The sequence below is a fragment of the Empedobacter tilapiae genome (assembly GCF_004785645.1).
In the GTDB taxonomy this organism is placed as follows: domain Bacteria; phylum Bacteroidota; class Bacteroidia; order Flavobacteriales; family Weeksellaceae; genus Empedobacter; species Empedobacter tilapiae.
Genome location: NZ_SRPE01000004.1, coordinates 57672 through 115342 on the forward strand (window position 1 = coordinate 57672; position 57671 = coordinate 115342).

The following is a 57671-nucleotide window of genomic DNA, read 5'->3' on the forward strand; positions in this document are numbered from 1 at the left end:
TTAGAAAATTCTAAAATAATTACAATTAGTGGTTCGCGAAATATGTGGTTCTTGGCGCAAGAAAAAATCAAAACAATCTTGAAAGAAGGCAAAGCAAAATTAGTTGGAAATATTGCATTAGTCGATCGTGCTCCAAATTTAGTAAGTGCAATGACAATTGTAAATTGGATGTTTTCAGGCGTTAAAAAACGAATGTTCAATTTGTTGCCTTTGCCAGGGATTAGTAAAAAAACTATTCAAGAAAGTAGAAGATTTGGCAAAATTATTCTAAATTCAATTCAAAATAATAATTACTCTAATCTACAAGAAAATCTAATCCAATCTGGAGCCGTTGAGGTAAAACCTTTTTTAGTTTCTGTGGATAAAAAAGGGAATCGAATGTTTAAAGTTTGGTCTAAAATTATTGATTCTAAACAAGGCAAACAGAGAGAAAAGTATTTGAAATTCTTTTATTATTATTTAATTTTAGCCATTTGGATAATATCTCCAATAGTAAATTTGTTATATATTATATTTTATCCGTTCAATTATTTTAAATACAAAAAACAGGTAAAATATTTTCAAGGAATAAAATAATATGCAAAATGTATATATAACGAGAACATCGAAGTTTTTGCCAAATAAACCAATTTCTAATGAAGAAATGGAAGAATTTCTAGGAAAAATAAATCAAGTTCCTTCAAAAGCTCGAAGAATTGTTTTAAGAAATAATGGAATCAAAACACGCTATTACGCTCTCGATAAAAGTGGAAATATCACGCATTCTAATGCTGAATTAACAAAAAATGCGATTGTAAATTTATTTGATAATCAATTCTCTCAAAATGATGTAGAAGTGTTGTCTTGTGGGACTTCAACGCCAGATTTGTTGTTGCCTTCTCATGCTGCGATGGTACACGGTTTATTGCAAAATAATGTTTCGATAGAGTTAAATTCTTCTTCGGGAGTTTGTAATTCGGGAATGAATGCGTTGAAATTTGGCTATCTTTCGGTAAAATCAGGGAATTCTAAAAATGCAATCTGTTCAGGTTCTGAGCGAGTTTCGACATGGATGAAAGCTGAAAAGTTTGAGCATGAAGTTGACAATTTAAAAGAATTAGAAGAGCAACCAATTATAGCATTTAAAAAAGATTTTTTACGTTGGATGTTATCAGATGGTGCTGCAGCTTTTTTATTGCAAAATCAACCAAACGAAGATTCGATTTCACTTAAAATTGAGTGGATGGAATCTTATTCTTACGCTCACGAATTGGAAACGTGTATGTATGCCGGAGGTGATAAATTAATGAATGGAGAAATGAAACCTTGGAGCGATTTTTCTTCGGAAGAATGGTTAAAGGAATCCGTTTTTTCTTTGAAACAAGATGTTAAAGTTTTGAATGGTAATATTTTAATGAAAGGAGTTGAAAGCATGAAAGCTGCAATGGATAAACATCAATTATCTTCAAATGAAATTGATTATTTGTTGCCGCATGTCTCGTCAAATTATTTTGTTCAAGGTTTATATGACGAATTTTGTAAAAAAGACATTCATATTCCATTAGAGAAATGGTTTATGAATTTAAGTAAAGTTGGGAATGTTGGTTCAGCGTCTGTTTTTTTGATGCTTGACGAACTTTTTCAGAAAAGAAATCTTAAAAAAGGGGATCGTATTATGCTTTGCGTACCAGAAAGTGGACGTTTTTCATATTCGTACGCTTATTTAACAGTCGTTTAAAAAATGAATAAAATACAATTACCCAATTATACGATAGAATTTATCAAACAATTGATTCCACAACGCGAACCAATTATAATGGTAGATGCTATTTTTGAATATGAAGACGGAAAAGTTGTTGGAGGTTTAACAGTCAAAAATGATTCAATTTTTGTCGAAAATAATCAATTGAAAGAATCTGGAATTTTAGAGCATATGGCACAAACAGTTGCTTTGTATACAGGTTATCAATTTTATATTCGAAACGAATCAGCTCCAACAGGATATATTGGCTCGATGAAGTCAATAGAGGTTAATCGTTTGCCAAAAGTGAATGAAAATTTAACAACAACAGCAATTATTTTGCATGAAGTAATGGGAGTAACTTTGGTTTCGATTGAAACAAAGATAGAAGGAGAAGTAATTGCAAAAGGAGAAATGAAAACAGTGATTGCAGAAACATAATTTTATGAAAGTAAATCAGGAAATTGATATTCAACAATTTCTTCCACATCGTGAACCAATGCTTTTTGTAGACACGATTTCTTGGATTGAGAAAACTTATGTTGAAGCTTTATTTACAATAAAATCGGACCAATTATTTATTCAGAACGAATATTTTACTGAAGTCGGTTTATTGGAAAATATGGCGCAAGTTTGTTCGACAATTATTGGACAAAACTATTTTATTAATTTTTCTGATGTACACAAAGGCGATGTAATTGGCTTTATTAGTTCAATTAAACAAGCTGAAATTATGCAATTGCCGAAAGTTAATCAAACGATTACAACAAAAGCAACGTTGTTAGAAGTTTTTGATTATGATGAATTTACAATTAGTCTGATGCAAGCAAAAGTTATCTTGAATGACGAAATAATTGCAACAGCTACAATGAATTTAATGCTTCAAAACCATAAAAAATGAAACAATCAGAAGTGCCACAAGATAAAGGACATTTAAAGAATTTCAACGAAGTTTATTACGCAATTGATGAACAGGGAGAGTTTTCTCAAACATTGAGTGCGGGTTGGGAAGCGAAGAATATTGTTCAGTCCGAAACTTTAAAAATTTTGGATGAACGCACAGAGGAAGCAAGACAAAAAGTAATTGATGGAAAAGCAAGTCCAATATTATATTTCATGGAATTGAAACGTATGGATTGGGAAATTTTGTCTAATTATGTGGGAATTTGGAAGATTTTTGTCAAAAGACATGTAAAACCAGCTGTTTTCTCAAAATTAAAAGAATCAACACTAAAAAAATATGCCGAAGCTTTTGAAATTTCGGTTGATGAATTAAAAAACTTTGATGGAAACCATAACTGATTTTAAACATTTTCAATCAGCACATTGCGAAAATGGAGTTGCCTCCAACTTATTAAAAAATAAAGGAATTGATATTTCAGAACCGATGATTTTTGGGATTGGTTCTGGTCTTTTTTTTGTGTTTTTACCTTTCTTAAAAGTTAATCATGCACCAGCAATTAGTTATCGTCCGATGCCAGGAATGATTTTTAATCGTGCAGCGAAGAATCTTGGCATAAAGGTGAAACGTCATAAATTTCGCTCTACAAAATCAGCTCAGACTTTCTTAGATGAGCAACTTTTAGCCAATCGACCTTGCGGTTTACAGGTTGGTGTGTACAATTTAACATACTTTCCCGAAGAATATAAATTTCATTTTAACGGACATAATTTAGTTGTTTTCGGAAAGCAAGATCAAACGTATTTAATCAGTGATCCTGTGATGCAAGAAATGACAAAATTGACTGAAAATGAGTTAGAAAAAGTTCGTTTTTCGAAAGGAGTTTTAGCACCAAAAGGACATTTATATTATCCTGAATTTATTCCAGAAAATATAGATTTTGAGAAAGCAATCAAAAAAGGGATTAAGAAAACGTGTCGTGAAATGTTAGCGCCAGTTCCGATTGTTGGTGTTCGTGGAATTAGAATGGTTGCGAAACGAATCAAAAAAATGCCAAAAAAAATAGGGAACGCAAAGACAAATTATTTTTTGGCACAAATGATTCGAATGCAAGAAGAAATTGGGACAGGAGGTGGAGGTTTTCGATATATTTATGCTGCTTTTTTACAAGAAGCTTCACAAAAATTGAATCAACCAAATTTGAATGATTTTGCCTTAGAAATTTCTGAAATAGGAGATAAATGGAGATATTTTGCTCTAAATGCATCAAGAGTTTATAAAAAACGAAATAATGCGCAAGATATTTACGATGTGATTTCGGATCAATTATTGGAATTAGCAGATTTGGAAGAATCGTTTTTTAAACGTTTAAGAAAAGCAATTTAGCCACAGATGATTGAAATTGAAAAATTATATAAAAAATATAAAAATTCTGATGTTTTTGCGTTAGAAGATTTTTCTTTGACGATAAAACAGAACGAAATTCACGGTTTACTTGGTCCAAATGGAGCAGGGAAAACAACCTTGATGTCGATACTTTCTGGATTGATTAAACCAACTTCTGGTAATGTTGTGATTCAAAATTTAAATCAAAAAACGGATTTAAAAAAGATTCAGAAAATCATTGGAATTGTACCACAAGAATATGCATTGTATCCAACTTTGACGGCGAGAGAAAATTTAGAATTTTTTGGAAAAATTTATAAAGTTCCTTCAAAAGAATTACACGAAAAGATTCAGCTTTTGACTGAAAAAGTAGGAATGAGTAAGTTTTTAGATAAAAAAATTGATTCTTTTTCGGGAGGAATGAAACGTCGTATTAATTTATTGGCAGGAATTCTTCATCAGCCAGAAATCCTTTTTTTAGATGAGCCAACTGTTGGCGTAGATATTCAATCAAAAATTGCGTTATTGGATTATTTACAAGAATTGCATCAACAAGGAATGTCGATCGTTTATACATCTCATCATATGGCAGAAGCCGAAGATTTTTGTACACAAGTTACGATTATGAATCAAGGAAAATCGATTGTAACAGCTGAACCGAAAGAATTAATCAAACAAGTAAATGCGTATAATTTGGAGGAAGCTTTTGTTAATCTAACTAAATTATCGTGATATGTTGAGCCAACTTTTAGCATGTATTAAGAAAGAAGTTTTGTTACTCATTCGCGATATTGGCGGATTGGTGATTCTTTTCATAATGCCTTTGATTTTGGTTATTACGGTGACTAAAATTCAGAAAAGTACTTACGATTCTTTTGCCGAAGCGAGTATTCCTGTTCTATTTATTGATCATGATCAAGATAGTATTTCCGCAATTGTAAAAAAACATATTTCACATTCTGGAAATTTAAAAATTGTAACTGAATTAAATGGAAAAAAATTAACGGAAGATAAACTGAAATCCGAAGTTTTTAAAGGTAAATACCAAGTAGGAATTGTAATACCAGTGCGATTGTCAAAAGATTTGAATTATAAAATCAATCAAAATGTTGAGAAAATTCTGAATGAATTTGCTTTTGATAGCACGCAAGTGAAATATAATCAACAAGTCAATCCAAAGACGATTAAATTATACTTTGATCCTGCTACTTCGCTGGCTTTCAAAGAAAATGTGTCGAATGTTTTGGATAAATTAATTACTGATACTGAGAATAAAAGTATTTACAAAGCATTTCAACAAGAAATGGGATCAAATGATTTAGGATTTCAGAATGAAAAGTTTATTCATTTTCAAGAGATTGTTCCAGAAGATTCTAAATCAGTTTTGAAACCAAATGTAACACAACATAATGTGCCTGCATGGACATTGTTTGCGATATTTTTTATCGTAGTTCCACTGTCTATCAATATTGTAAAAGAAAAAAGTTTAGGCACACATATTCGATTATTAACAAGTCCAATGCCATATTCTGTTCAAATTATTGGAAAAACCATCACGTATTTAATCATAAGTTTACTACAATTTACTATGATTTTATGTGTCGCTAAATTAGTTTTTCCATTGATTGATTTACCAGGTTTCAAAACGGATGGCATATTATTTTCGATTTACGGATTAACTGTATTCGCTTCTTTAGCAGCAATTGGATTAGGACTTTTAATTGGTACAATTGCGAAAACCCAAGAACAATCTGCACCTTTTGGAGCTACTTTGGTCGTTATTTTAGCTGCAATAGGCGGTGTTTGGATTCCAGTTTTTGCTATGTCAGATTTTATGCAACATTTCGCGAAAATATCACCGATGAATTGGGCACTCGATGGCTATTATAGTTTAATCTTGAGAAATCAATCTTTTCTTCAGATTGTTCCGAATATTATTTTGTTAACTTTGTTCTATATTATTACCTTGTTTGCCGCTATATATTATGATAAGTTCAGAAGAGAAGATTAAAAAATTAGTACATAATTCCAATTTCGCAGTACGATTTAATGAAACCGATCCGTTGGGAATCGTGTGGCATGGGAATTATATTACGTATTTTGAAGATGGAAGGGAAGCTTTTGGACGCCATTTTGGAATTAGTTATTTGGATATTCAAAAAAGTGGATTTGTAACACCAATTATTAAGTCGGTTTGTGAACACAAATTTCCGTTGAAATATGGTGACATATGTAGAATAGAAACGACTTTTGAAAATACTTTGGCTGCTAAAATGATATACAAATTCAAAATTTTCAATCAAGATGATAAATTAGTTTGCATCGGAGAAACGATTCAAGTTTTTTTAGATAGTGATGGTGAATTGATGTTAACATTACCACCATTTTTTGAAGAATGGAAGAAAAAAGTAGGATTATTGTAATGGAAAAAGTTTACATTAATCGAGTAAATATATTAACACCTTTTGGTAATTCTATCAAAATCAATTGGAATCAGTTAGTTAAAGGTAATTCAGCTGTTTCTAAAATTGATTCATTTGGTCATTTAAAGAATTTTTATGCAGGTAAAATTAGTGACGAAATGTTCCTAAATTTAAAAAATTACGTAAAAGATAATCAATATTATACTCGATTAGAAATAATTGGTATTTTGGCACTTCAATCTATTATTGATAAATCAAAAATTAATTCTAAAACGGGATTTATTCTTTCAACAACAAAAGGTAATATAGATCAACTTTCTGATTCGTTAGAAAAAGTGTCTATTCCAAATTTTGCCAAGAAAATTGCAGATTATTATGGATTTAAAACTGAACCAATTATCATTTCAAATGCTTGTGTTTCTGGAGTTTTAGCAGTTAATGTTGCAAAACGTTTCATTGAAATTGATGAGTTTGATGACGTGTATGTTTTGGCTTTAGATGAGTTGACAAATTTTGTTTTGACTGGTTTCAATTCATTTCAAGCAATGGATTTCGAGTTGTGTAAACCATTTGACAAAGATAGAATAGGTGTGAATTTAGGTGAAGCTGCCGCTTGCGTTTATCTTTCTAAAAATCAAGAAAAGAATAGTTTTGAAATTTTAGGAGAAGCTTCAATCAACGATGCAAATCATATTTCTGGACCATCTCGCACAGGTGAAGGCTTGGTGTTGAGTATAGAATCGGCGATGAAAGAAGCCAATATTTCATCAAATGAAATAGATTATATTTCGGCTCATGGAACGGCAACGTTGTATAACGATGAAATGGAAGCAATTGCTTTTAATCGTTTACAAATGGAATCGATTCCGACAAATAGTTTAAAAGCTTTTTATGGGCATACGTTGGGTGCTTCTGGATTGTTAGAATTGATTATTTCAATGAAACAAGCACAAGAAAATTTGATTTTGAAAAGTCATAATTTCGATGAATTAGGAGTTTCAGTTCCATTAAATATTTTGAATGAAAATCTTCAAAAAGAAGTCAATATTATTTTGAAAACTTCATCTGGTTTTGGAGGAAGTAATGCCGTAATTATTCTAAAAAAAGTTCAGAATGACTAAAGTTGAGATTAAAAGCGAACAAGTTTGGTTGAATGACGAACTTTATTTTGAAGATTATTCAGGAGATTTTGTTATATTTTCGAAAAATTTTTTCAAATCTTTCGAAATTGATTATCCAAAATTTTATAAAATGGATCATCAGAGTAAATTAGCTTTTTTAGCTGCTGAAATTTTGTTAAAAGATGAAAATACATTGAACGAAAATCAAGATATTGCATTGGTTTTTGCAAATCGAAATTCGAGTTTAGAATCCGATTTGAAACATCAACAAAGTATTCAATCTACTGATGAAATTTTTCCGAGTCCAGCAGTTTTTGTCTACACATTAGCAAATATTTGTTTGGGTGAAGTGAGTATTCGTCATCGATTGAAAACCGAAAATGCTTTTTTTATTTCGGAAAATTTCAATGAAGAACAATTAAAAAAGTATGCGAATTATTTAATTCGAAAAAACAAAGCAAAGAAAGTTGTTTTGGCCTGGGTAGATTATTTACAAGGTGATTACGAAGCGAAAATGTATTTAATAGATTAAAAACAATATTAGTTAACAATAAAAAATACTATGGAAAATTTAATTAACGACTTAAAAGTTAAAATCATTGAAATTTTAAATCTTGAAGATGTATCAGTAGAGGATATCAAAAATGATGATCCTTTATTTGGAGATGGTTTGGGATTAGATTCGATCGATGCTTTGGAGTTGATTGTTTTATTGGATAAAGAATATGGAATTAAAATTACTGATCCAAAAGAAGGAAAAACGATCTTTCAATCGGTTGAAGTAATGGCAGATTATATTGAGAAAAATAGAACAAAATAATGGCTAAAAAAGTTGCGATAACAGGAATGGGAATCATTTCGGCAATTGGTAAAAATGTCGAAGAGAATTTCGATTCATTAATTCATCAAAAGCATGGTTTATCACGACTCGAAAATTTTGAATCTATTCATAAAAACGAAATTTTTGTAGGTGAAATCAAATTATCGAACGATGAATTAGCAACTTTTTTAAATTTATCTCCGGAGAATAATTTTTCTCGAACAGCGATGTTAGGACTAATTGCAGTGAAAGAAGCTCTGCAAAATGCAGGAATCGAAAATGTAAATGAAGTCAGAACAGGACTGATTTCTTCAACAAGTGTAGGAGGAATGGATAGGACAGAAAATTACTTTTTGGATTATGAAAATCTGCCTGAAAAACAAAAGTATATTTCGAGTCATGATGCTGGTGCTTCTTCTAATCAAATTGCAAATGAAATTGGTTTGAAAGGCTTTGTATCGACGATTAGTACGGCTTGTTCTTCAGCTGCGAATGCGATTATGTATAGTGCGCGCTTGATTAATTCAGGAAAATTAGATCGAGTGATTGTTGGCGGAACGGATGCTTTGTCAAAATTTACCATTAATGGATTCAAAAGTTTGATGATTTTGAGTGATGAATTTAATCAACCATTTGATGAAAATAGAAAAGGTTTGAATCTTGGTGAAGCGGCTGCTTATTTGGTTTTAGAGTCAGAAGAATCTGTTCAAAAATCAAATAAAAAAGTCCTTGGTTATTTGATTGGTGCAGGAAATTCGAATGATGCGTTTCATCAAACAGCTTCTTCTGAAAATGGAGAAGGAGCGTATTTGGCGATGAGAAAAGCATTTGAAACAGCAACTATTCAACCAACCGAAATTGATTATATTAATGTCCACGGAACAGCAACAAACAATAATGATATAACAGAAGGTCGAGCTCTGAAGAGAATTTTTACAGAAAATGTTCCTAATTTCAGTTCTACAAAACCATATACGGGTCATACATTGGCTGCTGCTGCAAGTGTTGAAGCGGTTTTCAGTTTGTTAAGTCTTCAACATAATCTTGTTTATCCAAATCTTAATTTTCAATCTCCGATTGAAGAGTTGAATATCTTTCCGATTACAAAATTGGAAAAGAAAGATATTGAATATGTGTTATCAAATTCGTTTGGTTTTGGAGGAAATTGTTCAACTTTAATTTTTTCTAAATCATGAAAGAAATATTTGTAAACGGACTAGGTTTTGTAAATGCACAATTTATAGATGAAATTACGAATGATTTTCTTCCTTTAGAAACTTCAATAACAAAGGCAAAATCTCCTTCTTTTAAAGATATTATTTCTCCTGCGATGAGTCGTAGAATGGCTTCTGGAGTAAAAATGGGAATTTATTCTTCTCTAAAAGCTATGAGTGAAGCAGGAATTGAACAACCAGAGGCAATAATTACGGGAACAGCACTAGGTTGTTTGGTAGATTCTGAAAAGTTTTTGACAAATATTATTCAAAATAAAGAAGAGTTTTTAACACCAACAGCTTTTATTCAATCTACGCATAATACGGTTGGCTCTCAAATTGCTTTGCATCTTAGTTGTAATGCATATAATTTTACGTATACGAATGGTTTTAATTCCTTTGAAAATGCACTTTTGGATGGTTTTTTACAAGTTGAAAATCAAGAAGTAAATAATGTTTTGGTTGGTGGAATTGATGAAATTGGAGAAAGAACATATCAGTTGTTACAATTAATTGGTGAGATTGAATCAAAAGATAATCAGGGAATTAAATATAGTGAAGGCGTACATTTTTGTGTTTTATCTAACAAGAGAAACGAAAACTCTTACGCGAAAGTTTTAGATGTTTCTATTTTAAATCAATATGAAGATTTATATTCCGAAATTCTAAAATTTATTCAATTGAATCATATGAATTTAAGCGATATTAATGCGATTGTTTCTGGTGAAAATTTATTGAATGTTAATAGCTTAAAAAGAATAGAGTTATTTGAATACAAAGATTTTATTGGAGAATTTGGAACTTCTTCTGCTTTCGGATTTGTGTTAGGTTGTGAATTATTGAAAAATAAAACTTTACCAAACCAATTCAAAAAGAATGATGTAAAAGCTGAAAGTTATAAAAATGTACTTTTGGTAAATGGTTATAAAGGCAAGGATTTAAGTTTAGTATTGCTTCAATCAATATGAAATTTAGAGTTGCAACAATCCTTTTTGTGATTATACTAATCTGTTTGTCAGTTGGTTGTTTTACAAAAGGTTTTTCTTTTTTTTATTTATTGATACCTTTTTTTATTTGGTTAACATTGACAATTTTTGGAGCTTTTGAAATTCGATTTAACTATTTTTTGAAAGCTTATCATCGAGGAAATAATCATTCAGAGAAAATAATTTCTCTAACTTTTGATGATGGACCAACAGAATTTACGCCGAGAATTTTATCTATATTAGAAAAAAATAATGCAAAAGCAACTTTTTTTTGTATTGGTAGACAAATCGAAAAGTATCCTGAAATTTTTCAAGAAACTTATCAGTCAGGTCATTTGATAGGAAATCATACATTTCACCATTCTTCTAAAAACGGTTTTTATTCAACAGAAAAAATCATTTATGAAATCGTTTCTACCAATCAACTTATTAAAGAAAAAATAAACGTTACAACGAAAATTTTTAGACCACCTTTTGGTGTGATAAATCCGCATATAGCAAAGGCTTTAAACAAAACAAAACATAAGGTAATTGGTTGGAATATTCGTTCTTTTGATACAGTTATCAATGATGAAAAAAAATTATTGAACCGAATTACTGGTCAAATAAAGCCTAGTTCGATTATTTTGATGCATGATACTTCGGACAAAACGGCGAATGTTTTAGAGCAATTATTCGTATTTTTACAAAAGGAAAATTATAAAGTAGTTCCTTTAAATGAACTCTTGAAAATTGATGTATATGAAAACTAAAATCTTCATTTTATTAGCTTTTTTTCACTTGACAATTTTTGCTCAAGAAAGTAAAATGAGTAATGTTGAAATTGAAAATTTCAAAAAAGATATTATAGCTGATTCTAAGAAAATACAAACTTTAACTGCCGATTTTACACAATATAAAGTGATGAGTTTCTTGGATAAACCAATTGTTTCGAAAGGAAAATTGCACTTGCAAAATCCGAAAGCGATGCGTTGGAATTATACTCAGCCGATTGATTATAATGTGATTTTTAACAATGGGAAAATTTACATTAATGATGAAGGAAAAAAATCGAGTGTAGATTTACAAGGAAATAAAAAATTTGAAAAATTAAATCAATTAATCGTAGGAAGTGTAAGTGGAAATTTGTTTGATACAAACGATTTTGTAATAACTTACGTAAAAACAGATAAAGCCCGAATTGCGAAATTACAACCAAAAATAAAGGATGTAAAAAAGTACATTAAAGAAATTCAGTTGACGTTTTATTCAGGTCAATCGACAGTTACGGAAGTCAAATTAATAGAGCCCTCGGATGATTACACAAAAATTTTATTTACCAACAAATCTTTAAATAAAACAATCAATGCGTCTGTTTTTAATCCTTAGTTCTTTTATTTTAACCTCTTGTGGAACGACTTACAAAATTATTGATATACAAGGACAACAAAAGGATGAAAGGGAGTTTTTGAACCCATATTTTAGTTCAATTGATAAAGAATATAGTTATCGTTTCAAGATTACGTTCATGAAAAAGGAAATGAAAGGTAATTTTGTTGTGAAAAAATTGGGTTACAACTCGCATCGTGTGGTGATGACTTCTGATTTTGGGAATACGTTATTCGATTTGTCGGTTACAGACTACGATTATACTTTGAATTATGCGATGCCAGATTTGAATAAGAAAATAGTTGTTAAAACTCTTGCTGAAGATTTACAAGCGATTTTTAAGAATGATTTTCAAGTTGATGAGCGTATAAAAACGACAAATCAAACGATTTTAAAATCAAAAGAAGTGAGTTTGATTTTTGATGAAAATGAATTAAATTATTTCAAAGAATTAGTTCATTTGAAGAACAATAAAATTAAAACAATTAATCAATTTACTACAAATGAAACAGATTTTCCAGATAAAATCCTAATCAAACATAATAACTTTAATTTGAGTATAGAGCTTTCAAAAGTAAATATGCAATTAGAGGAAGAGTAAACAAACCTATAATCATCTTTTTTTAGATTATATTTGTAACTCAAAACAATTACAAATGCTTATTCCTAATCTATATACCATTAAAAATACTGAGAAAATTGATGAAACAAACTTTAAAGTTCAGATTGAATTAAACCCAAATCACCAAATTTTCGAAGGTCATTTTCCAAATAATCCAATTACACCTGGTGTTTGCATGATGCAGATAATAAAGGAAGTGACAGAAGGTTTTGTTTCGAAAGATTTGTTTTTGTATAAAGTTTCGAATGTAAAGTTTATGGCGACGATAAATCCGTTTATTAATCCTATTTTGGATTTGAATTTGAATGTTATTTGTGAAAATAATGAAGTGAAAGTGAAAAATTCTTCTTTTTTTGAAACGACAAATGCGTTGAAATTTAGTGCAATTTATAAAGTTCTAGATTAATGAAAACTCTATTATCTATCTTTTTATCGGTTTCATTTCTCTTTGGATTAACCTTATCCGAGTTGAGAACAGATTTTGAAAACGCTTCGAAATCATCGATTAATGTATCTATTTTGTATAATAAATTAGATGATTATTCAGGTGATAATCAAACAATTATTGCATATAAAGGAGCGTCTAAAATTCTGAAAGCAAGGTATATAAAAGATAAGGAAACGAAGAAACAATATTTTACAGATGGAGCAACTTTGATCAATAATTCGATAAAAAAGGACTCGAAAGATGTTGAAAATCGTTTAATTCGATTGATTGTGCAAGAGAATATTCCAAAATTCATCAAATACAATCAAAATATACAAGAAGATAAAACATTTATTGTCGAAAATTATAGTTCTGCTCCAAAAGAAGTAAAAACTTTAGTGAAATCTTACGCCAAAAAATACAATACTTTTACAGCGCAGCAGCTGAAAAAACTAAATTAATCAATGGATTTTTCGATTATTCGACATAAAATAGACGAACAAAAAGTTTGTGTACTTATTCCGACTTACAACAATCATAAAACATTGAAGCGTGTGATTGACGGAGTTTTGGAATACACGAATCAAATTATAGTTATAAATGATGGATCGACGGATTCTACTTCCGAAATTTTAAAAGATTATCAGAATCAGTTTATTATAGTTGAACTTCCAGAGAACAAAGGAAAAGGAAATGCACTACGTATTGGTTTTAAAACTGTGCGAGAAAAAGGCTACCATTATGCATTGACAATCGATTCGGATGGCCAACATTTTCCGCATGATATTCCAAGTTTTATTACAGAATTAGATCAAAAAAATAAGCCTGTTTTAATTATTGGAAGTCGTCAAATGGAACAAGATGGAATTCCGAAGAAAAGTAGTTTTGGAAATAAGTTTTCTAATTTTTGGTTTTGGTTTGAGACAGGAATTAAGCTGAATGATACACAATCTGGTTATCGTTTGTATCCATTGAAATTTATTCCGAAAAAGTTTTGGACAAATAAATTTGAATTCGAAATTGAAATCATTGTACGAACAGCTTGGAAAGGAATTGAGGTGAAGAATATTCCGATTGATATTTTGTACGATCCAAACGAACGCGTATCACATTTTCGTCCATTTCAAGATTTTACGCGAATTAGTATTTTGAATACTTTTCTGGTTTTTTTGACAATTTTTTACATCAAACCACGAAATTTTTTCTTCAGTTTCAAAAAAAAAAATATACGAACATTCATTAAAGAAGATATCCTAGGAAGTAATGATAGTAATAAAGTAAAAGCGTTTTCAATTGCTTTGGGAATTTTTCTTGGAATCGCACCATTTTGGGGCTTTCAAACTTTTTTATCTATCTTTTTAGCGTCGATGTTTCGACTAAATAAAGTCATCAGTTTTTTTTGTTCCAATATTAGTATTCCGCCAATGATTCCGATAATTATTTATCTTTCTTTGTTGACAGGTGGATTTATTTTGCAGGACAATTTTCATTTAGATTTGAGTTTGGTTTCTTTCGAAATTATCAAAAAAAATCTGCTTCGTTATATTGTCGGAAGCTTTGTTTTAGCAACTTTTTGTAGTGTTGTTAGTGGAATTGTAAGTTATTTTTTATTAACTTATTTCAGTCAAAAGACAATTAAGAATGCATAAATTTTTCTATAACATATTTTTAAAAATCAGAGCGAATAAATGGTTGAGTATATTTCTTTTTATTCTCTTTTTAATTGGTTGTGCATTTTTTGCAAATCGTCTAAAATTTGAAGAAGATATTACGCGAATCATTCCGAAAGATGAGAAAAATGATGTAATGGCAAAGGTTATTGCTCAATTAAAATTTACGGATAAAGTTGCGGTGATTATCGAAAAAGATAAAGCAGGAACGTTAGATGATATGACGGCTCAGGCAACTGATTTTTTAGATAGTATTCAACCGTTAAATAACTATTATAATGATATTCAAGGTCAATATGATTTAGATAATTTTGCTTCGACTTTTGATTTTGTTCATCAAAATTTACCGCTTTTTTTAGAGAATGAAGATTATAAAACGTTAGAGCAAAAATTGTCGAAAGATTCGATAGCTTCTATTGTTGAAAGTAATTACAAAAGTTTGATTACGCCGACTGGAATTGTTTCGAAAGAGTTTATGTTGAAAGATCCGCTTGGGTTGACTTTTGTTGCGTTAAATCGATTAAAAGAAAAGAATTTGACGGATGATTTTGAAGTTTACAATGGGTTTATTGTAACGAAAGATCATTCGAGATTATTTCTTTTTATCAATCCTAAATTTTCAGGAAGTGAAACAGAACATAATACCGAATTTGTTAATCGTTTAGAGGAAATTCAACAGCATTTAAATCCAGAATATAGCGGGAAATCAACATTAAGTTATTTTGGTTCAAGTTTTATTGCAGTAGCGAATGCAAAGCAAATTAAACAAGATATTATTACAACCGTTTTGATTTCGATGATTACATTAATGGTCATTTTAATGGTTTTTTATCGAAAAATTTACATTCCGATAATTATTTTTATACCTTCCGTTTTTGGCTTTTTCTTCGCTTTGGCACTTTTGTATTTTATTCAAGGTACAATTTCTGCAATTTCTTTGAGTATTGGAGCTGTTTTATTAGGAATAACAATTGATTATTCGCTGCATATCATGACGCATTATAAGCACAATAGCGATTCTAAGATTTTATTTAAAGAGATTACAAAACCGCTTATAATGAGCTGTACAACTACAGCGATTGCATTTTTGTGTTTACTTTTTGTAAAATCGGATGTGTTGAAAGATTTAGGGATTTTTGCTGGAATAACAGTTGTTGTTTCTGGTGTTTTTTCTTTATTGATTATTCCACATTTATATCATCCGAAAGAAGATGCTGTTGAAAATAATTCTTCAATAATAGAGAAGTTAGCATTCTTTTCATTTCATAATAACAAGATATTAATTGGAGCTTGTGTTCTTTTAATTATTGTGAGTTGTTTTACGTTTAATAATGTCAATTTTGATAAAGATTTATCTAAATTAAACTATGTTCCAACCGATCAAAAAATAGCGGAACAAAAGTTAGAAACTTCTTCAAATTCTATCTCAAAATCGTTGTATGTAGTCAATTATGGAGATAATGTAGAAGATGTTTTAAATCAAAATATTGCGTTAACAAATAAGTTGCAAAAAGCAGAAGATAAGAATGAGATTTTAAGTTATAATTCCATTCAATCGTTGGTTTTACCAATTTCAGTTCAACAAGAAAAAATAAAGGATTGGGAAGAATTTTGGAATTCTGAAAAAGTGAATTTTGTGAAGAATGAATTTATCAAGGACGGAAAACAATATGGTTTTAAAGAAGAAATTTATAATCAATTTTTCTCAATTTTTGATAAAACCTACAATCCTTTGAAATTAGAAGATTACCGCGCGTTTAATCCTTCACTTTTTGAAGAATTTGTTTCTCATAAAAATGGGTTTTATACGATTTCTACTTTAGTAAAATTAAAGGAAGAAAGCCGAGAAAATTTTGTTCAACAATATCATAATAAAGAAACAATTGTAATTGATCGAAAACAGTTAAACGAAAACTTTTTAGGAAATTTAGTTACTGATTTTAATAATCTTGTCAATTACTCATTTATTGCTGTTTTATTAATATTGTGGTATTTCTTTCGACGTATCGAATTGGTGATTATAAGCGCGATCCCTATTGCGTTATCGGGCTTGGTTACAGCTGGATTGATGGGACTTTTTGATATTAAATTCAATATTTTCAGTAGTATTGTTTGTACATTAATTTTTGGTCATGGAGTAGATTTTAGTATTTTTATGACGAGTGCTTTACAAAAAGAATATACGACTGGAAAAGATGAAATGCCTACTTATCGCACTTCGATTTTGTTAGCAGTTATCACGACAATTTTAGCAATTGGAGCGTTAATTTTTGCCAAACATCCAGCGTTGAAATCAATTGCATCAGTTTCGTTGGTTGGAGTTGTTGCAGCATTAGTGATTACGTTTATTTTCTACCCAATTTTATTTCGATTTTTTATTTCGAATCGACCAAAAAAAGGTAAAAGTCCAATGACGTTGTGGTTGGCAATTCAAAGTGGAATTTTCTTCATTTATTTTGGATTATTTGGTACGGTAACTTCATTAATTCTTCGATTTTTGATGCTTATTTTACCGATCTCGAAAGAAAAAAAATATAAACTTTTTGGTTGGGGAATGTCAACTTTTATGAAATCTGTGTTGATGTTAAAGCCAACGGTTGTCAAGAAAATTATTAATCCAAATCAAGAAGATTTTAAGAAACAATCAATCATAATTGCGAATCACACTTCGTTCTTGGATACGTTGGCGATTGGAATGTGTACGCCTAAAATTGTGTTTTTGGTAAATGATTGGGTTTATAAATCGCCGATTTTTGGTAGAGCTGTGAAAATGGCTGGATTTTATCCTGTTTCAAATGGTGTTGAAAATAATATTGAAGAGATTAAAACTCGAATTGGGAATGAGTTTTCGTTGATGATTTTTCCTGAAGGAACGCGTTCTCGAACGAATAATATTAATCGTTTTCACAAAGGTGCATTTTATTTGGCGGAGAAATTGCAACTTGATATTTTACCAATTTATATTCATGGAAATTCTGAGATTATTCCAAAAGGAGAATTTTTAATTTTTGATGGACATATTTATTCAATAATAGGTAAAAGAATTGCTTGGAATGATGAAAATTATGGATCAAATTATTCGGAGCGAACGAAAAAAATCAGTAAAGAATTTAAAGTTAATTTTCAAGAAATTCGAAATCAACATGAAGATGAAAATTATTGGAAACAGAAATTATTTTTAAGTTTTTTGTACAAAGAATCTGAAATTATTCAAGCTGTAAAAAAGGATTTTAGTTTGAATAAATCTGTTTATCATCAACTGAATAATACATTTACGAAAGATGAAAAAATAGTTCATTTTTCGAATGATTTTGGACAAATTGATTTTTTATTATTGGTGCAACAGGCAAACCGAAAAATAATAACGTTTGTAAAAGAGGAGGAAAAGCGAGAGATTGCAGCAACAAATTACATTACTAAAATTCGTTCGTTAGAATATCGTTCTGATCTTGATGTTATAGATGATTATAAGACGCTTTTAATTTCAACTGATATTGAAAATATTTATCAAGGAACAATAAATCAATTTGAGAAAATAGTTGTTTTAAAGAATAGAGATATTGACGAATCACTTTTTACAAGTTTTGCCCAACAAACAGAAACAAATGAATACACAGTTTATACAAAATAATTCTGAACCTCATTACGATGTAATCGTGATAGGTAGTGGTTTGGGAGGACTCGTTTCAGCGCTTATTTTAGCTAAAGAAGGCAAAAAAGTCGTAGTATTAGAAAAGAATAATCAGTATGGAGGGAACTTGCAGACTTTTGTTCGAAATAAAACTATTTTTGATACAGGCGTTCATTATATTGGAGGTTTAGATAAAGGAGAAAATTTGTATAACTATTTCAGTTATTTGAATATATCCGACAAATTAAAATTGCGTCAGTTGAATAAAAATGGTTTTGATATGATTTCGTTTGATGATGATATTCAAGAATATCCAATTGCACAAACCTATCAGAATTTTGTTGATCAATTAGCTATTTTTTTTCCTACGGAGCGAGAAAACTTAATACAATACAGCAAAAAATTAGAGGAAATTTGTTCTGCTTTTCCTATGTATAATTTGAATATCGGAACTTTTGCTGATGAAGAAGATTTTTTGTCAATTAATGCGAAAGAATACATTGATTCTGTTTTTACAAACGAGCGTTTGAAAGCGGTTTTAGTAGGAAATAATTTTCTTTATGTAGGGCAAGCAGAGAAAACGCCTTTGTATATTCATGCTCTTTCTGTTAACTCTTATATACATTCGGCTTGGCGATGTGTAAATGGAGGAAGTCAAATTGCAAAACTTTTGATCAAAGAATTGAAGAAATATGGTGGTGAAATTTATAAATACCAAGAAATAAAATCGTTTGTTCAGAATGAAAATGAAGAAGTAATTGGTTGTGAAACAATAAAAGGAAAACGTTACTTTGGTGAATTATTCATTTCGAATATTGACATTAAAAAAACAATAGACATGTTAGGCGAACGTAAGTTTGGTAAACCATTTTCTCGACGTGTCAAAAGCTTGGAAGTAACGCCATCTGCATTTACTATTTATATTGTTTTTAAGCCAAAAAGTTTTTCCTATATCAATCATAATATTTATCATTTTAACTCGATAAATGATGTTTGGGATAGCTACGAAAAACCTACAAATAATTGGCCAAATACATACATTGCAACATTTAGTATGGATCAAAAAGATGAAGAATATTCGGAAAGTATGACGGTTATGACTTATATGACTTTTGATGAAGTACAAAAATGGGAAGAATCGTATAATGTTGATATTAATGATAATTATGGAAATAGAGGAGAAGAATATGAAGAATTTAAACGTCAGAAAACGGAATTAATCATTCGTAAATTAGAAAAAAAATTCCCTGGTATTAGAAAAAAAATTTCTGATATTCATACATCTACACCTTTATCTTATCGAGATTTTATCGGATCTGAAAAAGGAAATATGTATGGGTATTTGAAAGATAGTAGTCATCCCATGAAAACATTTATTTCACCAAGATCTAAAGTTAAAAATATTTTTTTTACAGGTCAAAATGTGCGTGTTCATGGGGTTTTAGGAGTGACAGTAGGTGCGTTTGTAACATGTTGCGAAATTCTTGGAGCTGAATATTTAATGAATAAAGTTCATCGGGAAATAGAACCAAATGCGAATGAATAAAATTATTTACTTTTTTACGTTTATATTTTTTACGTTTATATCTTGTGGTGTTCAAAAAAGTTTAGAAGATCGTCCTGATCTTTCTTCTTACAATGCACAAGAATATAGTCGTCAACAAGTGAATGATTCACTTTTTTATATTGGAAATAATTTTTTAAAGAAAAATAAAACACAGAATTGGGAACTTTTTGTTTCGGGAGATCCGTTAGAAATTGGTCAGAAAACTGGCGTTTTGACGAAAGAATTATATGCTTTTCAAGAACAGTCATTCATGAATTTGATTACAGACTTTATTCCTTCTGAAAGGCGTAGAAAATTTCTTTTCAAAATACTCAAATATTATAATCGAGATTTACATAAATATGTAAGTAATGAGTATAAGGCACAAATTTATGGACTTTCTGAGTCTGCAAATAATCGCTATGATTCGTTAATAGATAAATATAATCGCAATCTCTTTTTACATGGAGCGCATGATATTGGACATGCAATGCATGATTTGATGCTAGTTGGTTGCTCATCTTTAGCAGTTCGGGATAATAAATCTGAAGATGGAGGTTTGTTAATTGGTCGTAATTTCGATTTTTATGCAAATGATGATTTTGCCAAAAACAAAATAGTTTCGTTTGTTAAACCTAACTCTGGTTATCCATATATGTCAGTGACTTGGGGAGGAATGATTGGTGTTTCGTCTGGAATGAATTTGGAAGGTCTTACAGTAACGATAAATGCAGGAAAATCGTCTATCCCACTTAAAGCGAAAACGCCTATTTCTCTTGTAGCTTTAGAAATTTTACAATATGCCTCAACAATTGATGAAGCGGTTGAAATAGCAAAAACTAAAAAAGTTTTCGTTTCTGAAAGTATGATGATTGGTAGTGCAAAAGATCATCGTGTTGTTTTGATAGAAATTTCACCTAAGAAATTTGGTGTTTATGAAGTTAATAACCAACCTTATTTGGCTTGTACAAATCATTTTCAGAGTGATGTTTATTTGGATGATAAGCGAAACAATACTCAAAAAGAAGAAAGTCATTCGGTTTATCGTTTTGAAAAAATTGAAGAGTATCTTTCGAATGAAAATAAACTGAATCCAACTAAAATGGTTGAATTATTGCGCGATACAAATGGTTTGAAAAATACAAAATTAGGTTATGGAAATGAAAAGGCTTTGAATCAATTATTGGCGCATCATGCAGTTGTTTTTCAGCCAGATAACCGATTGGTTTGGGTTTCGTCAAATCCATATCAATTAGGTGAATTCACAGCTTACGATTTGAATAAAATTTTTAAAGATTCTATTTCAAATTATTCGTTAAATGTAGATAGCTTGAGAATTGAAAAAGATAAGTTTCTCTTATCTGATGATTATTCTAATTATGAAAAATACCGTGAGCAAACGTATAAAATTAACAAGTTGATAAAAGAAAATAAAAAGATTAACGAAACTTTTTTGACTGATTATATTCAAAATAATCCTGATTTTTGGTTGGTTTATGATAAAGTTGGCGATTATTATTTTCAACAGAAAGATTATCAACAAGCGAGTTTTTATTATAAATTAGCATTGACAAAGGAAGTGACTACAATTCCTGAGCGAAATAAAATTCAGAAAAAATTAGCCAAATGTTCTCGAAAAAAGCGTTAACATCAATAGAACTTCAATCTGTAGAAGAGATTAAAGAATATCAAAATAAAAAACTTCAAGAACAATTAAAATATCTTGCTACTCATTCCAAATTTTATCAAGATTTATTTAAAAAATATCAAATTGATTGGAAATCTATTCAAACAACGGAAGATTTAAAATTAATTCCTGTTACAACGAAGAATGATTTACAACAATATAATCTCGATTTCTTGTGCGTTCCACAAACAGAAATTATTGATTATTCTACTACATCTGGAACTTTGGGCGATCCTGTAACATTTGGTTTAACGGATAAAGATTTAGATCGTTTAGCAATAAATGAGATGAACTCTTTTCAACGAATTGGTGTTCAAAAAGGTGATGTTGTACAATTGATGACAACGATTGATCGTCGTTTTATGGCTGGGTTGGCGTATTTTCTTGGTTTGAGAAAAATAGGTGCAGGTGTTATTCGTGTTGGCGCTGGTGTTCCGCAATTGCAATGGGATTCTATTCTAAAATATCAACCCAAATTTTTGGTTGCTGTTCCATCTTTTTTGCTGAAAATGTTAGATTATGCAGAGAAAAATAACATCGATTATCAAAATTCATCTGTAAAAGCGGTTTTGTGTATTGGTGAATCGTTGCGTGATAAAGATTTGAATTCGTCTTTGTTGACGCAAAAAATAAATTCGAAATGGGATATTCAACTTTTTTCGACTTATGCTTCAACGGAGATGGGAACAGCGTTTACAGAATGTAATGAATCATTAGGAGGACATCATCAGCCAGATTTGATTATCACAGAAATTTTAGATGAAAATAATGAAGTTGTACAAGATGGTAAATTGGGTGAATTGACAATTACAACTTTAGGAATAGAAGGAATGCCTTTATTGCGTTTTAAAACAGGTGATTTGTTGCGAAAACATTCTGGTATATGTAAATGTGGAAGTAATTCGTATCGATTAGGACCAGTTGAAGGGCGAAAACAACATATGATAAAGTACAAAGGAACTACCTTGTATCCGCCAGCTTTACATGATATTTTGAATCATTTTGATGAAATCAAATTACATTTAATCGAAATTTATTCGAACGAATTTGGAACAGATGAAATCTTAATTCGATTAGTTTCGACAGATGAAACCGATGTTTTCTTAGCAAGAATAAAAGATTATTTCAGAGCAAAATTACGTGTAACACCATCTATTAAATTTGAAACTTTCGAAGAATTACAATCAATTGTTTTCAAACCGGAAAGTAGAAAGCCAATTACATTTGTTGATTATAGAGAATAATTATTTTAATAAATTTCTCTTCCATAATAATTAAAAATACTACATGAATAAATTACTAAAATTAATTTTGTTGATTGTTCTATCAACAAAGATGAATGCTCAACAAATTATTACAACTGATATTGATAATTTTTGGATTGCTTATGATAGCGTTAATAAAGTAAAAGAAAATAAAACATCAGTTTTTAAGCAATTGTATTTAGATAAAGGCACAATAGGATTGAAAGATTTTGTGAAATACAAAGACTTTAATGAAAAAAATTATGTAACAGCTTTTGCGAAATATCCTGAATTTTGGAAAAGTATTCGAAAAAATACACTTGTTTCAAGTAAACAAATTCAAAAAACGGAGAAAGCTTTAAAAGAATTCAAAAAGCTTTATTCTAACCAATCGAAAGGAAATATTTATTACACAATTGGCGCTTTGCGATCAGGAGGAATGCCGAATGGAGCGGATTTAATTGTAGGGCTAGAGAAAGTAGTTGGAGATAAAACAACTAACACATCTGAATTTGAGAACAAAACTTTACAAAATATGTTTCAGTTTTCTAATCCTTCGTTATTAGGTTTTGTAAGTGTACACGAGTTTATTCATACTTTTCAGAAGGGGAGTGAAGTAAATGTGCTTGCAAAAGCTATAAAAGAAGGTTCTGCGGATTTTATAGCTGAATTGGCTCTTAAAGAGAAGTATAATTCACATTATTTAGATTATGGTTTTAAGAATTTTGATTTAGTTAGAAATCAATTCAAAAATCAACTATTTAGCCAAAATTATGAGAACTGGTTTTACAATAGTGAAACGAATGAACATCCAGATCTGGGATATTTTGTAGGTTATGTGATTTCGAAGAATTATTATGCCAACTCGAAGAATAAAAAGCAAGCGATAAAAGACTTGATTGAGTTGAATTATGAAGATGAAAAAGCTGTATTTGAAGTTTTAAATCAATCAAAGTATTATTCAGAAGTATTGAATATAGAAGAATTGAAAGCAAATTATGAAAAGAATCAACCTCGCGTAGTAAAAATTATAGAATTTGAAAACGGAGCGCAAAAAGTTGATACAACACTAAAGCAAATTCAAATTGTTTTTTCAAAGCCTTTGAATGATAAAGTTTCAATCAATTTTTCTAAAAATGGTAAAGCTCATTTTCCATTGAATAAAATTGTTGGTTTAAATGCTGATAAAACAGTTTTGATAGTAGAAACAATAGATTTACAACCAAATACTTTGTATGATTTTTATATCACTAATCGCTCAACCAAATCATTAGATGGTTATCCTTTTATAGAAGAAGAATATAAAATTGAGTTTAAAACAAAAGAATAATTTTGGAGTAGAATTAACAAAAAAGTCCTCGTATTAAGAGGACTTTTTTGTTAATATCTTATTTCATGTAAGCATCAGAATTTCTTGCTGGACTTTTAACTTCTGGCCATTCTTGTTGTTTTCCATTTCTACCAGTTGGTAAAACACGACGATCACGATTCACTAATTCACTTTCTTTATCAGCCATCATCGTTAATGTAGCAGCTAAAATTGCATTACTTTGAATTTCTTCAAAAACAATTTTATCGTAAGTATCTTTGTTTGTATGCCAAGTATAGGTTCCGTAACCCCAGTTAAGAGAACTCAACATAAATCCTGGTACACCAGCTGCAACAAAAGAAGCGTGGTCAGAACCTCCACTACCAGGAGCTCCTGGAAAATCAGTTTTAATTTCGTTACGAATAAAAGAAGGCGTAGCAGCTAGCCAACGCGTCATATATTCGTACGATTTTTCGAAACCTGAACCATTGATATTTACAACGCGTCCTGTTCCATTATCTAAGTTGAAAACTGCTTGTGTATTTTTTACAATTTCTGGATGATCTTCAACAAATGCGCGAGAACCATTTAATCCTTGCTCTTCACTTCCCCATAAACAAACCAAAATTGTACGTTTGTTATTTGGATATAATTTTTTGATGGTACGAATTGTTTCCATCATTGCAATTGTTCCTGTTCCGTTGTCAGTCGCACCTTGCGCACCATCCCAAGAATCAAAATGAGCAGAAAGAATAATATATTCGTTTGGTTTTTCTTTTCCTTTAATTTCTCCAATAATATTGAATGTTTTCGCAACTCCATTGTGTTTAGATTGCGCATTAACAGTTAATTTTGGAGCAGTTCCATTTTGAGCTAAACGATATAACATTCCGTAATCTTCATTTGAAATATCCAACATTGGAATCGTTTTCGTTTTTGCACCAAAAATTCTATTCGCACCCATAATTCCTGTCCAATAAGAAATTGCAACTGCTGCAGCTCCATTTTTCTCAAAAACTTCTGGAAGTGTATTGTTGTTGTAATCTGTCACTTTGATAGAATTTGCCCAAGCTTCAGCTTCAGCTTTTTTTGTTTCAGTAACTTTTTTATACAAATCCTCTAAACCAAAATCTTTGTATTGATAATCAGAACGTCCATATGATTGGTTTTGTGACATCAAAACAACTTTTCCTTTTACAGAAGGTAACCATGCTTCAAATTCAGCTTTTGTTTTGAAAACTGGCATTGCAATAGCATCTGCATTCACAGCTTTTTTAGTTGCTGGTGACCATGCTAATTGAGTAGCTTCGATAGATTTTGCTCTTGGATAGGTCATATCAACATGCGTTATTCCGCGTTCCCATGCTTTCCATGTTCCGTAATCTTCTCGTCGTGCGTCAATTCCCCAAGACTTTAAAGTTTTAATTGCCCATTCCCCTGCTTGATCCATTTGAGGAGTTCCTACTAAACGTGGTCCGATACCATCTAATAATTCGTGCGAAATTTTCTTCAACTGTGAATTATTTTGTATTTCTGTTACAAAACTTTGGACAGTTGGATCTAATTTTTCTTGTGCATGTACTGCAATAGATGATAATACGATTGTAGAGTAGGTTAATGTGTTAATCAATTTCATAATTAAACTAATTTCGTGTGATAAATTTTACAAATTAAGTCTAAAGTAGAATATTTTGGGAAATAAAAAAAGACATCTATAGATGTCTTTTGTGTAATTATGTTTTTTTGAAAATATAATATTGTTTTTTAACTATCTTTCATTTTGTAAAAATCCTCAACTCCGAAGAATTGAGGATTTACTAACCAACTAAAATTAACTATATCTATGAAATTTGTATGCTACGTTTTTCTTTTGGTAAAGCTTCTTCTTTCTTAGGTAAAACTAATTGTAAAATTCCGTTTACATAAGAAGCTTCTATTTTATTTTCGTTTATGGTTTCTGGTAATGTAAATGCTCTTTTAAAGCTTGAAAAATTAAATTCTCTTCTTGAAAATTTTTCTTCTTTTACTTCTTCATTTTGTTTAAATTCTGATGAAATTTTCAAAATATTTTCATCAATTTCAATTGAGAAGTCTTCTTTGTTTAAACCTGGAGCAGCTAATAAAATCTCGAAACTATCTTCATTTTCTTTGATATTTACTGCTGGAAATTGAGTTTGAGAATTTACAAAAGTTTCAAATTTTGGACGCATTGCATTTTCAAATCCAAAAGGAAAATAATTTGCTTTATTTTTTCTAACTGTATTCATGTCTTGTATGTTTAAATTTTTGATTTTATTATTTACACTTACTTCTTTTCAAATAATATGCAAAATGAATTTACAAGACAAAATGACTTGTGTTATAAAGAAAATTGTGTCAAAAAGTCCGAAATTTAAGTTTAAAGCATAAAAAATCCTGAAAAATTGACTTTTCAGGATTTGAATTTATTTTAGAAAGATCTAAAATTCTCTTTTATTTGAAAACTTCGTCCAAAACTTTCGCTAATCGAATTCCGCCTTTTAATAATTGATCTTCGATGATAGATTTATTGTCAAAATGATAGCGGTAACCTAATTTATCATCCATTTTTACACCTGCATAGATATTGTTTGCAAGAATATAAGAACCATAAATCCAATCAGCATAAGTACCTTCTTTCATTTCTTTTTGACGCTCTTTTGACGCAATATCCAATAAATTAGAGTATTCTGTGTACGAATAGTTTTCGTAATCTACCAATTTAGAATCCCAAACCGTGTGAATATTTACTTTATCGCGGAACCATTCAACTTTGATACGATTTCCTCCCAAATCATCTGGACGACCAACGTGAAGTGGTTGATGCGCATCGCCAAGAATGTGAATCAAGAAATATAAATCGTGTTGTTTTTGCTCGATTGTAAGGTTTTTATTGTTTTTTAATTCATTCATTAAAAACAATCCTTTTTTATACATGTTTTCATCTGAAGTTTGCTCTAAAGCAGCATCAAATTGTTGACGTGTTAAATCTCCAGGAATGTTAACGTAGTGATAAGAATCAGCATGTTTCCAAGAATCATCAGACTTAATAAAATCTGGCCAGTTTGCCCAATACGCTAACTTTTGTGGACCAATAATTTTTGTGATTTCTTTACGAGTTTTCTTGCTAATGTGTTGTTCTGCAATTTGAGAAACCACTCGGTGACCTGTTAATCCCCAAGCTAAAGCACTTTCTGAAGCTAAAAATGCACCTAAAAGCATTGCACTTCCTATAATTTTTTTCATTATGTGAGCTCGATTTTTGACAAAGGTAATAAAACTAATTCAAGTAGAATGAGTGATTTTTGAAGGTGATTTTTAAACGATAGTTAATAATTTTCAAAGAAAATAAGACTCTTTTTCATTAAAAAAATATCAATTTTAATATTTTCTTAAAAAAAAAATAAAAAAATATTAATTCAACAAACCTTAATAAATAGACCGATTGTTATGTTTTTTATTTATAATACTAAAAATAATTCAGTACTTTGTTTTGCATAATACTAAAACTTTTATATATATTTGTATAACAAAATAAAACAAGCCGTTCTTATGAATATAGAGAAAACAAAAGTTCAGATGCGAAAAGGTGTACTGGAATATTGTATTCTCAGCATTATCAAAAAAGGAGATGCATATGCATCTGATATCATAGACGAATTGAAAAAAGCAGAGATGATTGTTGTTGAAGGAACATTATATCCGCTTTTGACAAGACTTAAAAATGATGACCTTTTACAGTATCGCTGGGAAGAATCAACGTCAGGACCACCTCGCAAATATTATGCACTTACAGAGTTAGGTGAAAATTTTTTAAAAGAATTAGCTGAAACTTGGGAACAGTTAATTGAAGCCGTGAATAAAGTAACCACAGAAACGTACAAAAATGGATAAAACAGTATCAATAAGTATAGGAGGATTTTCTTTCGTGTTAGACGAAATCGCCTATAATAAATTAAAGACCTATTTACAAGATGTAAAAACTTCTTTGAGAGGTACGGAAGGTGTAGAAGATATTATTGAAGATGTAGAAATCCGTATTTCTGAATTATTTCGTGAGCGATTAAAATTTAGAGAAGTCGTAAACGAAGATGATATCAATTTTGTAATTGCAACAATGGGACATCCAGATCAATACAAAGTTGAAGAAGATGAAGAGAACGAAAAAACGTCTACAAATTCATCATACAATTATTCGTCAAATAATCAATCGTATGGAGGACAACAAACTGGTGCGAAACGTTTGTACCGCGATCCAGACGATACAATTGTAACAGGATTATCTGCTGGTTTGGCGCATTATATGGGCGTTGATCCTTGGTTTGTACGTTCTATTTGGTTAGTTCTGGGAATTCTAGGAATTTTCACAGCTGGTGTATCGTTTTTCTTAGTAGTGTTCTGTTATTTTATCTTGTTAATTTTTGTTCCAAAAGCAAAAACAACATCAGAAAAGTTGCAGATGTACGGGCAACCAGCGAATATTGATACGTTAAAAAAAAACGTAGAACAAGCCAGTGAAGCTGTTGTAAGTGGAAGCAAAGAATTAAGTAATAAATTAGGTGGAGCTTTTGGTGTTTTTGGTCGAGTTTTACTTTGGTTCATTGGATTTATCATTCTAAGTACAGGAATTGGATTAATCATTGGAGGATTCTTTTTCTTCTTTACAACTTGGACAGAAATGCCTACGGAATTATTCGGTTATCTTGTAGAAGAAGAATGGATGAGTATGGCAGCCAAAATATTTGGAGGAATACTAATGGTAATTCCAGGTGTTTTGTTGACAATTTTAGGTGTAAAATGTTTCTGGAATAGAGTAAAAGTTAGTAAAGCTGTAATATTTGGAGCAATTGCTCTTTGGTTTGTTGCTTTATTTGCAATCATTGGAATTTCTGTAAGTACAGCAAGTAAGTTTAGAAACTCAGTTGAAATGACACAAGAAAAAAGTTATGTTATTCCTTCTGATACGCTACAAGTCTATTTTAGAGAAAATAATGAAGGAAACTTAAAGTTTAAAACTTTTAACGATTTAGACCAATTAATAGATGCTGATGGAAACTTAATTATTCCAATTGATGATATTTTTGAGATTGAAGAAAGTACAGACGATAAACTTCATATTCAAGTAACTTATTCTTCTAAAGGAGGAAGCAAAGAAGAAGCAAAACGCAATTTAGAAGCAATTAGATATAATTATGAATTAAATGGAAATAAACTTTATTTAGATGAGTTTATTAAAATTCCTAAAGATGGTAAATTTAGAAATCAAACGGTTGATATCAAATTGTATGTTCCTAAGAACAAATTAATTCACACGAATAACACTGATCGAATGACAATTATTAATAATGATAATGATCGTGATTATTTATATGATTTGAAGAATAAATTTATTGGATATAATGGAAAAAAATTCGTATGTTTGAATTGTCAAAAAGATTCAGATTCTGAGGAGGATATCAATCTTGATTCAGAGGATCTAAACATAAATGTAAACGACGGAAACGATTCAGCGAAAGTCATAATCGATAAGAATGGATTAAGAGTTGAAAGTAATGGTAAATCTGCAGGAGTAGGTTACATTGATAACTCGAAATCTAAAAAAGATAAATCAAACCAAGAAATACACTATAAAGATGATACAGATTCTATTAACATTAACTACAGAAATCATTCAAATAATCGTTGATTTCTTTGCGTAGACTTAAGAAGTATTTTAATTAATAATATTCAAAAAGAGACATTTCATTTCGAAATGTCTCTTTTTATTTTTGACTACATTGTCTAATATCCGTTTCGAGTTTTGTATGTTTGCAAATGCATAAAGCATTATTTTATGAAAAATTTTTTAGGCAAACTTTTGTACTCATTAGGAGGTTGGAAATTAGATAATCATCTCGATTTATCGAAGGTAGATAAATGCGTTTTGGTTTGTGCTCCACACACTTCCAATTGGGATTTTTACTACACTATTTTGGCTTTTTGGCAAATGGGAATTCCAATGAAAATGTTTATTAAAGATGCTTGGACAAAGCCTTGGTATGGATATTTTATCAAGAAAATGGGCGGAATCGGAATTGATCGTTCTCAACGACATAATATGGTCGATTTTGCTTCAGATATTTTAAAAAAATCAGATAAATTATACTTAATCAATACACCAGAAGGGACACGTTCTCGTGCAGAAAAATGGAAAAATGGATTTTTCTATATAGCACAAAAAGCAGATGTTCCGATTGTTTTGGCTTATTGTGATTTCAAGAAAAAACGAGCTGGAATTTCAAAAATTGTGAATACAGAAAACAGAGATTTAGAAGATGTAATGGATGAAATTCAAGATTTTTACAAAGATGTTACGGCAAAACATCCAGCACTTTATAACCCAAAAATACATTAAATCATGAATGAACAAGATATTTTACAGAAGTTTAACGATATGTCGAAAAATACATTACTTGAAACTTTAGATATAGAATTTACGGCAGTTGGAGAAGATTTTTTATCAGGAAAAATGCCTGTTACTTCCAAAGTTCATCAGCCTTTTGGTTTGTTGCATGGCGGCGCTTCTATCGTTTTGGCAGAAACCTTAGGAAGTACTTTGTCTAATATTATTCTAAATTCGGATGATTTTGTGGCGGTTGGTCAACATGTTGACGCAAATCATCTTCGTCCAAAGAAGGAAGGAATAATTTTTGGACATGCAACAGTTGTAAAACAAGGTCGCACTTCGCATTTGATTAAGATTGAAATTAAAGATGAAAACGATAAGTTAATCTGTTATACACATTTAACAAACGCTATTATTTCTAAAAAACATGTTTAAAAAATTTCAAGATAAACTTGAAAGATTAATTCAGAATCAAAAACCGTTTCTACTTTTTAGAAAACCAAATTCTATACAAGTGGAGTTGTGGGAAAATAAAGGTTTTGAATCGGATAATAAGTTTATTTGTAATAGTTTTGATAATACAAAATTGATTGAATTTAATGATGATGAGGTTGTAGAAATTTCGATTGATGAATTACCAAATTTCGAACTTTCATTACCAAAATCTGATCAAAATGAAGCGATTTCGTATGAGAATTATATTGATTTAATTCAAAAAACAGTTCAAGAATTACAAAGTGAATCTCCAACGAAAAAAATTGTAATTAGTCGAATCAATTCACTTCCAGAAACGAATATTAATTTAGTTGAAACTTTCAAAAATTTACATCAACATTATCCAAATGCCTATGTGTATTTGCGATTTGATGCAGAAGAAGGCTGTTGGATTGGTGCTTCGCCAGAGCTTTTACTGAAAGAAAATAACCATTTTATACAAACTGTTTCTTTGGCTGGAACAAAAGCAAAAGAAGATGAATGGACAGAGAAAGAATATCACGAACAACAAGTGGTAACCGATTATATTTCGTCAACTTTAGAACCTTATACATCTTATATTGATGTTGATGGACCATTTTCTGTAAATGCTGGTTTTTTTGAACATTTGAAATCATTTATTTCAGCTCAATTAAAAGATAAATCGCAACTGTATGATTTGTTGAAAGCGTTGCATCCAACGCCTGCTGTAGGAGGAATGCCAAAAGATTTATCAAAAGATTTTATTCTAAAAAATGAAGGATATGATCGTGTTTTTTATGCAGGTTTTATGGGCTATCAAAATAAAACAGAATCAGAGTATTTCGTTAATCTTCGATGTGCGAAAATCTTTTCGAATAAAGTTAATTTATATGTTGGAGGAGGTATAATGCCTGATTCTATTCCAGAAAATGAATGGCGAGAAACAGAACTGAAATCAAAAACAATAGGAGAGTTGTTGGTGAAATCAAATTAAAAAATAACCTATAGTTTTATTAACTTTATTCTTAATTAATAGAAAAGCCTTAATTTCGAAAAGTTAAATTTTTAATCAAAAAACAAAATATATAATGGCAACAATCAATTGGCAAACGGTAAAGGATTACGAAGATATCACGTTCAAGAAATGTGATGGTGTAATGCGTATAGCGTTTAATCGTCCTGAAGTTCGTAATGCATTTCGTCCGAAAACTGTTTTCGAATTATTAGATGCTTTTCAATTAGCAGAAGAAGATCGTGAAGTTGGTGTAATTTTATTGACAGGTGAAGGACCATCTGCAAAAGATGGTGGTTGGGCTTTCTGTTCAGGAGGTGATCAACGAGTTCGTGGTGCAAAAGGTTATGAAGGACAAGATGGTGTTGGACGTTTGAATATTTTAGAAGTTCAGCGTTTGATTCGTTTTTCGACTAAAGTTGTTGTAGCTGTGGTAAACGGTTGGGCAGTAGGAGGTGGACATTCTTTGCACGTGGTTTGTGATATGACATTGGCTTCTAAAGAACACGCAATTTTCAAACAAACGGATGCTGATGTAGCTTCTTTTGATGGTGGTTACGGTTCGGCTTATTTGGCTAAACAGGTTGGTCAAAAACGTGCTCGTGAAATCTTTTTCTTAGGATTGAATTATTCTGCTCAAGAGGCTTACGATATGGGAATGGTAAATTTAGTTGTTCCGCATGACGAGTTAGAACAAGTTGCTTTTGATTGGGCACAAGAGATTTTAACAAAATCGCCAACGGCAATTAAAATGTTGAAATTTGCTTTCAATTTAGTGGACGATGGTTTAGTTGGACAACAAATTTTTGCTGGAGAAACAACACGTTTTGCATACGGAACAGAGGAAGCTGTAGAAGGCCGTAATGCATTCTTAGAAAAACGTCCAAGAGATTTTTCTAAATTTAGATAAGAAAATTTTCAAAATATAAACTAAAAGCGATGTTTAACATCGCTTTTTTTATTCTATAAGTTTGAACTCTGTTTTAGATTTTCCTCCAAGCATCGAAAAATTGGAATCAATTTCCATTTCACCTTCATAGTTTGTCCATTTGCCTTTAAGTAATGAAAAATATCCCGTTGCAATGAAAGATGTTTTCATGTAAATTTTCTCATTATTTTTCATTCCAAACATTTCAGCCATTGGAGTATTAAAATCACCTAACACATATTCGTTTATATCGTATTTAATAACAGCGATTTGATCGTTATTTTGATGAATAATCTTTTCGATATAAACTGTATTTTGATTACTTGTGCTATCAGCAACAAAATTTTGATCCATCTCGATTAAATTTAGGTTTAATTTCCATTTTTCTCCAATTTCAACTTCTTTATTTGGTAAACTAAACAATATTGAAATTAAATTTTTTTGAGAATTTTTATAATATGTACTAATTATTTCACCTGTTTTGGAAATACGACCTCTTAAAACGACATTATTGTTTGAGTCAATTAAGTTTTTGAAAACGTTATCAAAATTTAGATTTTCGATATCATTATTTTCAGTTTTAACCTTTTTTTGTTTCTTTTTATCTTTTTTTTGATTTTCAAGATTAGCCTCATTCATTAATTTTTCTAAATATTGGTTCGACTCATTATTTAACATAAACATTTCAATATCGATTAGATTTTCATTTTTTTGTTTAAATGAAGATTCGTTTGATATTTAATATTTGAATTTATTTGAAAAAGTGCATCTTGAAATTTACCAAGTTCATGAAAAATAGAAGAAGAATCTTTTTTCTCAATAATTTTATTTTCTGCTTTTATAACATGCATTGTTGTTTGATACTTTAATGTATCATTTTTTGCTATTTTCCATTGCAAGAATATATTTTCTTGCTTTTGACTGAAGGAAAAACTAGATAGAATAAGAGTAAAAACTAATATTTTGTATTTCATATTAAAAGGTTAAGTTAATTTGCAAGCAATATACATAAATTAAAGAACTATTTTTATTTGTATAAATTGGAGAATTTTTGAATAAAATCTACGGCAATATTTCTTAAAATCAATTACATTTACTCAAAACCTAATTAATCTGTGACAATAGATTTTCCTGTTTCCATCGAAATTTTTGGACATTCAGTCTTAATTCATCCTATTCTCGAATCGGTCGGAATTTTTATTGCGATGCGTTATTACGCATTTCTACGAAAACGTAACAAATCAAGTTTAACAACAATCCAATCGTTTAGTATTATTATTGGAGCATTAATAGGTGCACTTTTGGGTTCTAAAATTATTGGAACATTAGAAAACCCGCAAGCTCTTTTGGATGCAAAAAATCAGTTTCTTTATTTTTGGACAAGTAATACAATTGTGGGTGGATTAACCTTTGGTTTGATTGGTGTAGAAATCACTAAAAAAATTATTGGCCATAAAGAAAGTACAGGAGATTTGATTGTTTTTCCGTTAATGTTGGCAATGATAATTGGAAGAATCGGTTGCTTTTTAACAGGTGTTTATGAACAAACGTATGGTATAGAAACAACATCTATTTTTGGAATGGATTTGGGCGATGGATTATTGCGTCATCCCGTTGCTCTGTACGAAATTGTTTACCTTATTTTTCTTTGGATAGTTTTGGAAATTATTCAGAAAAAATATATTTATCCTTCTGGATATCTCTTTCAAGTATTTATGTTTACCTATCTTTTGTTTCGTTTTTGTTTAGATTTTATTAAACCAATTCATCCAATATTTTTAGATTTAAGTTCTATACAATTAACATGTGTTTGTGTCATAATTTATTATATCTTTAAGTTATTACAAACTAAACCTAGATTTAAATAATGGAATCTTTATTTACAATTGTTTTTATTTTACTTCTTATTGGTTCTATACTTTCTGTAGCAGGTTTTATTTTGTATTTATTTACAAAGAATAAAAACGAGATGGAAAATGTAGAAATATCCTTAAAATTAATGGTTTGGGGAATAGGGATTTTACTTGCCTCGGGTTCAATTTGTGGATTAATTTTAATTGGAAACTAATATGATATATTCAGTTATTTTTGCTGAAGGAGGTCTTGGTCGAGATTTTATTTATATTATCATTGCAATTTTGTTAGGAATTGCAATGATTGGTGGTGCTGTTGGTACATTAATTTCGCTTATTATCAACTCACTTTCTGGACATAAAAAAGAAACAAAATATTATTTAATGGTTTTCGGAATGTGTGCTTTAATAACACTTGTTATTTCGGGAATGGTTTGTGGTTCATTGTAAATTTTAGCCAATGTTAGCAGTTATTTTCTCTCAACAATTTATTCATACAGAGGATATTGTTCTGTTTTTATTACTTGTATCATTTATTGGTGCAGGTTTTATTTCTCTTATTAGTTTAATTTATCAATCAATTCAAAAGAAAATTAATATACAACGATTAGTTACATTATTTTTTGGATCATTTATAGGATTGTTTTTATTATTTATAGCTTTAATCTATCTCATTTTTGGAGGATTTTAATCACTCAAAATTCATACTATGCCAGTTAGAAATTACACTTATTACGATTATACAATAAGTCTTTGTCCAGAATGTTTGAAACGAGTTGGTGCAAAAATTATCATTGAAGACGAAAATGTTTTTATGACAAAACGTTGTCCAGATCATGGTTTCTTCAAAGCAAAAATTGCAACAGATGTCGATTATTACAAAAACATCAGAAATTATAACAAAGCTTCGGAAATGCCTTTGCATTTTGGGACGGATGTCGAATACGGTTGTCCATACGATTGTGGTTTGTGTGTTGATCATGAGCAACATTCGTGTTTATCAATTGTTGAAGTGACGGATCGATGCAATTTAACATGTCCCACTTGTTATGCTATGTCGTCGCCACATTATGGTTCTCATCGTAGTTTGGAGCAGATTGAAGCGATGTTCGATACAATTGTAAAAAATGAAGGCGAGCCAGATGTAGTGCAAATTAGTGGTGGTGAACCAACAATTCATCCACAATTTTTTGAGATTATGGAAATTGCAAAATCAAAACCAATTAAACATTTGATGTTGAATACAAACGGGATTAGAATTGCAAATGATCCTGGTTTTGCTGAAAAATTAGCGACTTATGCGCCTGAATTTGAAGTTTATTTACAATTTGATTCATTCAAAAAAGAAGTTTTAGAAGATTTTCGAGGAAAAGATTTGACAGATGTTCGAATGAAAGCTTTAGAAAAATTGAATGAATTAAATCTTTCTACAACTTTAGTTGTTGTGTTGCAAAAAGATAAAAATATTGATGAAATCGGGAAGATTATTGATTTTGCGCTTAAACAAAAATGTGTGCGTGGCGTAACGTTTCAACCTGTCGAAATCGCGGGGAGAAATAGAGATGATTCGGCTCACGAAAAAATTACATTAACAGAAGTTCGTCAAGAAATTATTGATCAATATCCACTTTTTAATTCAGATGATATTATTCCAGTTCCGTGTAATCCAGATGCTTTGGCGATGGGGTATATGCTGAAATTGAATGATGAGGTAATTCCGCTTACACGTTATATTAATCCTGCGGATTTGTTGAATAACGAATCGAAAAATACAATTGTATACGAACAAGATGAACAATTGAAAGTACAATTATTAGATATTTTTAGTACAGGAATTTCGGTTGATAAAGTACAACCAAAAGTGAATCAATTACTTTGTTGTTTACCAGAAGTTTGTGCGCCTGAATTGGATTTAGATTACGATAATTTGTTCCGAATAATCATTATGAATTTTATGGATGCACATGATTTTGATGTTCGTGCTGTTAAAAAATCTTGCGTACATATCGTCAACAAAGATTTGAAATTAATTCCATTCGAAACAATGAATTTATTTTATCGCGACGAAAAAGCTGCTTATTTAGAAGAATTGAGAAAAGAGGATAAAGTGTTGTTTTAGTTATGGAAAATGCTCAAATAGAAGGAGAATTAAAATTATTTAGTGATAATTATAAAGGAATTTTTAGATTCATTGGTTAATATAATCAAGCGACGAAAAAAGTTAGATATAATTGATGCTGATTTGAATGAGAAGTTTATTTTTTCTTCAAATAATAATCAAGAATTTCAAAAATTATTTACGGATGAAATTATTTTTCATTTAAAACAAATGAAAAAAGTGAATATATTTATTTCTGATTATTTTGGAATCTGGGAAAGACCATATTTTGAAGGAGAACATGATTTAGCTGCAAACTATAGTTCTATGAATTATAATGATATGACACTTAATCTCAAGTTATTTCAACTTATTATCAATCAAATGGAAAAATTAAATTGGATAAAATAATAAAATGACAAACTGTTTATTTTTTGGAGATAGTATTACTTACGGTGAATATAACGGAATATTTGGAGGTTATGTAGAAATTTTAAAACGTTATTGCCATGCAGAATTTTATAATAACAATGCAAATGAAGTCAATTGTTTTAATCTCGGAATAGGAGGTGAGACAACAGAAGGTTTAATGAACCGATTTGAAGTTGAGACAAAAGCGCGCATTTCTCCTGATGAAAATCTAATTTTCTTTTTTTATGGCGCAAATGATTTGGCCGAAAAAAATGATGTAGAATTAGTCTCTCTTGCTAATTTTGAATCAAATCTTTTTGAAGTAATTTCTCAAGCAAAAGAATTTACAGCTAACATTTATGTGATAAGTATTTTACCAATTTCTAAAACGGTTGATGGAATAAAAATTCCAGAACGTAAATATCGTAGTACAGAAAAAATTGAATTATATAATCAAAAATTAAAAGAATTAGCCTATCAAAATCAAATAGAATTTATTGATATTTTCTCAAGTTTTAATTTAACTAAAGAAGAATTTCTTTCAAAAGATGGTATTCATCCAAACGAGAAAGGGTATCAATTTATCGCAAATCAAATAAAACCGATTGTTGAGAAATATTTGTAAAAAAAGCACCTTTAAATAAGGTGCTTTTTTAAGATTTATTTTTTTATAAATTTTGCCGAAGAATTACCTATTTTGTAGATGTAGTTTCCATTAGATAAATCTTGAACATCTACAGAAATATTACTTTCATTAGAATTAAAATCTTTTTTAAGAATCAATCGTCCTGTAATGTCATAAATTTCTACATTGTTTGCACCGTTTTTAGGATTAACAATATTTAAAGTTGATTGTGCAGGATTAGGAAAAGCTTGTAATTTAGAATTTTCTTTTACTTCTTCAATTGATAAAGACGAAGTTGGTAAAACATAAACTTGTTGATAAGTATCGGTAAAATTGTTTGTCGTAACATCAATAATTAATTTATTTTTATTTGATTTTTCATCATGAAATACTGTTAGTTCATAATTTGAATCTGTTTCATTAGGAGAAAAATCTTTTAATACTTTACCATTTTCATCTATAATTAAAGTTTTATTAATACCATTATTTCTAATTTCTATTACAAATTCATAATTATTATCTGTATTAAAAATGTGTTTAGAAACTGTAAACCAGCTTTCATGTGAATCATAATAAAAATGTAATGTATAACCACTTGGAATATCTACATTTATAATCTTTATTATTGAATAATCAGAGTTATATAATACAAGTTTATTATCCTTAGTTGCTGATACGTAAGAAATATCTTTATTATTTGAAATTACGTGTACTTTTTCATCTTTAGAAAAAGTTTTTTCTAATGTAATTTGAGCAAATGAAATTGTAGAAGCTAATAATGCTCCAGAGAATAAAAATTTTTTCATAGAAAAGTTGTTTATTTTTATCAAATATAGAAAATAATAAGGCTTAAAAGTAAATAATTATTTGTTTTTTATCTTTATTCATTATAAATAACTCATTTTGGTTTTGTATCTTCGTCATCGAAAGTTTATAGTAATTTATTTAAAAACAAATTAGTATTAATTAAACGAAATTTTCTTCGGGGCAAGGTGAAATTCCTTACCGGCGGTACAGTCCGCGACTCCTTTAACATTTGTTATAGGACTGATTTGGTGAAAATCCAAAACCGACAGTTAGAGTCTGGATGAGAGAAGAAAATTGAATATAATGTGCATTCCAAGATTTATTTTGGTATTATATTTTATTGATATAATCCAGAAGAAATAGATTTTAGATAGTATTGTTATGTTTCGCCCTGAAGTGATGTTTCATGATAAAAATAAAAATCAAATGAAAACAATCACACAATTTGGCTATAATGTCAATGAAAGAATTGCAAATGCAATTCAAGAACTTCAAAATGGAAAAGGAATTTTATTAATCGATGATGAAAACCGAGAAAATGAGGGTGACATCATTTTTCCTGCTTCCACAATTACAGCTCCTGATATGGCTTTATTAATTCGCGAATGTAGTGGAATTGTTTGTTTATGTCTTACACAAGAAAAAGCAAATCAATTAGAGTTAAATCCGATGGTAGAGAATAATAATTCACGTTTTCATACAGCTTTTACTGTAACTATTGAAGCAAAAGAAGGTGTAACAACAGGCGTTTCAGCAGGAGATCGTGTAAAAACTATTCAAGCAGCAATTAATCCTTTTGCAAAACCTTCGGATTTAAATCGTCCTGGACATATTTTTCCTTTAATTGGTCGTCCCAAAGGAGTAATGGAACGTAGAGGACATACAGAAGGAAGTATTGATATTGTGAAATTAGCAGGTTTGGGAGACGAAGCTGTTTTATGTGAGTTGACAAATCCTGATGGATCAATGGCTAAAGTTCCTCAAATTATAGACTTTGCAGAAAAACATAATATGACAGTTTTAACAATTGAAGATATTTATGAGTATCGTGTTCAATTAGAAAAACAAAAAGAATTAGAAATAGCTTAAATTATAATGTAAAATTAACTATAAACTTTCAAAAATCTTCAGGTAGAAATGCTTGAAGATTTTTTTATAAGAAAAAGGTGAGCATTTTCAGCTCACCTTTTGTTTACATCGATTAGTTTTTAGTGATTAATTATTTTTTGATTAATTTTTTAGTGACTGATTTATCATTAATGTTCAATTTAACAATATATACACCTTTTGGTAAAGATGAAATATCAATAGAATTGTCTGAGTTCAATTGAAAAGTTATTTTTCTTCCTTGCAGATCATATAATTCAATTGACTTTAAGCTATCGGCTTTTACAAAAACTTTGTTAGTCGCAGGATTTGGATAAAGTTGTAAATCGTTGGTAATAGTATAATTTGTAATAGAAAGATTCTCTTCTTTAGAAGCTTCAGAGTAAGTATTAGAAGCATCAATAGATTTCACGCTCCAATAAACAGTTTCAGGAGCATCATCTAATTCTAAGAACCAAGAAGGAGTTGTTACAATATATTTAGCTATATCTTGAGCACCAGATTTTGTTCCTACCTTAATTTCATATCGTAATGCTTTGGTTGGAGTTTTATCGTCACTTGCTTCATTCCAAGAAAAATTAAATCTGTTTTCTTTTTTTTCTACATTAAGTTTTGTAGGTGCAAGAGGTTTTTTATTTTCTTCTTTCGTAGTGTTTTTAAACAGTTTTGTTAGAGAAGGCATATCTTCGTGACTCCAATCAAAACCAGACATTAATACATCGAGGTGATTGTCATTATCATAATCAAAAAGAACGATATTACCTTGGCTTCCAAGGTTAAATAAACCAGTATCTTCTGCTTTTGTAAAAGAATGAGTTGAAGGATTATAAAGAAAAATTTTTACCCATCCGTTAAAATCTGCATCATTTCCAATTACTATAAAATCATAATAACCGTCATTATTTAAATCTCCAGTTTGAACACTAGATCCAGAAAGACCTTCATTTTCGATAATTTCAGTCGTAAAATTCCCTTTTCCATCGTTCCATAAAATAGTTAGATACTCATTAAAGTTTTCATCGACTCCAGAAGCAACCAAATCTAAAAAACCGTCTGCATTAAAATCTGCATAAGCCATTTTCCCGTCACTCATTGCAGGTAAGTCCTGAGAAAACTCTAATTGTCCATTGTTGTTTAGATATACTTTAAAAGTAGGTGTCATATCAGCATTAAATCCAAAAACCACAACATCAAGAAGATGATCATTATTTAAATCTAATACTTTGAAATTTCCATTTTGAGTTCCAGGTAACCAAGCATTTTTTATGTCAAAACCATTTCCATTGTTTTTATAAAAATCTAGTTCGAAAGTAAATCCTTTCCCTTTTACATATTGTGTTCCGTTCAAAGCAAAATCTTGTTTTCCGTCATTATTGAAATCAAAAACTTCTAAAGAGCCATAAATCTTTCCAGGAGTATTATCAATCAATTCGAAACCGTTTCCTGTATTTTTAAACTTATATTGTTGATAATTGACAATATCATTGTAACTTAAACCAGTAGATATGATATCTAATAAACCATCATTGTCAAAATCAATAAATTTTATATCTCCTAGATGTGTAGAGTTTATTCCTAAATCTCCATATACAGAATAAGTTCCGTTTACATTTTTGTAAATTTCGTTATGAGTAAAATCAACACTTCCATCTTTATTAGAATCGATTGCTCCATTATAAACAATATCTAAAAAACCATCTCCATCGAAATCTGCAACATCGCTAGAAGAATAATAATAGTCTGCCATAATAGTTTCTATTTCTTTGAAATTTTGAGCATTTAATGCAAATGGTAATAGTGCTAATAAAAAAGTAAATTTTTTCATATTTTATATTATTTTTATTTAGTCTAAATTAAATAAAATATCAAATTCTGCAAATTATTTCTATCACATTAGAGCATAATATTTATCATGTTAACATATTAAAAAATAAAGAAGAGTTTTTAAGGAGATTAAGAAAGAAATTCATATAGAATATTATCTTAAAAATATTCTAATAATAATGTTTATTTTTTTTGATTTCATTCAAATTTATTGACTAAAATCAAGTTGGTTTGATAAAAATCAATGTACATTTAGAACTTCAAAAATTATTTATAAACAATGGAAACGGAAGAACAAATTCCATCGGTCTGGAAAAATAAAGAATTTATTCCATTCATTTTTTTAAGGTTTTCGTTAATCTTTGCTTTATTTATTCAAAGTACTTCAGTTGCTTACGAAATTTTTAAAGTCACACAAAAAGAGATTTTTCTAGGACTAATAGGTTTAGCAGAATTTTTTCCTATTCTTTTAACTGCTTTTTACGCAGGACAGTTAGTTGATAAATTAGATAAACGAATGATTTTAGTTCGAAGTGTAGGTTGTTTTATGACAGCTTCTTTTGTTTTAATGATTGTCAATTTTCCTTCAGTTAGAGAAGCAATAGGAATTCCTATTTATTTAGGAGTTTGTTATTTTGCATTTTTTATATTAGGATTAACGAGAGCATTTAGTGGACCTGCTTTATTTGCTCTTTTAGCCTTAGTTGTTCGTAAAGAAAATTATACAAAAGCAATCCCAATTTCTTCTTCTGCATTTATGATAGGTTCTGTTTTAGGACCTTTAGCAGGAGGAGTAATTTTAGCAAAATTTGGAATAGAGGCTGCTTTAATAACTGCTTTTATTATTATGTGTATTTCGATGGTAATGATTTTGATGATTTCAAAAAAGCCAGCAGAAATATCAGAATCAGAATCGGTAGAATCACCAATGACGCGTATAAAAGAAGGCTTGAGATTTATTTGGGGAACACCAATTATTTTAGCAGTTTTGAGTTTAGATATGTTTGCAGTTTTCTTTGGTGGGGCAGAGTCCTTGTTACCAGCTTTTGTAGAAAAAGTATTGAATCAAGGTTCCGAAGCTTTTGGATTATTACGATCAGCTCATGGAATTGGATCCTTGATTATGATGTTTTTCTTGTCTATGATTCCAAGCTTATTAAAAGGAAATGTTGGTCCAAAATTATTAGGAGCAGTTGCAATGTTTGGTGTTTGTATTATTTCGTTTGGATTTAGTCGGAATTTATATTTATGTTTTGCAATTCTTATGTTAGGAGGAGCTTTTGATGCAATATCAATGGTAATTAGACAAAGTATTTTGCAAATAAAAACTCCAGAAAATTTAAAAGGACGTGTTTCATCAGTAAATTCAATTTTTGTAAGTTCTTCTAATGAATTGGGTGCATTGGAAAGTGGAATAGCAGCTACGTTTTTAGGTTTAGTTCCAGGAATTATTTTTGGAGGATCAATGACTATCTTAACTGTTATTCTTATTTCAATCTTAATTAAACAAATAAGATATGTAGAATTGAAATAAAAAACTTATTCAAAGATTATAATATTGTATTATTTTTGAGCTTTTAAAAAAATACAATAACTATATGAAGAAAATTTTACTTACTTGTATTGGTTTAGTAACATTGATGACTGCGAAAGCTCAACAAATAGAATTTGGACCAACAATAGGTTATCGATTTAATAATATTGTTGATAGAAAAGCTGAAACTAAAAGAGCTGTTATTGGTAATGCATTATGGAAGACCGAATATGGTTTTCAGGCTGTTTATAACTTTAGAAAGCCTGGAAATGAAATGAATTATAGATTAACTGCTTTTTATCAAAATCAGCAAAGAGGATCAAAAAGTGAACGATTTTCAGATGAACGATTTGAAATAGATACAAATGGATTTGGATTAATGTTTGGAATTGCAAGAGAAGTTTCTCCTAAATGGATTTTGACATTAAATATAGGATTGGGAACAAATTCTATGGATACAAAAAAGTATTATAAAGGAGATCATTTGCAAACAGAAGCTTTTGATAAATTATATACAGAATTAGAACCAAAATCTAATGAAGTTAATTTCTTGTATCAAATTGGTGTTGAAAGAGTATTAATTCCAAATAAATTATTAGCTTTTGTTGATTTTCATGGAGATGCAGGTATTTCTAAAATGAATTCATCGATAGGAAGTTATGGTAATCAAGGTTTAGGATTTGGTGCTGGTTTACGTTACTTGGTGGATTTATCAAGAAAAGATTAAAGTTTATTTATAAAAAAATCTCAGTTATATACTGAGATTTTTTATGTTTTTTTTAATTAAAGATAATAATCAGTTATTTTATTATCGGTCTGATTAAACCTTCTTGTGCTACACTGCAAATCATTTCTCCGGAACGATTAAATAAACTCCCACGAGTATAACCTCTTGTATCATTGGCACTAGGAGATTGTACGTTTACTAAAATCCAATCATGCAGATTAGGTTTTCTATGAAACCAAATAGAATGATCTAGACTTGCCATTTGTGTATTTCCAAAGTGCGCTTTCGAAGCATGAGGTTTTATAGCCGTTGATAATAAATTATAATCAGAACTATATGCGATTAATTGATGAATAATAGGTAAAGGTAAATTTTCAGGAACATCATTAAATGTTAACCAAACATTACTGCTATTAGGATAATCTTTTTTATCAAATGGATTAACAAATTCTACAGGCTTAAAGTCTAAAGGGCGTTCTGCTAAAACGAAACGCATGATAGACTTTGGTAAAATAGAACCAAATTGTTCTGCAACATCATTCCAACTCATTAATTCTTCAGGAGGTGTTACAATAGGCATTTCATCTTGATGTTCATAGCCTTCTTGTTTCAATTGAAAAGAGCAAGTCATTACAAAAATAGGAACATTATCTTGTTTTGCAGTAACAACTCGTGTACTAAAACTTCCTCCATCCCGAAGGTTTGCTACTTCAAAATAAATAAGTTTTTCCAAATTACCAGGTAAAATGAAATAGGAGTGAAGAGAATGGCAAAACCTATCTGAAGGAACTGTTTGATAAGCAGCATGTAAGGCCTGACTTACTACTTGTCCTCCAAAAACGTTTGAACTTCCCATAAAAGAACTCTTCCCTTCGAATAGATTTTCTTCCAATTTTTTTAATGAAATCAATTCAATAAGCTCTTGAGTAGTTTTCATTTTTTTAATCTAAAATTTCAAATTGTTTAATTTCTGCACGTTTTGTTCTAATGCAGTCTTATATTCTCTTTTTATCCGATTTATTAATTCTTCGGTCGAAATAATATCATGAATACCAGAAACTCCATGTCCTGCAGACCAAATATCTTTCCATGCTTTATGTCCGTCACCTCCTATTAGTTTGGAAAAATCTTCTTCTTTTTTTTCATCTAAATCTATTCCAGAATGAATAATACTTGGCTTTAGGAAATTAGCATTAACACCAGAAATTCCATCTGTATAAATAACATCTTCAAAAGTAGAATCAACTAACATTGTTTTGTAATCCTGATCTGCTGAAGCTTCCTTTGTTGCAATAAAACGGGTTCCCATATAAGCGAAATCAGCTCCCATGTTTTCTGAAGCTAAGATGTCGTTTCCATTATTCATTGCACCAGCTAAAATTAAACATCCATTGTAAAAAGTACGGATATCATCTATCAAAGCAAAAGGATTTGCAGTACCTGCATGTCCACCAGCTCCAGATGCAACAGCTATAATTCCATCTACACCAGCTTCAGCAGCTTTTTCTGCATGGCGTTTCTTGATAATATCATGAAAAACTAATCCGCCATAACTATGAACAGCATCTACAACTTGTTTTACAGCACCAAGAGAAGTAATAATAAGAGGAACTTTATATTTTGCACATAAAGCTAAATCTCCTTCAAGACGAGGATTTGTTTTATTTACAATCAAATTAACTCCGAAAGGGGCTGCTTTTTTTCCAGTTTCTTCTTCAAATTGTTTTAATTGAGATGTAATATCAATTAACATTTGCTCAAAATCTTCTGCAGTTCTTCCATTTAGAGAAGGGAAAGTTCCACATACTCCATTTTTACACGCTTCTACAACTAATTCAGTTCTAGAAACAAGAAACATAGGTGAAGTAATTAAAGGAAGATCTAAACTATTTTTAAATTCTTGTAGGGTCATACTAAAATTTTTTAATGTGGTACAAGATGCAATATAGTTATAAAATATTTTTGTAAAAATTAAAATTCCTTTATAATTTCTAAATGTAGAAGCAAAACCTTTGATGTATCTTTGCAACTCTAAACTTTTTAACATTGGATTTAAAAGAACACTTAAGACGTAATATAAAATTAGCATTTCCTGTAATGATAACTCAAATGGGACAGATTTCTGTTAACATTATAGATAACATTATGGTAGGTGGACTTGGAGGTAAATATGATAATATTGAAGATGAAGTTTTAGGTAAAACTGCTTTGGCAGCAGCCTCTTTAGGAAATTCATTATTTTTTGCAGTTTTAGTATTTGCTTTTGGTTTTAGTTTTGCTTTATCTCCATTAATTGCAGCCGAAGATTCAAGAGGAAATAAGAAAATGGCAGCAAATTATTTTTCACATAGTTTAGTCTTGAATGTTACTTTATCAATTGGTTTATTTTTATTAATAACATTCCTAAAGCCGCTGATGTTCTATATGGGACAACCAGCTGATGTGGTAGAAAAGTGTATCCCATACTTGACAATTATGACATTCTCAATGATTCCATTGATGATTTTTCAAACGTTTCGTCAATTATCAGAAGGTTTGTCATTAACGATTCCTGTAACTATTGCAACAATTTTAAGTAATGTAGTTAATATTACGTTAAATTATGGTTGGATTTATGGTAACTGGGGATTTCCTCGTTTAGAAGTAGCTGGTGCGGCTTGGGGAACATTTGTTGCTCGTTCAGTTATGATGATTTTCTTAATTATTGTATTATTTAATTTCAAAAAAACAAAATCGGTTTTACAAGAAGTACAGTTTAAGGCAAGCAATTTTCAGAAAATTATATTTAAAAAAATTGCTGGAATTGGAATTCCTACTGCGTTAACTTCTTTCTTCGAAATGAGTGCATTTTCTCTGGCAGCATTTGTTTGCGGTTATACATTTACAAATTCTATTGCAGATCAAGAATTAGCAAAAGTAAATTTAGCAGCACATCAAATAGCGATAAATCTTGCTTCAACAACTTTTATGATGTGTACTGGTATTGGAGTTGCAGCAACAGTCCGAATAGGAAATCAATTAGGTTTAAAAGATTATAAAACTTTAAGAGAAGCAGGTTGGTCTTGTATTTTGATGGTTTTATCATTCATGATTTTGTGTGGAATTTTGTTTATTGTTTTCCGCTATCAGCTACCAACAATTTATTTAGATAATCCTGATGTGATAAATTTAGCTGCTTCACTGTTGATTATAGCTTCACTTTTTCAAATGTCAGATGGAGTACAATTAGTCTTATTAGGGGCTTTAAGAGGAATGACAGATGTTAAAATACCATCAATTCTAACATTTGTTTCATATTGGTTAATTGCAATTCCTATTGGTGTTGTATTAGCAATTGTTTTTGAAATGCGTGCATTTGGAATGTGGATAGGATTAGGGATAGGGCTAACAGCCTCTGCAGTATTTTTAATGATTAGATATAATCGTCAAACAAAAAAAATGATTAGGGAAAACCCTAATTCTGATATAATTTTAGAAGATAAATTAAAAAACATTTAAAATGGAATTACCAAAATTTTTATTGGCAGATAATTCAACAATGCCAGACAAAATCTTTATTTTACATACAGAGTATCCTCGTTTTTTATTGGATGTAGAAACAGATGATATCGAGTGGTTTGAAGATATTTCTGAAGAAGAAGATAATGAAGAGTTTAATACTGAAATGGCTAATTTAATCGAAGACGCTTTAGATTTTTATGATCAAGAAATGTCTTTATTAGATGAAGAAGAGTAAGTCTTGAATAAATAAATTTCCATGTTTTTACTAGTGTAGGATTTACACTAAAATAATTTTATATGCTTGCATTATAATTTTTTTATTAGTATTTTGCAACTAAGAAAATTATTCAAAACCATGGAAATAAAAAGATTATTTGATTTTCCACAAAATCAATTAGAAAATAATCCTCGAGAAGATGCATTAGTGTCTAAAGTAAACGGATCTTGGATAAAAACATCTACCCAAGAATATGTTGGCAAAGCAAATGCATTTAGTCGAGGATTATTACAATTAGGAATAAAACCACAAGATAAAATAGCAATCGTCACTTCAACTAATCGTACCGAATGGAACATTTGTGACATCGGTATTCAGCAAGTTGGCGCGATTTCTGTACCGTTATATCCTACACTCTCCGAGGATGATTTCGATTATATATTAAATAATGCAGAGTGTAAGTTTATTATTGTTTCTGATAGAGGCTTATATGATACAGTCGCAGCTGTAAAAGATAAGATTCCTACATTAGTTGGAATTTATAGTTTTGATGAAATTTCTGGCGTTCCTAATTATAAAGAAATATTAGATTTGGGATCAGATAATTCAACTCAACATGAGGTAGATAGCATTAAAGAAATTATAAAACCCTCTGATATAGCAACCTTAATTTATACATCAGGAACAACTGGTCGTCCAAAAGGTGTTGTATTAACTCATGAAAATATTGTTTCTGATGTCTTGATGTCTGTAGATCGTATTCCTGACTTTCCAAATAACGCAATTGCATTAAGTTTTCTTCCTATTAATCATGTTTTCGAACGTATGTTGATTTATCTATATCAACACCTTAATATAGGGATTTGGTATGCGGAAAGTATAGAAAAATTAGGTGATAATATGAAAGAAGTAAAACCTCATGTTATGACTGTAGTTCCACGTTTAGTTGAAAAAGTTTACGATAAAATATATAATACAGGAGCTTCTGCAGGTGGTCTTAAAACTAAGATTTTTATGTGGGCTTTAAGTCTTGTTGAAGATTACGACCCCTATAATCCAAAAGGTGGATTATTTGGTTTAAAACATTCAATAGCAAAAAGTTTAGTGTTTAGCAAATGGAAAGAAGGAGTGGGAGGTAATCTTGTTTGTATGGTTTCAGGATCAGCTCCTCTAGCTGCTCGACTAAATCATATTTTCTGGGGAGCAGGAATTCCTATTTTAGAAGGTTATGGTTTGACAGAAACCTCTCCTGTAATTTCAGTGAATTGTATGAAAAAAGAAGGTTTTGGAATTGGAACTGTTGGAGCTCCATTAAAAGGAATTGATGTTAAAATTGCTGAAGATGGTGAAATTTTAGTAAAAGGACCAAATGTTACACAAGGATATTACAAGGATCCTGAAAAAACAGCTGAAGCTTTTACGCCAGATGGATATTTTAAAACGGGAGATATAGGTGTTTTAGAAAGAGGTTTGTTAAAAATTACTGATCGCAAGAAAGAGATGTTTAAGACTTCAGGTGGAAAATATATCGCACCACAAATCATCGAAAATAAATTTAAACAATCTCGTTTTATTGAGCAAGTAATGGTTGTGGGAGAAGGAGAGAAAATGCCTTGTGCGATCATTCAACCAAATTTTCAAGTGTTGAAAGATTATTTAAAAATCAAAGGAATTGCAGAGCCATCTTCTAATTCTGATTTGATAAAAGAACCTTCGATTCTAAATGTTATAAGTCGTGAGATTGAAAAAATGAATAAAGGTTTAGGACATTGGGAACAGATCAAGAAATTTGAATTAACTCCAGAAGAATGGACAATTGATGATGGATTATTAACACCAACATTAAAATTGAAACGTAAAAATGTCTTGGCAAAATATCAAGATTTATACAACAAATTATACGATAAGAAATAAATTTTAAAAAAACCTTCAAAAAATTTTGAAGGTTTTTTTAAAATTTTATAATAATCAAGTTTTAATCTCGTCGTCCGCCCATTGCCATCATTACGAAATAAAGTAATTGTGCTAATGAACCAATCGCTGCAACTACATATGTTCTTGCAGCCCATTTTAATGAATCTTTTGCACCTTCATATTCGTTTGGCATTACCATATTGTTTCCTTTTAACCAAGCCAATGCACGATTAGAAGCGTCGTATTCTACTGGTAAAGTAACAAAAGCAAAAACTGTAGTTACTGCAAATAAGAAAATTCCTATCCACAATAAAGTTGCATTTTTAGATGAAGCCATAACGATTAATCCTAACATCAAAATCCATTGATTCAATCGCGATGCAATGTTTACCATCGGAACCATTTTTGAGCGTAATTGCAACATATTATATCCAATAGCGTGTTGTACTGCATGTCCACATTCATGGGCTGCAACAGCAGCAGCAGCAGCGTTACGTTCATGATAAACAACTTCTGATAAATTTACTGTTTTATCAGCAGGGTTGTAGTGATCTGTTAATTGACCAGGAGTAGAAATAACACGAACATCATGAATGTTATTGTCTGAAAGCATTTTTTCTGCAATTTCTTTTCCTGACATTCCATTTGCTAAATGTACCTTCGAATAATACTTAAATTTACTTTGAAGTCGGTTGCTAACAAACCAACTAATCAGCATGAATAGCCCAATAATAATGTAATAACCTGTCATCTATTTTCTATTTTATTTTTTAATCGTTTTAATGTCATTCGAAATTCAAAAAGTATTCCAATAACTGAATAGAGACAAAAATAGTAGAATTGTTGGCTTTTTGGCAGAATTCTGTATTAAATCATGTAATTTCAATACATAAAACTGACATTTTTGTTGAAAATTTTTTATTAAAAATTACAAAACTTACTACCTTTGCACGCTATGAGTATTCGTATTAAAGAAGTACAGTCAAAACATGATTTGGAAACGTTTATTAAGTTTCCGATGAATTTGTATAAGGATAATCAATATTACGTTCCGCCCTTTATTAATGAGGAAAAGGAAACATTAGATGTTTCTAAAAATCCCGTTTTTAAAGATGCTGAAGCGCGTTATTTTCTTGCCGAAAAAGAAGGTAAGATTGTGGGACGTGTTGCTGCAATTATCAATTGGCAAGAAGTCAATAAACAACAAAAACGTAAAATGCGTTTTGGTTGGTTTGATATGATTGATGATATCGAAGTAACAAAAGCTCTTTTGGCTAAAGTAGAAGAAATAGGAAAAGAAAATAAGTTAGAATATGTAGAAGGACCAGTTGGTTTTTCGAATTTAGAGAAAGCAGGAATGCTAACGATGGGATTCGATAAACTAGCAACAATGGTTGGATTATATAATTATGCTTATTATCCTCAACATTTGGAATCGTTAGGTTTTGAAACAGCAAACGAATGGGTAGAATATGAATTGCCTGCTCCAAAAGTTTTACCAGAGAAGGTAACAAAATTTAATACTATTATCCGTGAACGTTATAAATTGAGAGAGTTGAAGTTTACTAAAACTTCAGAAATTATTCCTTTTGTAGACGAAATGTTCGATTTGTTAGATAAAACCTACAGTGAATTGGATACCTATGTGCCAATTGCGGATTATCAAATTGAGTATTACAAAAAGAAATATATTCCGTTTATCAATCCAGATTTTGTAAATTGTATTGTAGACGAAAATAATAAAATGATTGCTTTTGCAATTACAATGCCTTCGTATTCGAAAGCAATGCAAAGAGCAAAAGGTAAAATTTTTCCTTTTGGTTGGTGGCATTTGATGAGAGCAAGTAAAAATAATGATTCCGCTCAATTTTATTTGATTGGTATTGATCCTAAATTTCAAGGAAAAGGTGTTACTGCATTAATATTTAGTGCAATGTTTGACACATTCAATAGAAATAATATTGAGTTTTTAGAAACGAATCCAGAATTAGCGGATAATGAAAGTATTCAAGTTTTATGGAAAGCATACTCGCCTGTTAATCATAAGGCAAGAAAAACATATCGAAAGTCAATCCAATTAAATAAAACATAAAAAATACTAAATGTTTGATATTCATCAATTAGAGAAAGAATATTCAACTTTCAGACAAGAAGGTTTTGATTCGAAATGGTTAAATTTTGAAGCTTTAAATCAATATTTTTCATTAAAATCATCTCAAAAAGAACAAATTGGAACATCTTTCTTAGAAAACGAAATTTATAAATTAAGTTTTGGAACAGGAGAAAAACGATTACTAATTTGGTCTCAAATGCACGGAAATGAATCATCTGGAACGCGTGCAATGTTTGATGTGATTAATTTTTTTGAACAAAAATCTGAATTAGCTCAAACAATTTTATCTCAATTGACCATTGATTTTATTCCAATGTTAAATCCTGATGGAGCAAATGTTAATACACGTAGAAATGCTGTTGGAATTGATATTAACCGTGATTTTTTAGCAAAAGAATCGACAGAAATTCATGTTTTATTAGATCAAGTAGAGAAAGGAAATTATCAAACATTATTCAATTTGCATGATCAACGTACAATTTTCAATGTTGGACAAACAGCAAAGCCTGCAACGCTTTCTTTTTTAGCACCTTCTTATAACGTTGAAGAAGATGTGAACGAAGTTCGTGAAAAAACGATGGGAATTATTCAAGCAATGAATACAGAATTGCAAAAAGTAATTTCTGGTCATATAGGTCGTTATACATCAGAATTTTATCCGATGTCAACTGGAGATAATTTTACAAAAATGGGTTATCCTTGCGTATTGTTTGAAGCGGGACATTTCCCGAATGATTATCAACGAAATACAACAAGAAAATATAATGCATTGGCTATTTTAGCCGGACTGGATGCTTTAGCTACGCAAGAAAAATTTCCGTTTGATGAATATTTATCGATTCCTCAAAATGGACAAAAATATTTGGATGTTGTAATTCATGATGTTCAAATCCAAAATGGAGAAAACTCTTCAGTTGTCGATTTGGGAATTTATTTTGAAGATGAATACAACGAACAAAATAATTCGGTAGAACAAATTGCAAAAATTATTGAAATAGGTGATTTACGTAAATTTATTGGTCATATCGAGATTGATGCTGAGAAACAAGTTTATAAAGGAATGTCTAAAAATTATCCTTTATTGAATCAATTGGCTACTTTCGAAATTGGTACAATAAAGATGGAAAATGGTCAAATCATTGCATAATTATTATTACATTTAAAACCTTAAACTAAAAATAAAATGAAAAGAATATTGGCAATTGCTCTTGTTGTAATGTTAGGAATTTCTACTCAATCTTTTGCTCAAAGTAAAGTATTGAATCGTACGATTACGGCTGAAAATGGGAAGAAAATGTTGACAGGAGAATTCAATAGAAAAGCTTTAGAAGAAGAAGGATTTAAAGAGTGGTATCATTCTGAATATGATTCTTATGAAGTAGAGAAAAGTAAATTGAAATCAATAAAAAATTTACGCAATTATCGTTTGGAAGTTTTTGTTGGAACTTGGTGTCCTGATTCTCGTCGTGAATTGCCTCGTTTGTATAAAATTTTAGATGATATAAAATTTCCTCAAAATCGTTTGAAAGTGATTGGAGTAAACCGTCAAAAGAAAAGTTTTTATGGTGAAGAGATCAATAAAAATATAACACACGTTCCGACAATTATCGTATATAATAATAAAAAAGAAGAAGTTGGTAGAATTGTAGAATCTCCAGTTTCGGGCTATTTAGAAGAGGATTTGGCACAGATTGTGAATGGTACGCCATTGACTCCAAATTATGCAAAATGAATAATTTTAAAAAAATAATTCTTGTTGTTGTAGCCTTCATTTTTGGTGTGATGATAACATATTTCATCATGGACAAATTCAAATCTGAAAGCTATACAGAACAATCTCATGTGATTGCGTATCAAATCGAACGAATGAATAAAATGATTGTTGCAGAACAAACATATTCAGATTTATACAATCACACTTCAAAGAAATCGCTGCCAGGTTTAACGGATATTTTTTCTGCGGATAAAAAGGTAACTCTCTTGGTGAAGGCCAAAGCACAAGCAACGTATGATTTGAAAAAAATGGATATTGAATTGGATTCGGTGAATAAAAAAATTATCATTAAATCTATTCCTCCAGTTGAAATTCAAGTGTATCCAGATGTTAGTTTTTATGACATGGATCAAAGTGTTTTTAATAAATTTAGTAAAGATGATTTGAATGGAATTAAGAAACGTGCTGTGGAGCATGTAGAAAAAACCGTCGATCAAACCAAACTAAAACACGAAGCACATCAACAATTAATTCAAAATCTTGGTGATTTGTATTTCCTTGCAAAAACTTATGGATGGGAAATAGAGGATAAAACCAGTTATGCCAACGAATTGAATAAATTATACGATTAATAAATAATTAAAAACCTGTTCAAAAAGAATAGGTTTTTTTAGCTAAATAAAGAAATGAAGTGTTTCTTTCTTTAGAATTAAAATTGAAAATAGTATTTTCGCTTAATATTAAAAATAAAAATGAATTGGCGTAGATTTTTACTTCCATTTTCTGGTTTATATTGGATTGGAACTTCGGTTCGAAATCTGTTTTACAATATAGGAATGGTGCGTTCTTCATCATTCAATATTCCAATTGTTAATGTTGGAAACCTTTCTGTTGGCGGAACTGGGAAGTCACCTCATATCATGTATTTAATTGATTTGTTGAAAGATGAAAAATTAATTGCAACATTGAGTAGAGGATATGGACGAAAAACAAAAGGTTTTTTGATTGCAAATTATTCATCCAAAGTTTATGATATTGGAGACGAACCAATGCAGTTTTTTCAACGTTTTAAAAACAGAATTTTGATTGCGGTTTGTGAAGATAGAGCTTTTGGTGCACAAAAATTAATTGATCATTACAATGCAGAAACAATTTTGTTGGATGATGCGTATCAACACCGTGGAATAAAAGCTGGTTTCAATATTTTGTTGACAGATTACAATAATCCATATTACAAAGATTTTTTATTGCCAGCAGGTGATTTGAGAGAGAGTAGAAGTGGAGTTCGCCGGGCAGATATTATAATTGTAACAAAATGTCCTGATCGAATTTCGGAGGAAAAACACAAAGAAATTTCGAAAAAGATTAAGTTGAAATCTCATCAGCAATTATTTTTCTCGAAAATTGTATATGATAACAAATTGATAGGGAAATTGGATAATGTTGAAAAATTAACTTGGAAAAATCTGAATGTTATTTTGGTTACAGGAATTGCTAAAACAGAAGGTTTGGTAAAATTTGCGGAAGAAAATTTTGCAAATGTCTTACATTTAGAATATCCAGATCATCATAATTTTAGTCAATCAGAAATTGAGTATATTTACAAACGATACGAAGATACGGAAGGTAGAAAGCGTTTTGATAAAATTATCATGACAACAGAGAAAGATTATATGCGTTTGATGGAGGAATCCATGATAAAAGACGATTTATACTACATCCCAATTAGTATCGATATTAACGATAAAGAAAAATTTAATCAAACTATTTTAGAGTATGTTGGACAGAATTAATGAGGCTGTAAAGTACATCAATAATTTATTGCCAGATCAACCAGAATTTGTAATTGTGTTAGGATCTGGATTAGGAAAATTAGAAGACGAAGTAGAAAATAAAGTTGTTATTAGCTACAAAGATATACCAAACTTTCCTCAAGTAACAGTAGAAGGGCACAAAGGTCACTTAGTATACGGAACTATTTTAGGTAAAAAAGTTTTGATGATGGCTGGGCGTTTCCATTATTACGAAGGATATTCGATGGAAGAGGTAACGTTCCCAATGCGTGTTTTTAATGGATTAGGAATTAAGAAAGTTGTTTTATCGAATGCTTCTGGTGGTGTTAATCCAAATTTCCAAGTTGGAGATATTTTATTGGTAAAAGATCATATCAATATGATGCCAGAACATCCTTTACGTGGAAAAAATATCGACGAATTAGGACCTCGTTTTGTGGATATGTCAAAAGCATATGACAGAGAAATGTTGAACGAAGCAGCAGAATTTGCAAAAGAAAATGATATTTTGGTTCATCAAGGAGTTTATGTAGGATTACAAGGGCCAACTTTCGAGACGCCATCTGAGTACGGATTGGTTCGTTTTATTGGCGGAGATTGTGTTGGAATGAGTACAGTTCCTGAAGTTATTGTTGCTCGTCACATGGATATGCGTGTTTTCTGTTTATCTATTATTACAGATTTAGGTGGGCCAGAAATTTCGTTTGATGTTTCGCACGAAGATGTATTAAACGCAGCGAATACAGCAATGCCAAATGTAATTCGCGTGGTAAAAAGCGTAATCGAAAATTGTTAATTTTTGATTTAATAATAAAAGAAAAACCGACTGAAAAGTTGGTTTTTTTTATGATTGATATTTTTATTTTGAGTAATTAAACTTGTGATTATAAATTATTTGTAAAAAATAATAAAAGTAGCCATCTCTTGAAAAAGAAAATACTATATTTGTTGTTATATCAAAATAATCCTATCTTTTTAAAAACTAGAATTGTTTGTTTACAATTTAGTTTAGAATATATTAATAAGTAAAATAGTCTTATTCTTCTATAAGATCCTTTTAGGATGGTAATTTTTTAATAAAATTTTAGTAATCAATCCGCTTAATCAACTCCAATAATCAGATAGAATTTTGTAAATTTGTAACCAATACATTAGAAAATTTAATGGAATATAATACACTTCGTACACAATTGATTATTCCAGAATATGGACGTCATATTCAAGAAATGGTAAATCATTGTAAAACAATAACAGACGAAAAAGAACGTAATGGGTTTGCTGAAATTATAATTGAAGTAATGGGCGAACTAAATCCTCATTTACGAGATGTCCCAGATTTTCAACATAAACTTTGGGATCAGCTTTTTATTATGGCTGAATTCGATTTGGATGTGAAATCACCTTATCCTATTCCTACAAAAAAAGATACTGTAAATAGCAAACCAAATAAAGTTGATTATCCGCAAAGTATTTACAAGTATAGATATTATGGTAATAATATTCGAAAAATGATTGATGTTGCTGTTACTTGGGAAGAAGGTGAAAAGCGAGAAGGCTTATATTTTGCTATTGCCAATCACATGAAAAAATGTTATTTACTTTGGAATAAAGATACTGTTGATGATCAAGTTATTTTTAATCATTTGTACGAATTATCTGATGGTAAAATTGATTTGAGAAAAGTAGATGATAATTTAGTTTCTCCTGAGCGTTTGAATAATAATAACAATCATTCAAACAACAATCAAAATAACAGAAATTACCAAAACAATAACAGAAATTATCAAGGTAATAACAATAACCGAAATAATAACCAAAATTCGAATAATCGTCAAAACAACAATAACCGAAATAATAACAATAATAACAATCGAAACCAAAACGTTCGAAATAATAAAGGTTAAATAAAAACTATTTAATATAAACTAAATGGCTACATTTCAAATAAGAGGAGGTAAATCTTTAAAAGGAGAAATCACTCCTCAAGGTGCAAAAAATGAAGTATTACAAATTTTATGTGCAGTTTTATTAACTAATGAACAAGTTCGTGTTAAAAATATTCCAGATATCAGAGATGTCAATCGTCTGATTGAAATTTTAGGCGATTTAGGCGTAAAAACACAAAAAAATGGAAAAGGAGATTTCACTTTCCAAGCAGACGAATTACGATTAGATTATTTAAAAGGAAAACAATTTCGTAAAGACGGTGCTGCATTACGCGGGTCAATCATGCTAATGGGGCCACTTTTAGCTCGTTTTGGAGAAGCTTTTATGCCAAAACCAGGAGGAGATAAAATTGGACGTCGTCGTTTAGACACACACTTCGAAGGCTTTTTTGCTTTAGGAGCAAAATACCGATTCAATCCTGATGAAGATTTTTATGGTGTAGAAGTGGACGAAAACGGATTGCAAGGTTCGTATATGTTATTAGAAGAAGCTTCTGTAACAGGAACTGCAAATATTATTATGGCTGCTGTTTTAGCAAAAGGAACAACAACTATTTATAACGCAGCATGTGAACCTTATATTCAACAATTGTGTAAAATGTTGAACAGAATG

The 57671-nt window shown here is 30.0% G+C and carries 62 protein-coding genes and 1 riboswitch (2 of these 63 cut by a window edge); of the genes, 52 read left to right on the forward strand and 10 right to left on the reverse strand.

What is annotated here, in order from left to right; translation table 11 throughout:
- The 25 genes in view from E4J94_RS06190 to E4J94_RS06310 are tightly spaced (at most 55 nt apart) and all read left to right on the forward strand, a layout consistent with a single transcriptional unit that may run on beyond the window.
- A protein-coding gene (locus E4J94_RS06190) for a dialkylrecorsinol condensing enzyme DarA (RefSeq protein WP_135834989.1) crosses the window boundary here: on the forward strand, nucleotides 1-576 show its 3' portion. 336 nt of this gene lie to the left of the window's left edge; 576 of the gene's 912 nt are visible here — the last part of the coding sequence; its start codon lies off the left edge, out of view; the stop codon is at nucleotides 574-576.
- A gap of 1 nt (nucleotide 577) precedes the next feature.
- The gene (locus E4J94_RS06195) at nucleotides 578-1717 is read left to right on the forward strand and encodes a beta-ketoacyl-ACP synthase III (protein ID WP_135834990.1); all 1140 of its coding nucleotides are present in this window, start codon (nucleotides 578-580) and stop codon (nucleotides 1715-1717) included.
- Between the two features lie 3 nt (nucleotides 1718-1720).
- Nucleotides 1721-2161, forward strand: coding sequence for a hypothetical protein (locus tag E4J94_RS06200; protein ID WP_135834991.1), 441 nt, complete (start codon nucleotides 1721-1723; stop codon nucleotides 2159-2161).
- Between the two features lie 4 nt (nucleotides 2162-2165).
- Nucleotides 2166-2621, forward strand: coding sequence for an ABC transporter permease (locus tag E4J94_RS06205; protein ID WP_135834992.1), 456 nt, complete (start codon nucleotides 2166-2168; stop codon nucleotides 2619-2621).
- Complete coding sequence (locus E4J94_RS06210; RefSeq protein WP_135834993.1) at nucleotides 2618-3022, forward strand: hypothetical protein; 405 nt, start codon at nucleotides 2618-2620, stop codon at nucleotides 3020-3022. The genes E4J94_RS06205 and E4J94_RS06210 overlap by 4 nt, the downstream gene beginning before the upstream one ends.
- Entirely contained in the window at nucleotides 3006-4007 is a 1002-nt protein-coding gene (locus E4J94_RS06215; RefSeq protein ID WP_135834994.1) for a BtrH N-terminal domain-containing protein, read from the forward strand. Before E4J94_RS06210 ends, E4J94_RS06215 begins: the two co-directional genes overlap by 17 nt.
- Before the next feature lie 6 nt (nucleotides 4008-4013).
- Nucleotides 4014-4739, forward strand: coding sequence for an ABC transporter ATP-binding protein (locus E4J94_RS06220; protein WP_135834995.1), 726 nt, complete (start codon nucleotides 4014-4016; stop codon nucleotides 4737-4739).
- A 1-nt stretch (nucleotide 4740) separates the two neighbouring features.
- Nucleotides 4741-6018, forward strand: coding sequence for an ABC transporter permease (locus E4J94_RS06225; RefSeq protein WP_135834996.1), 1278 nt, complete (start codon nucleotides 4741-4743; stop codon nucleotides 6016-6018).
- Nucleotides 5993-6430 carry an acyl-CoA thioesterase gene (locus E4J94_RS06230; protein WP_135834997.1) on the forward strand — a complete coding sequence of 146 codons (438 nt, stop codon included), beginning with the start codon at nucleotides 5993-5995 and terminating at the stop codon, nucleotides 6428-6430. The genes E4J94_RS06225 and E4J94_RS06230 overlap by 26 nt, the downstream gene beginning before the upstream one ends.
- On the forward strand, nucleotides 6403-7551 hold the full coding sequence (locus E4J94_RS06235) for a beta-ketoacyl-[acyl-carrier-protein] synthase family protein (protein ID WP_135834998.1): 1149 nt from the start codon (nucleotides 6403-6405) through the stop codon (nucleotides 7549-7551). The genes E4J94_RS06230 and E4J94_RS06235 overlap by 28 nt, the downstream gene beginning before the upstream one ends.
- Nucleotides 7544-8083: a 3-oxoacyl-ACP synthase gene (locus E4J94_RS06240; RefSeq protein ID WP_135834999.1), complete on the forward strand. Its 540-nt coding sequence runs from the start codon at nucleotides 7544-7546 to the stop codon at nucleotides 8081-8083. The genes E4J94_RS06235 and E4J94_RS06240 overlap by 8 nt, the downstream gene beginning before the upstream one ends.
- 30 nt (nucleotides 8084-8113) lie before the next feature.
- A complete protein-coding gene (locus E4J94_RS06245) occupies nucleotides 8114-8371 on the forward strand; it encodes a phosphopantetheine-binding protein (RefSeq protein ID WP_019975316.1) in 258 nt (85 codons plus the stop codon).
- Nucleotides 8371-9567 carry a beta-ketoacyl-[acyl-carrier-protein] synthase family protein gene (locus E4J94_RS06250; protein WP_135835000.1) on the forward strand — a complete coding sequence of 399 codons (1197 nt, stop codon included), beginning with the start codon at nucleotides 8371-8373 and terminating at the stop codon, nucleotides 9565-9567. The genes E4J94_RS06245 and E4J94_RS06250 overlap by 1 nt, the downstream gene beginning before the upstream one ends.
- Entirely contained in the window at nucleotides 9564-10553 is a 990-nt protein-coding gene (locus E4J94_RS06255; protein WP_135835001.1) for a beta-ketoacyl synthase chain length factor, read from the forward strand. The genes E4J94_RS06250 and E4J94_RS06255 overlap by 4 nt, the downstream gene beginning before the upstream one ends.
- Nucleotides 10550-11323 carry a polysaccharide deacetylase family protein gene (locus tag E4J94_RS06260; RefSeq protein ID WP_135835002.1) on the forward strand — a complete coding sequence of 258 codons (774 nt, stop codon included), beginning with the start codon at nucleotides 10550-10552 and terminating at the stop codon, nucleotides 11321-11323. Before E4J94_RS06255 ends, E4J94_RS06260 begins: the two co-directional genes overlap by 4 nt.
- A complete protein-coding gene (locus tag E4J94_RS06265) occupies nucleotides 11313-11939 on the forward strand; it encodes a LolA family protein (protein ID WP_168801833.1) in 627 nt (208 codons plus the stop codon). Before E4J94_RS06260 ends, E4J94_RS06265 begins: the two co-directional genes overlap by 11 nt.
- On the forward strand, nucleotides 11917-12540 hold the full coding sequence (locus E4J94_RS06270; RefSeq protein ID WP_135835003.1) for a hypothetical protein: 624 nt from the start codon (nucleotides 11917-11919) through the stop codon (nucleotides 12538-12540). Before E4J94_RS06265 ends, E4J94_RS06270 begins: the two co-directional genes overlap by 23 nt.
- Nucleotides 12541-12595: 55 nt before the next feature.
- Nucleotides 12596-12967: a 3-hydroxyacyl-ACP dehydratase gene (locus E4J94_RS06275; RefSeq protein ID WP_135835004.1), complete on the forward strand. Its 372-nt coding sequence runs from the start codon at nucleotides 12596-12598 to the stop codon at nucleotides 12965-12967.
- On the forward strand, nucleotides 12967-13449 hold the full coding sequence (locus E4J94_RS06280; RefSeq protein ID WP_135835005.1) for a hypothetical protein: 483 nt from the start codon (nucleotides 12967-12969) through the stop codon (nucleotides 13447-13449). The genes E4J94_RS06275 and E4J94_RS06280 overlap by 1 nt, the downstream gene beginning before the upstream one ends.
- A gap of 3 nt (nucleotides 13450-13452) precedes the next feature.
- Nucleotides 13453-14637 carry a DUF2062 domain-containing protein gene (locus E4J94_RS06285; RefSeq protein ID WP_135835006.1) on the forward strand — a complete coding sequence of 395 codons (1185 nt, stop codon included), beginning with the start codon at nucleotides 13453-13455 and terminating at the stop codon, nucleotides 14635-14637.
- Complete coding sequence (locus E4J94_RS06290; protein ID WP_135835007.1) at nucleotides 14630-18289, forward strand: 1-acyl-sn-glycerol-3-phosphate acyltransferase; 3660 nt, start codon at nucleotides 14630-14632, stop codon at nucleotides 18287-18289. The genes E4J94_RS06285 and E4J94_RS06290 overlap by 8 nt, the downstream gene beginning before the upstream one ends.
- On the forward strand, nucleotides 18264-19835 hold the full coding sequence (locus tag E4J94_RS06295) for a phytoene desaturase family protein (protein WP_135835008.1): 1572 nt from the start codon (nucleotides 18264-18266) through the stop codon (nucleotides 19833-19835). The genes E4J94_RS06290 and E4J94_RS06295 overlap by 26 nt, the downstream gene beginning before the upstream one ends.
- A complete protein-coding gene (locus E4J94_RS06300; protein ID WP_135835009.1) occupies nucleotides 19828-21483 on the forward strand; it encodes a C45 family autoproteolytic acyltransferase/hydolase in 1656 nt (551 codons plus the stop codon). Before E4J94_RS06295 ends, E4J94_RS06300 begins: the two co-directional genes overlap by 8 nt.
- On the forward strand, nucleotides 21462-22766 hold the full coding sequence (locus E4J94_RS06305; protein WP_135835010.1) for a phenylacetate--CoA ligase family protein: 1305 nt from the start codon (nucleotides 21462-21464) through the stop codon (nucleotides 22764-22766). Before E4J94_RS06300 ends, E4J94_RS06305 begins: the two co-directional genes overlap by 22 nt.
- 43 nt (nucleotides 22767-22809) lie before the next feature.
- Nucleotides 22810-24096 carry an Ig-like domain-containing protein gene (locus E4J94_RS06310; RefSeq protein ID WP_246034269.1) on the forward strand — a complete coding sequence of 429 codons (1287 nt, stop codon included), beginning with the start codon at nucleotides 22810-22812 and terminating at the stop codon, nucleotides 24094-24096.
- A 58-nt stretch (nucleotides 24097-24154) separates the two neighbouring features.
- On the opposite strand, the gene E4J94_RS06315 is transcribed toward E4J94_RS06310, so the two are convergent.
- From E4J94_RS06315 to E4J94_RS06325, 3 genes are all read right to left on the reverse strand, one after another.
- A complete protein-coding gene (locus tag E4J94_RS06315; protein ID WP_135835011.1) occupies nucleotides 24155-25711 on the reverse strand; it encodes a M20/M25/M40 family metallo-hydrolase in 1557 nt (518 codons plus the stop codon).
- A 205-nt stretch (nucleotides 25712-25916) separates the two neighbouring features.
- Nucleotides 25917-26342 (reverse strand): Hsp20/alpha crystallin family protein, encoded by a 426-nt coding sequence (locus tag E4J94_RS06320; RefSeq protein WP_135835012.1) that lies wholly within the window; start codon nucleotides 26340-26342, stop codon nucleotides 25917-25919.
- Nucleotides 26343-26547: 205 nt separating this feature from the next.
- On the reverse strand, nucleotides 26548-27339 hold the full coding sequence (locus E4J94_RS06325) for a S1/P1 nuclease (protein WP_135835013.1): 792 nt from the start codon (nucleotides 27337-27339) through the stop codon (nucleotides 26548-26550).
- A 306-nt stretch (nucleotides 27340-27645) separates the two neighbouring features.
- Here E4J94_RS06325 and E4J94_RS06330 point away from each other — a divergent pair, with 306 nt between their 5' ends.
- The 6 genes from E4J94_RS06330 to E4J94_RS06355 all read left to right on the forward strand — a co-directional run bounded on the left by E4J94_RS06330 (nucleotide 27646) and on the right by E4J94_RS06355 (nucleotide 32856).
- Nucleotides 27646-27987, forward strand: coding sequence for a PadR family transcriptional regulator (locus tag E4J94_RS06330; RefSeq protein ID WP_135835014.1), 342 nt, complete (start codon nucleotides 27646-27648; stop codon nucleotides 27985-27987).
- Nucleotides 27980-29779 carry a PspC domain-containing protein gene (locus tag E4J94_RS06335; RefSeq protein WP_135835015.1) on the forward strand — a complete coding sequence of 600 codons (1800 nt, stop codon included), beginning with the start codon at nucleotides 27980-27982 and terminating at the stop codon, nucleotides 29777-29779. Before E4J94_RS06330 ends, E4J94_RS06335 begins: the two co-directional genes overlap by 8 nt.
- A 147-nt stretch (nucleotides 29780-29926) precedes the next feature.
- Nucleotides 29927-30487, forward strand: a complete 561-nt coding sequence (locus E4J94_RS06340) for a 1-acyl-sn-glycerol-3-phosphate acyltransferase (protein ID WP_135835016.1) — start codon at nucleotides 29927-29929, stop codon at nucleotides 30485-30487.
- 3 nt (nucleotides 30488-30490) lie between these two features.
- Nucleotides 30491-30913 carry a PaaI family thioesterase gene (locus E4J94_RS06345; protein WP_135835017.1) on the forward strand — a complete coding sequence of 141 codons (423 nt, stop codon included), beginning with the start codon at nucleotides 30491-30493 and terminating at the stop codon, nucleotides 30911-30913.
- Nucleotides 30906-31928 carry an isochorismate synthase gene (locus E4J94_RS06350; RefSeq protein WP_135835018.1) on the forward strand — a complete coding sequence of 341 codons (1023 nt, stop codon included), beginning with the start codon at nucleotides 30906-30908 and terminating at the stop codon, nucleotides 31926-31928. The genes E4J94_RS06345 and E4J94_RS06350 overlap by 8 nt, the downstream gene beginning before the upstream one ends.
- 94 nt (nucleotides 31929-32022) lie before the next feature.
- Nucleotides 32023-32856, forward strand: coding sequence for a 1,4-dihydroxy-2-naphthoyl-CoA synthase (locus tag E4J94_RS06355; RefSeq protein ID WP_135835019.1), 834 nt, complete (start codon nucleotides 32023-32025; stop codon nucleotides 32854-32856).
- 48 nt (nucleotides 32857-32904) lie between these two features.
- Here E4J94_RS06355 and E4J94_RS06360 read toward each other — a convergent pair whose 3' ends face one another.
- Both E4J94_RS06360 and E4J94_RS06365 read right to left on the reverse strand, forming a co-directional pair.
- Nucleotides 32905-33552 carry a hypothetical protein gene (locus tag E4J94_RS06360; protein ID WP_135835020.1) on the reverse strand — a complete coding sequence of 216 codons (648 nt, stop codon included), beginning with the start codon at nucleotides 33550-33552 and terminating at the stop codon, nucleotides 32905-32907.
- Between the two features lie 17 nt (nucleotides 33553-33569).
- Nucleotides 33570-33848 carry a hypothetical protein gene (locus E4J94_RS06365; RefSeq protein ID WP_135835021.1) on the reverse strand — a complete coding sequence of 93 codons (279 nt, stop codon included), beginning with the start codon at nucleotides 33846-33848 and terminating at the stop codon, nucleotides 33570-33572.
- 141 nt (nucleotides 33849-33989) lie between these two features.
- Between E4J94_RS06365 and E4J94_RS06370 the strand changes: the two genes are divergently transcribed.
- From E4J94_RS06370 to E4J94_RS06400, 7 genes are read left to right on the forward strand one after another with little or no spacing between them, the layout of a single operon-like run.
- Nucleotides 33990-34742, forward strand: a complete 753-nt coding sequence (locus E4J94_RS06370) for a prolipoprotein diacylglyceryl transferase (RefSeq protein ID WP_135835022.1) — start codon at nucleotides 33990-33992, stop codon at nucleotides 34740-34742.
- Nucleotides 34742-34942 carry a hypothetical protein gene (locus tag E4J94_RS06375; protein WP_135835023.1) on the forward strand — a complete coding sequence of 67 codons (201 nt, stop codon included), beginning with the start codon at nucleotides 34742-34744 and terminating at the stop codon, nucleotides 34940-34942. The genes E4J94_RS06370 and E4J94_RS06375 overlap by 1 nt, the downstream gene beginning before the upstream one ends.
- Before the next feature lies 1 nt (nucleotide 34943).
- Entirely contained in the window at nucleotides 34944-35177 is a 234-nt protein-coding gene (locus tag E4J94_RS06380) for a hypothetical protein (protein WP_135835024.1), read from the forward strand.
- Nucleotides 35178-35187: 10 nt separating this feature from the next.
- Nucleotides 35188-35418, forward strand: a complete 231-nt coding sequence (locus tag E4J94_RS06385; RefSeq protein WP_135835025.1) for a hypothetical protein — start codon at nucleotides 35188-35190, stop codon at nucleotides 35416-35418.
- 18 nt (nucleotides 35419-35436) lie between these two features.
- Complete coding sequence (locus E4J94_RS06390) at nucleotides 35437-36846, forward strand: radical SAM protein (RefSeq protein ID WP_135835026.1); 1410 nt, start codon at nucleotides 35437-35439, stop codon at nucleotides 36844-36846.
- A gap of 42 nt (nucleotides 36847-36888) precedes the next feature.
- The gene (locus E4J94_RS06395; protein WP_135835027.1) at nucleotides 36889-37236 is read left to right on the forward strand and encodes a hypothetical protein; all 348 of its coding nucleotides are present in this window, start codon (nucleotides 36889-36891) and stop codon (nucleotides 37234-37236) included.
- A 4-nt stretch (nucleotides 37237-37240) separates the two neighbouring features.
- Complete coding sequence (locus tag E4J94_RS06400; protein ID WP_135835028.1) at nucleotides 37241-37861, forward strand: SGNH/GDSL hydrolase family protein; 621 nt, start codon at nucleotides 37241-37243, stop codon at nucleotides 37859-37861.
- Between the two features lie 35 nt (nucleotides 37862-37896).
- On the opposite strand, the gene E4J94_RS06405 is transcribed toward E4J94_RS06400, so the two are convergent.
- Nucleotides 37897-38667: a T9SS type A sorting domain-containing protein gene (locus E4J94_RS06405; protein ID WP_135835029.1), complete on the reverse strand. Its 771-nt coding sequence runs from the start codon at nucleotides 38665-38667 to the stop codon at nucleotides 37897-37899.
- 168 nt (nucleotides 38668-38835) lie between these two features.
- Nucleotides 38836-38964: riboswitch (FMN riboswitch) on the forward strand.
- Between the two features lie 130 nt (nucleotides 38965-39094).
- On the opposite strand from E4J94_RS06405, the gene ribB reads away from it, so the two are divergent.
- Nucleotides 39095-39757, forward strand: a complete 663-nt coding sequence (ribB, locus tag E4J94_RS06410; protein WP_135835030.1) for a 3,4-dihydroxy-2-butanone-4-phosphate synthase — start codon at nucleotides 39095-39097, stop codon at nucleotides 39755-39757.
- A 130-nt stretch (nucleotides 39758-39887) separates the two neighbouring features.
- On the opposite strand, the gene E4J94_RS06415 is transcribed toward ribB, so the two are convergent.
- Complete coding sequence (locus tag E4J94_RS06415) at nucleotides 39888-41600, reverse strand: T9SS type A sorting domain-containing protein (RefSeq protein WP_135835031.1); 1713 nt, start codon at nucleotides 41598-41600, stop codon at nucleotides 39888-39890.
- Nucleotides 41601-41879: 279 nt separating this feature from the next.
- Between E4J94_RS06415 and E4J94_RS06420 the strand changes: the two genes are divergently transcribed.
- Complete coding sequence (locus tag E4J94_RS06420) at nucleotides 41880-43133, forward strand: MFS transporter (protein WP_135835032.1); 1254 nt, start codon at nucleotides 41880-41882, stop codon at nucleotides 43131-43133.
- 64 nt (nucleotides 43134-43197) lie between these two features.
- The gene (locus E4J94_RS06425) at nucleotides 43198-43860 is read left to right on the forward strand and encodes a DUF3575 domain-containing protein (RefSeq protein ID WP_135835033.1); all 663 of its coding nucleotides are present in this window, start codon (nucleotides 43198-43200) and stop codon (nucleotides 43858-43860) included.
- 73 nt (nucleotides 43861-43933) lie between these two features.
- On the opposite strand, the gene E4J94_RS06430 is transcribed toward E4J94_RS06425, so the two are convergent.
- Both E4J94_RS06430 and E4J94_RS06435 read right to left on the reverse strand, forming a co-directional pair.
- Entirely contained in the window at nucleotides 43934-44797 is an 864-nt protein-coding gene (locus E4J94_RS06430) for an acyl-CoA thioesterase (RefSeq protein ID WP_135835034.1), read from the reverse strand.
- 9 nt (nucleotides 44798-44806) lie between these two features.
- Nucleotides 44807-45772: an NAD(P)H-dependent flavin oxidoreductase gene (locus E4J94_RS06435; RefSeq protein ID WP_135835225.1), complete on the reverse strand. Its 966-nt coding sequence runs from the start codon at nucleotides 45770-45772 to the stop codon at nucleotides 44807-44809.
- 134 nt (nucleotides 45773-45906) lie between these two features.
- Here E4J94_RS06435 and E4J94_RS06440 point away from each other — a divergent pair, with 134 nt between their 5' ends.
- The 3 genes from E4J94_RS06440 to E4J94_RS06450 all read left to right on the forward strand — a co-directional run bounded on the left by E4J94_RS06440 (nucleotide 45907) and on the right by E4J94_RS06450 (nucleotide 49492).
- Nucleotides 45907-47358, forward strand: coding sequence for an MATE family efflux transporter (locus E4J94_RS06440; RefSeq protein WP_135835035.1), 1452 nt, complete (start codon nucleotides 45907-45909; stop codon nucleotides 47356-47358).
- A 1-nt stretch (nucleotide 47359) separates the two neighbouring features.
- Nucleotides 47360-47596: a hypothetical protein gene (locus E4J94_RS06445; protein WP_019973524.1), complete on the forward strand. Its 237-nt coding sequence runs from the start codon at nucleotides 47360-47362 to the stop codon at nucleotides 47594-47596.
- A 120-nt stretch (nucleotides 47597-47716) separates the two neighbouring features.
- Entirely contained in the window at nucleotides 47717-49492 is a 1776-nt protein-coding gene (locus tag E4J94_RS06450; RefSeq protein WP_135835036.1) for an AMP-dependent synthetase/ligase, read from the forward strand.
- Between the two features lie 61 nt (nucleotides 49493-49553).
- On the opposite strand, the gene E4J94_RS06455 is transcribed toward E4J94_RS06450, so the two are convergent.
- Nucleotides 49554-50243: a zinc metallopeptidase gene (locus E4J94_RS06455; RefSeq protein WP_135835037.1), complete on the reverse strand. Its 690-nt coding sequence runs from the start codon at nucleotides 50241-50243 to the stop codon at nucleotides 49554-49556.
- 204 nt (nucleotides 50244-50447) lie between these two features.
- Here E4J94_RS06455 and E4J94_RS06460 point away from each other — a divergent pair, with 204 nt between their 5' ends.
- The 8 genes from E4J94_RS06460 to murA form a co-directional block, all read left to right on the forward strand.
- Nucleotides 50448-51584 (forward strand): GTP cyclohydrolase, encoded by a 1137-nt coding sequence (locus tag E4J94_RS06460; RefSeq protein WP_135835038.1) that lies wholly within the window; start codon nucleotides 50448-50450, stop codon nucleotides 51582-51584.
- A 10-nt stretch (nucleotides 51585-51594) separates the two neighbouring features.
- The gene (locus tag E4J94_RS06465) at nucleotides 51595-52752 is read left to right on the forward strand and encodes a M14 family zinc carboxypeptidase (protein WP_135835039.1); all 1158 of its coding nucleotides are present in this window, start codon (nucleotides 51595-51597) and stop codon (nucleotides 52750-52752) included.
- 36 nt (nucleotides 52753-52788) lie between these two features.
- Nucleotides 52789-53337, forward strand: coding sequence for a TlpA family protein disulfide reductase (locus E4J94_RS06470; RefSeq protein WP_135835040.1), 549 nt, complete (start codon nucleotides 52789-52791; stop codon nucleotides 53335-53337).
- The gene (locus tag E4J94_RS06475) at nucleotides 53334-53951 is read left to right on the forward strand and encodes a DUF4230 domain-containing protein (RefSeq protein WP_135835041.1); all 618 of its coding nucleotides are present in this window, start codon (nucleotides 53334-53336) and stop codon (nucleotides 53949-53951) included. Before E4J94_RS06470 ends, E4J94_RS06475 begins: the two co-directional genes overlap by 4 nt.
- Nucleotides 53952-54071: 120 nt before the next feature.
- A complete protein-coding gene (gene lpxK, locus E4J94_RS06480; protein WP_135835042.1) occupies nucleotides 54072-55112 on the forward strand; it encodes a tetraacyldisaccharide 4'-kinase in 1041 nt (346 codons plus the stop codon).
- Entirely contained in the window at nucleotides 55096-55908 is an 813-nt protein-coding gene (locus E4J94_RS06485; RefSeq protein WP_135835043.1) for a purine-nucleoside phosphorylase, read from the forward strand. The genes lpxK and E4J94_RS06485 overlap by 17 nt, the downstream gene beginning before the upstream one ends.
- A 367-nt stretch (nucleotides 55909-56275) precedes the next feature.
- A complete protein-coding gene (locus E4J94_RS06490) occupies nucleotides 56276-57016 on the forward strand; it encodes a DUF4290 domain-containing protein (RefSeq protein ID WP_135835044.1) in 741 nt (246 codons plus the stop codon).
- Nucleotides 57017-57041: 25 nt separating this feature from the next.
- Nucleotides 57042-57671: the 5' portion of a UDP-N-acetylglucosamine 1-carboxyvinyltransferase gene (gene murA, locus E4J94_RS06495; protein WP_135835045.1), read on the forward strand. It continues 681 nt past the right edge of the window; the window shows 630 of its 1311 coding nt (coding positions 1-630); it begins with the start codon at nucleotides 57042-57044; its stop codon lies beyond the right edge, outside the window.

Coding starts and splice junctions, on each gene's coding strand:
- E4J94_RS06400 (WP_135835028.1), top strand. CDS start 37,241: ATGACAAACTGTTTATTTTTTGGAGATAGTATTACTTACGGTGAATAT.
- E4J94_RS06405 (WP_135835029.1), bottom strand. CDS start 38,667: ATGAAAAAATTTTTATTCTCTGGAGCATTATTAGCTTCTACAATTTCA.
- E4J94_RS06380 (WP_135835024.1), top strand. CDS start 34,944: ATGATATATTCAGTTATTTTTGCTGAAGGAGGTCTTGGTCGAGATTTT.
- E4J94_RS06390 (WP_135835026.1), top strand. CDS start 35,437: ATGCCAGTTAGAAATTACACTTATTACGATTATACAATAAGTCTTTGT.
- E4J94_RS06450 (WP_135835036.1), top strand. CDS start 47,717: ATGGAAATAAAAAGATTATTTGATTTTCCACAAAATCAATTAGAAAAT.
- E4J94_RS06235 (WP_135834998.1), top strand. CDS start 6,403: ATGGAAGAAAAAAGTAGGATTATTGTAATGGAAAAAGTTTACATTAAT.
- E4J94_RS06270 (WP_135835003.1), top strand. CDS start 11,917: ATGCGTCTGTTTTTAATCCTTAGTTCTTTTATTTTAACCTCTTGTGGA.
- E4J94_RS06220 (WP_135834995.1), top strand. CDS start 4,014: ATGATTGAAATTGAAAAATTATATAAAAAATATAAAAATTCTGATGTT.
- E4J94_RS06230 (WP_135834997.1), top strand. CDS start 5,993: ATGATAAGTTCAGAAGAGAAGATTAAAAAATTAGTACATAATTCCAAT.
- E4J94_RS06280 (WP_135835005.1), top strand. CDS start 12,967: ATGAAAACTCTATTATCTATCTTTTTATCGGTTTCATTTCTCTTTGGA.
- E4J94_RS06350 (WP_135835018.1), top strand. CDS start 30,906: ATGTTTAAAAAATTTCAAGATAAACTTGAAAGATTAATTCAGAATCAA.
- E4J94_RS06195 (WP_135834990.1), top strand. CDS start 578: ATGCAAAATGTATATATAACGAGAACATCGAAGTTTTTGCCAAATAAA.
- E4J94_RS06225 (WP_135834996.1), top strand. CDS start 4,741: ATGTTGAGCCAACTTTTAGCATGTATTAAGAAAGAAGTTTTGTTACTC.
- E4J94_RS06275 (WP_135835004.1), top strand. CDS start 12,596: ATGCTTATTCCTAATCTATATACCATTAAAAATACTGAGAAAATTGAT.
- E4J94_RS06210 (WP_135834993.1), top strand. CDS start 2,618: ATGAAACAATCAGAAGTGCCACAAGATAAAGGACATTTAAAGAATTTC.
- E4J94_RS06470 (WP_135835040.1), top strand. CDS start 52,789: ATGAAAAGAATATTGGCAATTGCTCTTGTTGTAATGTTAGGAATTTCT.
- E4J94_RS06455 (WP_135835037.1), bottom strand. CDS start 50,243: ATGACAGGTTATTACATTATTATTGGGCTATTCATGCTGATTAGTTGG.
- E4J94_RS06340 (WP_135835016.1), top strand. CDS start 29,927: ATGAAAAATTTTTTAGGCAAACTTTTGTACTCATTAGGAGGTTGGAAA.
- lpxK (WP_135835042.1), top strand. CDS start 54,072: ATGAATTGGCGTAGATTTTTACTTCCATTTTCTGGTTTATATTGGATT.
- E4J94_RS06295 (WP_135835008.1), top strand. CDS start 18,264: ATGAATACACAGTTTATACAAAATAATTCTGAACCTCATTACGATGTA.
- E4J94_RS06200 (WP_135834991.1), top strand. CDS start 1,721: ATGAATAAAATACAATTACCCAATTATACGATAGAATTTATCAAACAA.
- E4J94_RS06365 (WP_135835021.1), bottom strand. CDS start 33,848: ATGAAATACAAAATATTAGTTTTTACTCTTATTCTATCTAGTTTTTCC.
- E4J94_RS06330 (WP_135835014.1), top strand. CDS start 27,646: ATGAATATAGAGAAAACAAAAGTTCAGATGCGAAAAGGTGTACTGGAA.
- E4J94_RS06425 (WP_135835033.1), top strand. CDS start 43,198: ATGAAGAAAATTTTACTTACTTGTATTGGTTTAGTAACATTGATGACT.
- ribB (WP_135835030.1), top strand. CDS start 39,095: ATGAAAACAATCACACAATTTGGCTATAATGTCAATGAAAGAATTGCA.
- E4J94_RS06465 (WP_135835039.1), top strand. CDS start 51,595: ATGTTTGATATTCATCAATTAGAGAAAGAATATTCAACTTTCAGACAA.
- E4J94_RS06290 (WP_135835007.1), top strand. CDS start 14,630: ATGCATAAATTTTTCTATAACATATTTTTAAAAATCAGAGCGAATAAA.
- E4J94_RS06215 (WP_135834994.1), top strand. CDS start 3,006: ATGGAAACCATAACTGATTTTAAACATTTTCAATCAGCACATTGCGAA.
- E4J94_RS06305 (WP_135835010.1), top strand. CDS start 21,462: ATGTTCTCGAAAAAAGCGTTAACATCAATAGAACTTCAATCTGTAGAA.
- E4J94_RS06360 (WP_135835020.1), bottom strand. CDS start 33,552: ATGTTAAATAATGAGTCGAACCAATATTTAGAAAAATTAATGAATGAG.
- E4J94_RS06345 (WP_135835017.1), top strand. CDS start 30,491: ATGAATGAACAAGATATTTTACAGAAGTTTAACGATATGTCGAAAAAT.
- E4J94_RS06460 (WP_135835038.1), top strand. CDS start 50,448: ATGAGTATTCGTATTAAAGAAGTACAGTCAAAACATGATTTGGAAACG.
- E4J94_RS06255 (WP_135835001.1), top strand. CDS start 9,564: ATGAAAGAAATATTTGTAAACGGACTAGGTTTTGTAAATGCACAATTT.
- E4J94_RS06485 (WP_135835043.1), top strand. CDS start 55,096: ATGTTGGACAGAATTAATGAGGCTGTAAAGTACATCAATAATTTATTG.
- E4J94_RS06375 (WP_135835023.1), top strand. CDS start 34,742: ATGGAATCTTTATTTACAATTGTTTTTATTTTACTTCTTATTGGTTCT.
- E4J94_RS06385 (WP_135835025.1), top strand. CDS start 35,188: ATGTTAGCAGTTATTTTCTCTCAACAATTTATTCATACAGAGGATATT.
- E4J94_RS06310 (WP_246034269.1), top strand. CDS start 22,810: ATGAATAAATTACTAAAATTAATTTTGTTGATTGTTCTATCAACAAAG.
- E4J94_RS06315 (WP_135835011.1), bottom strand. CDS start 25,711: ATGAAATTGATTAACACATTAACCTACTCTACAATCGTATTATCATCT.
- E4J94_RS06320 (WP_135835012.1), bottom strand. CDS start 26,342: ATGAATACAGTTAGAAAAAATAAAGCAAATTATTTTCCTTTTGGATTT.
- E4J94_RS06435 (WP_135835225.1), bottom strand. CDS start 45,772: ATGACCCTACAAGAATTTAAAAATAGTTTAGATCTTCCTTTAATTACT.
- E4J94_RS06475 (WP_135835041.1), top strand. CDS start 53,334: ATGAATAATTTTAAAAAAATAATTCTTGTTGTTGTAGCCTTCATTTTT.
- E4J94_RS06240 (WP_135834999.1), top strand. CDS start 7,544: ATGACTAAAGTTGAGATTAAAAGCGAACAAGTTTGGTTGAATGACGAA.
- E4J94_RS06205 (WP_135834992.1), top strand. CDS start 2,166: ATGAAAGTAAATCAGGAAATTGATATTCAACAATTTCTTCCACATCGT.
- E4J94_RS06285 (WP_135835006.1), top strand. CDS start 13,453: ATGGATTTTTCGATTATTCGACATAAAATAGACGAACAAAAAGTTTGT.
- E4J94_RS06265 (WP_168801833.1), top strand. CDS start 11,313: ATGAAAACTAAAATCTTCATTTTATTAGCTTTTTTTCACTTGACAATT.
- E4J94_RS06415 (WP_135835031.1), bottom strand. CDS start 41,600: ATGAAAAAATTTACTTTTTTATTAGCACTATTACCATTTGCATTAAAT.
- E4J94_RS06260 (WP_135835002.1), top strand. CDS start 10,550: ATGAAATTTAGAGTTGCAACAATCCTTTTTGTGATTATACTAATCTGT.
- E4J94_RS06325 (WP_135835013.1), bottom strand. CDS start 27,339: ATGAAAAAAATTATAGGAAGTGCAATGCTTTTAGGTGCATTTTTAGCT.
- E4J94_RS06245 (WP_019975316.1), top strand. CDS start 8,114: ATGGAAAATTTAATTAACGACTTAAAAGTTAAAATCATTGAAATTTTA.
- E4J94_RS06490 (WP_135835044.1), top strand. CDS start 56,276: ATGGAATATAATACACTTCGTACACAATTGATTATTCCAGAATATGGA.
- E4J94_RS06420 (WP_135835032.1), top strand. CDS start 41,880: ATGGAAACGGAAGAACAAATTCCATCGGTCTGGAAAAATAAAGAATTT.
- E4J94_RS06445 (WP_019973524.1), top strand. CDS start 47,360: ATGGAATTACCAAAATTTTTATTGGCAGATAATTCAACAATGCCAGAC.
- E4J94_RS06250 (WP_135835000.1), top strand. CDS start 8,371: ATGGCTAAAAAAGTTGCGATAACAGGAATGGGAATCATTTCGGCAATT.
- E4J94_RS06300 (WP_135835009.1), top strand. CDS start 19,828: ATGAATAAAATTATTTACTTTTTTACGTTTATATTTTTTACGTTTATA.
- E4J94_RS06430 (WP_135835034.1), bottom strand. CDS start 44,797: ATGAAAACTACTCAAGAGCTTATTGAATTGATTTCATTAAAAAAATTG.
- E4J94_RS06355 (WP_135835019.1), top strand. CDS start 32,023: ATGGCAACAATCAATTGGCAAACGGTAAAGGATTACGAAGATATCACG.
- E4J94_RS06335 (WP_135835015.1), top strand. CDS start 27,980: ATGGATAAAACAGTATCAATAAGTATAGGAGGATTTTCTTTCGTGTTA.